This is a genomic window from Paraburkholderia ribeironis, from assembly GCF_900019265.1.
GTDB lineage: Bacteria > Pseudomonadota > Gammaproteobacteria > Burkholderiales > Burkholderiaceae > Paraburkholderia > Paraburkholderia ribeironis.
Genome location: NZ_CYGX02000038.1, coordinates 57,672 through 114,578, shown reverse-complemented (window position 1 = coordinate 114,578; position 56,907 = coordinate 57,672). Strand labels below are relative to the sequence as shown.

The window sequence follows — 56,907 nt, the reverse complement described above, 5'->3', positions numbered from 1 at the left end:
CAGCTCCGGATACTGCTTCGCGATCTCCGCGTAGGCCTTTTCGACGCTCACCGCCGCGCCGATTTCGATCCATTCGTGGCTGGTTTCGAGCTTCTGCAATTCGGCGATCTGCCCGACGTAGACGAGGTTGCCCAGCTCGCGCATCTGCTTGGTGACCCGCAGGCCGATGTCCGTGCTGCCGGCGAGAATGCGCGCGGCCGGTTCGGCCTCTTTGAGCTTCGCGAGCGCATCGAGCGTGCGTGGCGCATCGAACCGCTGGCCGGCGTGCTCGTAGTGGAAGGTGTCCTGGCGCTCGAGCGTGGCGAGCGTCGCGGCGAGCGCGGCGACATTTACCGGCGCCTTCGGCGCGGGCGCTTCGAACATGCGCACCGCCGCATCGACGATCGGACGATAGCCGGTGCAGCGACATAGATTGCCCGTCAACGCGTTGCTGATCGCTTCGCGCGACGGCACCGTGCGGTCCGCGCAGCTCTGCTCGTGGCCGTGCTTTTCGTACAGCGACCACATCGACATGACGAAGCCAGGGGTGCAGAAGCCGCATTGCGAGCCGTGGCATTCGACCAGCGCCTGCTGCACCGGATGCAGCGAGCCGTCCGGTTGACGCAGGTCTTCGACGGTGAAGAGCGCACGGCCGTCGAGCGTCGGCACGAACTGGATGCACGCGTTGACCGCCTTGAAGTCGACGCCGCCCGCCGCGTTGCGCTCGCCGAGCACCACCGTGCACGCGCCGCAATCGCCTTCGGCGCAGCCTTCCTTGGTACCGGTGCAATGCGCGTCCTCGCGCAGATACTGCAGGACCGTGCGGGTGACAGGCGCGTCCTTGATCTCGCGGATCGCGTTGCGGTGATAGAAGCGAATCGGCTCGGTCATGTGTCGTTACTCTCGAATGTTCGATGTCCGCAGGACGTGCAGCGGCGATGGTTCGAAAACTATCATCGTCAATAAAGCCAACCCATAGCGCGAGTCGCATGCGGGACATATCCGCAAAACGATATCGAGGCCGGTTTGAGAGCCCGTCCGCTTATATCGAAGTGGGTTTTTCGCCGTCTATGTGCATTTTTTGCGGCTTTTCGGTCATCGGAAATCATCACATGCCGGAACAGTTGACCACCCATGCGGGCGTTTCAACGGCCAAAACGAACCGTCATCGGCCTCACATGCCGCTCGGGTCCGGCCAAAAATCAGGCAAGCTTCTGCAGGAGAACCGGTTCCATGGGACAATCACGCGCTTCCGCCATTTTCAAGTCTCGTTTTCCCCATGTCCGCCGACTCCGCGCCCAGCCGCAGCGAATTTGCGACGACTTTGCAGATCATTCCGGTCGTCTTTTTCACGTTCCTTTGCTACCTGACCATCGGCATTCCGCTTGCCGTGCTGCCCGGCTACGTCCACGGCGACCTCGGTTTCAGCGCGGTGCTGGCGGGTGCGGCGATCAGCGTGCAATACCTCGCGACACTGGCCTCCCGGCCGCTGGCCGGCCGTTGCGCGGATACGCTGGGGCCCCGGCGCACCGTGTCGCTCGGCCTGCTGGGTTGTGGCACGAGCGGGATTCTGCTGTTGCTGGCGGTGCTGTGCGGACCCTGGCCGATGCTGAGCCTCGCGCTGCTGGTATGCAGCCGGCTGGTGCTCGGCTTCGGCGAAAGCCTGTGCGGCACCGGCGCGATTCTGTGGGGCATCGGCCGCGTGGGCGCCAGCAACAATGCTCGCGTGATCTCGTGGAACGGCATCGCAACGTATGGCGCGCTGGCGCTCGGCGCGCCGCTCGGGGTCGCGATCACGCACGCGATCGGCTTTGCCGCGCTGGGCGTTCTGGTGATCGCGCTGGCGGCGCTCGGCTTTTATCTGGCGCGGCTGATCGCGCCGGTGCCGATCGTCCATGGCGAGCGGATGTCCTACCGCAGTGTGTTCACGCGCGTGCTGCCGCATGGCATCGGCCTCGCGCTCGGCTCCGCCGGCTTCGGCTCGATTGCCACCTTCATCACGCTGTTTTACGCAGCGAAGAACTGGCCGAACGCGGCTTTGTCGCTGACGGTGTTCGGCACGCTGTTCATCGGCGCGCGCCTGTTGTTCGCCAACACGATCAAGACCTACGGCGGCTTTCGCGTCGCGATTGCTTCGTTCTCGTTCGAGTGCGTCGGCCTGTTGATGCTGTGGCTCGCGCCCGCGCCGCATATCGCGCTGGCCGGCGCGGCGCTGACCGGCTTCGGCTTCGCTCTGGTATTCCCGGCACTCGGCGTGGAAGCGGTCGGGCTCGTGCCGCCGGCGAGCCGCGGTTCGGCGTTGTCGGCCTATTCCGTGTTCCTCGATCTGTCGCTGGGCATTACCGGGCCGCTGGCCGGATATATCGCGGGCGAGTTCGGCTATGCATCGGTGTTTCTGTTTGCCGCGATTGCCGCCGCCTCGGCGGTCGTGCTGTCCACCGCGCTTTATCTGCGCAATGCGAAGGTGAGCAACCTGTCCGCTGCGCAGTGAGTTTTGGTTGGTTGGCGTGCGGAGCCTGTTCGTTCTCGTCGGGCCTGGGCCGTTGCAGGATCCTGGTCACGAGGTCAGGCTCCGCGCCGCTCATTCGTTGATCGTCGAAGGCCTTTGATAGTGTCAGCAGACCCAGGTGCAGGGGTCCCTTCGCTGCTCCTCATTCGTCCTTCGACGTGCCGCCTGGCGCCTGCGGCATCTTCGCACCGAGGGCGGGCACCTTCGCGCGCAGGTCGACGGCGAGCGCGTGGACCTTGCGAACGATGCGTCGGATCTGCTCCATCGCAAGAGGTACTTCAGCGAGCCGGCCGCGCAACGTAAGCATGACGGAGTGTGACTCGTGCCAGGTTTCACGATTGGACCAACGCTCCTTGTAGGCGGAAAAGTACGGCCGGAAGTCGAAATCGCGGCCGCTCGCGTACGCCCATCGCACAATGCTGTCGACGAGGAGGTTGCCGACCGAGAACGCGGCATACGCTTCGTCGTAGGTCGTGATGTAGTACTCGATGCTGCGCGGCCCGACGAGGTTGAGCGCTGCCGCCACGGGTGTGCCCTTCACTTTCACGAAGGAAACCAGCGGCGTTGTCACGAGATCGATCCGTCCCGCGAGGTCGATGAAGAAATCGCGCACTTGATCGTCCATCAGATACGCCGTGTCGAAACCGCGGGCGAATGCCCAGCGGCGCTTGTTCGCAAAGAGCCAGGTCAGCACCTCGCGGGCATCGCCGGCGCTTTGGCACCAGCCGTACTCCACTTCACCGCGCTCGGCGAGGCGCCTTGCACGACGGCGCAGGGGCCCACGCAGCGACTCTGGCCGCGTGGCGAGAAAGGCGTCGTAGGTGGCGAAGCTGGAGAGCGCGATCGAGTAGCCCGGCAAGCGGCGCCAGCGTGCCGGTATCGCACCCATGACCCACGACCGGGGCACACGGGATAGCGCCGCAGCGAGCAGACTATCGCAGTCCAGCATGCGCAGCTCCAGCACGTCGGCTTCGACGCGGCGCACCGCGTCGATGGCGGCCGCGTAGAGGCGTGCATCGGCAGGATCGGCAAGCAGCGGGCCGCCGTACTCCTCGTCGTTTCCGCAGCCGAGCGTGCGTGCGACGCGGCATACGCCCCGGCGCGTGATCATCACCGGCCAGAGTGCGACGAGCGCCGCGCCGTCCGACACCAGCGCGACGCTGACCGTCTCGCCGCGCGCAAATGCGTGATCAGCCGCGACTTCGCCGAACGCGAAATCGAGGCCAGGCCGGCAAGCGGCGGCGAGTGCGTCCCACGCCGGGCGCAGACGTGCGAAGTCCGCCGGCGAGCGGCACACGCGGATTTCGTGGCGGATTGTGCCTGTGGCAGGACGGCCAGCAATGTCAGGGATTAAAGCGGCTTCGATCGGCGTGTTTCGCATTATGTGTTCCCTCGGTCCGACGCCGCGCGTGGCTGCATAACTTCCGGCGCCCGCGCATCCGGTTCGAACGGCTCGCGGCCATACACGACGCGTTCATGAAAATCGCCGCCCGCATCATCTGCCGGCGACGACTTCAGCATTCATTCTGCTAGCGTTTCCTGGTTAAGGGGTTGCTTCTGGAGCAGTTCGGCGTTGCTGCTCGATCAGTTCGAGCGTGCCTGCTTCAATCTGGCCGGTTTCGACATCGCGGGACGCGACGACAACGTCGGAGAGTGTCTGCAAGAGTCCCTGCTCGCCAAATCGGCGTCGAACATCCGCCACCGCCGTTTCGATTCGCGGGCGTCTATGTTCGTAGATTTGCCTTGCCGCATTCAACACGGACACGATCGATGCCTTGTCGTGCTCGACGAAAACGATGGACTTGAATGCGGCCGCCAAATTCGCATCCGGCAGTGAGGTCGAGACGACCAACCGGCCCGAAGCCACATACTCGATCACTTTGAATGGAAATACGCCGTCACCCATAGCCTCGATCGGCTTATGGGGATTCAGCAGGACGTCGCAATTCGCCATCAGTTCATAGACGGCATCCTCGTCGACGAATCCGTGATAGAAAAAATTATGATGGCGCGCGCTAAGCCTTTCGAACTCTTCGGCAAGTGGTCCATTTCCCGACACATGAAAAACGAAGTCATCGCCGAGGTGCTCGACTAATTCCAGCAGCCGTTCAGCGCCCTTCTCGATGCTGAGCGTGCCGAAATAGCCGACCACGACCTGGTTCCTTCGTTTATCGGAGAACGCTGGCTGCCTGATGCATGCATCGATCAGCGCCGCTGACACTACGCCGGGGCAGAGTTGAGCATCGCACCCGCTGCGACGGCGCTCGCGCTTCAGAAGCGAACGGTTGACGGCCAGACAAAGATCGGGCTCCGGCAGTAAATAGCGCCAGGCGAGAAGATCGGTAAAAGACTTCGGATGCCATTTTCGGCGCGCCATCGCCCAGTCTTCGAACTCGAATACGAACGGCATGTTGAAGCGCCGCTTCAGCGCGCGCGCGAGCAGTGCTTCGAACGCGTACGCGTTGTAAGTCCAGATGAGCGTGGGTTCGCCGTCTTGCGCGATTTCCCTTGCGACCGCACCCACTTCGAACAGGTTCAGGAGCTTGCCGATCGAGCGCACCGGATACTTCCGCAAAACGATTTCACGCACTGAGGCGTCCCCAATGCGACACGTATACTCTTCACGTTTTTGCCAGACCTCCTCGGCATGCGCCGTGTTCACCAGCACGATCTTGTGCTCCAGTCGCGCGAGAAGCGACAAAAAAAAGTCCATCTTGCGTGTCGCTCCAAGGTTGCAGTTCTGAGAACTGTACTTGAGGCTGTATGGGGCGATGACGACCAGCATCGGGAATTCTCCTCAATAAACGATTGCGATTGCTATCGAAAAGCGGTTCGTATTCCGCTAATCTGATGTCTTATTAAATTCCTGATAGTTCCTTAATAGTTTCATCACGTCCACGCACATCGCACATCGTTGAAAAACTCAAGAACACCGCGCCCCCGGTGGCGGACACGTCGGAGTCTGGACAAGAACAAGCCCAGATGCATCTCCATACGACTCTGTGCAAGCAGGGAAAGCTGCCTGCCAACTAGTACCGCCTACAACCAGCAGCGAAGTGCGAACCCCGCTGTCCGGCTATTCAGATCAACTTCTCGTCAATATCTCTCTAGAAAATTCTTCGCTATAGACATGCGCTTCGTTTTGTCCGAATTTGCCGTAGAGATCACCGAATGCAATGAATAGCGTCGTGAGCAGAAAATACTGTTCGAGAAGGTTGCCACCGAATAGCATCATCAAAGTAATAACGAGCAGCGCCCTGTAGCGTGCGCGCGCATAGGCGACTGGCCCCGGCCGAACGAAGCGGAAGAACGCCAGGGCGCCCGCCACGAATAACACCAGTCCCAGCACGCCGGTCTGGAAGGTCAGCGTGACAAACGTGTTGTCGATCAACCTGTTGAAGCGAAATTGCGAGGGGTCGATGCCCTGCACGATCTGATACGAGATGGCCGTGTTGGTCGCGATGCCGAGCCCGCGCCCGACCAGCATCTCCCCAGGATCAGCAATGCTGAAGTCGGAGAGCGCCAGCATGAAGTTGGCCACGCGGCCACCTTCGTTGAGCTGTTCTGCAAACATGTCGCCACGTCCCACCGCATCGACCATCACAAAGTAGCCGCCCACGAGCGCTGCAATAGCGACCGGCACAGCCAGTACGACGAGCAATTGTTTGGTCGCGCGGGCGAGCCGCAAAGAGACAAGCTCCCAGCTCACCAGTGCAGCGACGATGGCGATCGACACCATCGCTGAACGCGTGCCCGACGACACGGCGATGAACATGGCGAGCGCAATCAGCCCGATCCTGCCCGGTGTGGAAGCGCGATCGAGGATCAGGGCGAAAATGGCAAGGGCGACGCCGAACGTGCCGGCCACACCCGCATTGCTAAAGACTCCCGTCAAACGTCCTGCAGCGAAGGCGATCTCCTTCAGTGTCACGCCCAGGGAAAACTGCCTGAGTGCCACGTATGCGTCGACCACGGCGAGTACGCCCAGCAAGACCAGTAGCCTGTTCTGCACCGCCGGCTCGCGGGGCATGTTTCTCGCGAGCACGAACAGGCCAAGCGACGCGTGCAGAAGGATCAGCCAGCGCACACCTGAGAGCAGAAAGTAAATCGGACTCCATTGAACGATGAATGCAATGAGCCCCACGGATACCATCAGCATCAGCCAGACGACGTAGCAGGTAAGAAACTGCCGCATGCCGGCGGGAAACCGTTGCCGGCTGAGCGCCACTGGCCAGTAGACAGCGAGGAACAGGAGCAACGCGTCCTTGAAGTACTTCGTCGGCCCCGCGCCTTCGATTGCAGCCGCATCGAGGTTCCAGATCTGAACCTCTCCGTGTGCCAGCGCATTGAAGGCAGTCGGGGCGTACTGCGACATGCTCGCGATGAAGAGCAATGCAACGATCCAGGCGAACCTGCTACTGCGTGTCATGAATACCTCATTCACCGTTTTGCGCCTTAGCGAGACGCGAGCGGTTCGCTCGCACGCGGCGGGTCGTTTGCGGTTGAGAAAGCCATATTGACGATTACCACCATCGCCAGCTCGACACCGACGACCGCGCCAATCGCTGCCGCGATGCCGAAACTCGGCAGGAGCATTCGGGTCATCACCAAGGCTAATGCGCTGACAATGCAAAAGCGCAGCGATACGCCGACGTGGCGATTCGTCGCGATCAGCGCGACGAGCTTGACCTGATACACAGCGGTCAGTGCGGTTGCGCCGAGAAGCGGCAATAGCACTTGCGGCTCGTAACTGAGCCCGCCGCGCCCCCAAAGAGCGATGATGGGTCGTCCCGCTAGCGCGATCCCGGTGAGGCAGAGCAGGGACAAGCCGATCAGCGCGTGTTCGGAACGCACCCTGAGCCGGTCCGCGAGCGCGGTTTGACCAAGCCCGTACAACATCGAAAAGCGCGGCCAGATCGAATGGCTCACTACGTTGATGAGTTGCGTCACCGTGCGCGAAAGCGTCCGGTAGGTAGCGAAGACCACCAGCGCCTGCGCGCCGATCACGTTTCCGACCAGCAGAGCCAGACCCTGGACGCCCAGGGCATAGCCGAGCGGAAAGCCGAGAAAAGCGAGGCCAAGAGGCAAAAGTGCACGTATCTCAGTCCACGACGCCCCGGTAAAGCTAATGCCGATCTGCGGCACGAGTCTGTGCACATAGAGCGTGAGCGCCGCCTGCGAGACAAGGCGCGTGGCGCACATGGCCATCGCTACGCCGAGGAAATTCGCGCCGGATGCGAGCGCAGCGAGTCCCGCAGTCCATTCGACGAGCCTGATCGAAGACAGAATGAACGTGCCGTATGCGTAGCGATCGATAATCCTGAAGCACGCGTCATACAGACTCGAGTATGTGCTCAGCAGCGCGCTTGCGATTAGCAGCACCAACGCGCCACCGGCCGCGTTGTCGGCCGGAGAAAAGACCGCGCAGCCAAGGACCGTGAGAACGATGCTGGCGAGCGCGAACAAAGTGATGCCGAGCAGCGCGCTGCGAAACGTCACCTTTGCTGCATCGACGTCGCCTCTGGCCCAGGCCATGCAGGTCTTGTTCATTGCGACTGCGCCGATGCCGACATCGGACATCGAGAAATAGGCGGGTATCGCGGCAATCATCAACCATCGGCCATAGCGCTCCGCGCCCCAGTAATGCAGGAAGAAAGGCAGCGACGCGAGCTGTATGAATGCCGTAACAGCCTGGTTGTAAGAGTTCGCCGCGACACCAGAGAGAATGGGCATACGCGCGAGCGAAAATCTGAGTGCACGGAGAAGGCGAAATGTCTTCATATGGCTTCGGCGAACAAAGAACCCCCAACAGACATCGCAATGTCCGCGGCATGTATCGATACGACCGGCGCCTGGTTACGTGCGGCCGTAATATGATGCGTAGCTCGTACTGTGAGGCGGTATATCGTTGAAAAGAATCCCGCTTGGCACCATGCCACCTGCGCGCAACCGGCCTACCGATTCACTGATGTCCTCGAGCGATTGCCTCGCGTAGCGCACCACCATCAGGATCGTGCCAGCGTGCTTGCAGACGAGCATCGCATCGGTCACGGCAAGGATGGGAGGCGTATCGACGATCACTCTGTCGTAGAGCTGCGAGACCTGCTCTATCAGAGCAGCGAAGCGCGCCGAGTTCAGCAGATCGGCAGGGTTCGAGGGATAGGCGCCGCAAGGCAGCAAGTCCACGCCCGGTGCGACCTCGCGGATCAACGCGTCTTCCACAGCGACGGCACCTTCGAGAACCTCGGCAAGTCCCGGGCTTGCTTGTACACCGAAATAGCGGTGAACGTCTCCGCGACGCATGTCGGCGTCGAGAATGACAACGCGCTTACCGGCCGCCATCACCGCGGCCAGATTGGCAGCAATGAATGACTTGCCCACTTCCGAATTCGGGCCAGTCAGCGCAATGACGGGATTGGTCGTCGATACGTCTGCAAACTGCAGCATGGTCCGCAGATTGCGTATGCCTTCGACGGCCACGTCTTTAGGAGCATGTGCCGCGAGAAGCGGGGGGCCGCCTCGTGAGCGTTGTGCGTCCTTCTGCAACTGGGCTTGCCTGTCGCTGCGCATCACGACGGCTGACACCGGCACGCCCGTCACCGTCACGATGTCGTCGCTGCGTTCTGCTCCGCCTGAGACAGCGTTGCGCGCGAACGCGCATATTGTGCCGAGCAGCAGGCCGAGCACCGAGGAAACGGCCAGTACGAGCGGCACCTTTGGCTTGACGGGCTTATTGGGTGCCAGCGCGTAATCCACGACACGTATGTTGCCGGCCTGTGCGGCCTTGGCGACGCGCAATTCCTGCGCGCGATTCAACAGACTCGTGTACAGGCCCGTATTGACGCGCACATCCCTTTGCAGACGCAAGACGGTTTGCTCGAGAGCAGGCAGCCCCGCCACTCGCTGGCTCAATGTGTCCCGACGATGTTGAAGGTCGGCGATCTGCGCGTCGAGCGAGGCGACTGCGGGATGCCCACCCTTGAAGCGCTGCGCCAGATCCGTGCTTTGCTGTTGCAAGTCCGTGACCTTGGTCTCCAGGTCGACCATCTGCTGCAGCAGAAGACGGCTTTCCTCGCCCAGATCGACTGCGCCATGCGCTTCGCGGAAAGCGTTGTAGCGTTGCTCCGCATCCTCCACTTCGGCGCGCAGACGCGGCAGTTGCTTGTCGAAGAGCGTAAGCGAGCGCTCGGCATCGGCTTCCTTGCGTGCGTTGTTTTGATTGACGTACTCAAGTGCGATGGTATTGATTGTGTCGGTCGCTTTCTGACGCTCGCCGCTCTCGAACGCAATGCCGATCACGCCCGATTGCTTCACTCGCTCCGCGATGGTCAGACTGTTCTGGAGGTTGGTGACAGTGTCGAGGAAGGACGAGCGCGTCAGCGTAAATTCGGTACGCGGGTGCGCAACCAGCCTGTCGATCAACAGCGTCACCGGACCCTCTGCTGTAGTCCCCTTCACTACCGTGCCTACGACGCCCTCCGCGACCAAGGTGCCCTGTGGGTCTTTGAGTTTGAAACGGCCGCCGTCCATGGCGGTGACGACGAAGCGCTTGCTGTAGAGCGATGACGGAATATCGAAACGCGAAACGTCGATACGTTCGCCACCCCACGCAAAGCGCCTGAGACCGGGGACCGGCGCGGCCAGCTGGCCGTCGTCCGCATAACGTGCGATCCATCCGCCCAGCAACGGAAAACGGCGGGGCTTCGCTTCGATGTCGAGATGCAGCTTGCGCACCGCCTCGCCGATGACGAGCCGCGAGCCGATCACCTCCATCTCCGTGTCCGAAGTGGTCCTCACATTGAAGATCGCGGCGAGCTGATTGAAGGCGGGGTCGGTGTTGGTGTTTTGATTGTCGACCTGGATCAGCGCGTCAGCGCGATAGGTGGGCGGAGCCAGTAGCGCATAAAGCGCGCTGAGCGCGAAGACCGCGAAAGCGACAGACATGATGAGCCGCCAGCGCGCGCGCAGCACGCCGGTATAGTCGGACAGGCGAAGCTGCCCCGCGTCCCTATTGCGTCCTGAAAGCAAAGTATATTCAAAAGCCATTCGATTTCTTCTCCACGCCGAGGTTTTGCGGCAACTCTAAAAGTGCGCGGCCCCGTTGACGGTACTTAACCGCACATATCGAATGTCGTTTATTGCATCGTATCGGGAAACATTTTTGGCTACGCGGGCACGGCTGAAACTTATGCTGTTTTGTCTGAACAGCTTGGACGTAAACCACTTTCTGAAGAGTTGTGTAGCCGTCACAGCTGCGAGCCGGGTTCACGGATATTTCCTGTCGGCAAATTTCCCGCACCATTTAATCAATGCAGTTCGAAGGGCCGCCAAATAACAGCGTATGCGACTACTTCGAGTCGCACCGTTCGTAATCAAACAATACCTTCAATGGACCGCCTGTCAGAGAGTGTGGGCAAACACCGTACCCGAGCTGGAAACGATCCGGCGCTTGAGGGTCCGCACTACCGAATACATCGTACTCATGCGCTCGACACTGAGACGCTGCTTTAGCGTACCGCCGAATCCCTCCAGAAATCTGCAGGTACCGACGCTCGAGAACCCATCGAAATCGAACGTGAGTTTGCGTTCGAGCGCCCGCTGCATCGCCGTCCAGATCAGCAGGCTGACGGCGCCGCAGTGCGCCCCGGCTGTGCGCGATGACAGCAGGTAGTACATCGCATGCTGGTCCCAGACGAGACCGATGGCGGCGACGAGCTGCCCCCCGGGGCCGTACGCGCCCAGCAACTGTCCGGTTTTTCGCTCGACGAACGCGTCGACGAGCTGGCGCATCACGCTGCTGCCGTAGGCGTTGGACCGTGCGCGTTCGAACAGATTCGTTTCATAGAACTGCATGAATTTAGCTGGCGTGGCGATCGGCGCGACGGTCAGCTTCTTGCCAGCACTGCGGATGACGTTTCGCGTTTTGCCGTACAGCCGCGCCCAGGCCTCGTCGATCGTGCCCTCTGGCGAGATCTGAAACGTATAGCGCGCGGATACCGTGAAACCGCGCAGTGAAAATGCGAGCGCATCTTCGATACGCGAGTCGAACAACTGATAAAAGCTGTCGAACTGCGGCAATTGTTCGACGAGCGCCGCAGTGACGATCTGGCGATGACGCCTTTCACGGGCGCAATCAAAGCCCATGGGTTTGATGACTGGGCCGAGTGTGCGCGTGAGCGGTGGCAGTCGCGAAATCCTCCATCCGCCCATGCGGGTGGAATAGTAAGGCATCTGTCCCAGCAACTCGTTACCGCGCTGAACCTTGGCCATGCTCCAGTGGCCATCGGTTGCAATATCGAGCCACCACGGCTCATGAAAGATCGAATGCGCGGCAGACTCGCCAAGCAGTCGTATTGGCGCCGGTGCAGCCGCGGACTCCACTGTGCTGCCCTGAAGACCACTGTACACAATTTCCTCGTCAGCGAAAATTTTCAAGCTAGGCCTCGACGATTGGTTTTCTGGGTTCCATCGCAAATAACGGGCCGGTAATGCGAAACCTTGCATACCAATGTGGACGACGATGAAAACGCTGATTCCATCGACAGCCAGGATACTGAAACTTTCGCACTTTCCGAACGCCCTGTCGCTACGCGGCCATGTCTTGTGCCAGCCTCGCGATACGGTCCCGATAGTCCGACCAGCTATAGCGAGACGCAGCCATCTGTCTTGCGTTGCGGCCCATCTCTCTGAAATGGCGGCGCCGCTCGAGCATCTGTAGCACACCCGCTCCAACGCTGTCTATGTCATCACTCACATAAACTCCGCAGTTTTCCTCGATATCCTCGACACCCGTATAGTGGGTCACCACCATTGGAAGCCCGAACGCAAGCGCCTCCAGACAGGCTAGAGAAAGACTCTCGGAAAGCGATGGCATCAGGAAAAGATGTCCGCTGCAATACACATTCGATACGAGCGCATGCGGCACGTTGCCGTGGACAACCCGGATGCCGTCAGGGATCCGGATCTCGCTCAGCAGGCGAGCGAGCGCTGGTTCGAACTCGCCCAGTATTGTGATGCGCAGTTCTTTGCCGTCGAGGGCTGAACGCCACTGCGCGCCCCACCGTTCGACTGCTCGCAAAACGAGGTGCCCGCCCTTTCGTACACTGTTGGCACGCGCGACGATATTGAAGACCGCGGCAGTATCCGCGCTCTCGTTTTGCTTCCTGGGTAGCGACGTACCGTATGGAATCTTGTGAACGACGCGCCCAGCGGCGACGTGATCCGCAATTCCCGTTTCGCAGTAGGCGGACGGGACGGTAATCACGCTCGAGCGTTGCACGATACGCAGATTCTCGGTTTCGTCGTGTTTCGGAAGCGTCAGACCCAGCGACTCATAATGCGCTCCAATCCGTTGCATCGCGCTCGCCGACTGGTTAAGAATTTGATCCGACCAGATTTTCACGCCCGTATCGGCGGCCGCCGCGACGGTGAGTGGCATGTAATCCTGCAACGTGATGAGACAGTGCATCTTCGGTGCGTTGCGGCGGACGTATCGTGCGATGGCGCGATCGAACACGGGCGCGAACCGGTCTGGATCGATTGCGCCAACCACGAGTCGCTGAAGTTGTGTCCACGGAGGACACACGACATCCGATTCGCGAATCTCAGGATGCCAGTAGCCATTCGCCCGCGTGCCCATCGCCAGCGGCAGACGCGCGACAAAACTGCCAAGCCCTTTCTTGTAGAAGGGCGTCAGCAACTGGAAGGATGCGCCCGAGCGCGAAAGGCCCGCGCAGAGTTCGAGTGCATGATGTCTGAATGGATGCGCAACGACAAAGTCACGTTTCATGGACTACACCTGATTGTTGGACCGACTGCCAGCGAAAAATCGCGGACGTTTATTGTTCAATCGGTTTGATTCAAATCGCCTAATTCCCGCATGCCTGCACCAGCGGCGGCGCGGCGATCGCCAGCTTGCCGGTTCAGCATTCGGCACGCTGATATACCGCATAGTGGCCATTGCACAACATGCGCCTGCAGCCGCAGCGCAAGCTGCAGAAATCGTAATCGTTGGGAAATCCACGCCGACAGCCGGAAACACCGAACTATCCGCAACTGCTTTTTTCGAAGAAACGTGAGAAGAACCACATACCGGTAAATTCAACGGCTTCTCACGTGCAATGACATCGCGCACCAGCGCAAATTGTGACGAGATATGCGTACCCTGCGCAGCGATGTCGGTATTCTGGCAGTTGCATTTAGTGTCATGCAGCGTGTCGTGCTCCCACGCCTCTGAAAATTTCACCATGCTTGCCATTAACCGTAGCTCTTTTTTTCAAAAATCGCCTTGTAAGATAAGACCAGCTAGTACAAGGCATCCGCCAACTTGGCGACTCTCACAGACAGCATCACTACTTCGTTTTAAAGCTCGCGAATAAATCAACAAGGAGACCCAATTCTTCATTCCCGCGCTCCGCTCGATCGCAAAAGAAGTCCGCGTGCGTCTCCTTGCCCCGTCACTCGCCGGCCTTGCGGCGAATGCGGTTGTCCGAAAACGATGATCCGGGCATCGAACCGCCTCGAGCCAACGCAATCCTTCCAACAGTTCCACTCCTCGCCCCGTCTGTACTTCTTCAGCCCCTCTCCTCGCCTTCTGACGATCATTCGAAGGTCGGCGACTTCGCGATTCGGGCAGTGAGCGCCGGTACGAGAAATCGCCCTCCTGGCACGGCGGCGGCGATGTACAACGCACCGTCTTCGATACGGTTCAGCACGCCGCGCAGTTTCAGGGCACGCTTTTCGACGCCATGCCACGACATCATCGCAAAGAGGAGTGTGAGGGCGAGCGAAATCGGGAAATGAACGTACCAGGTGAGGGCGGCCGGGCCAAGCACCGCGGCCACCGTTTGCTGTATCGGGAAACCGTAAAGAAAGATGCCGTACGAGTAGTCACCGCTTGCGACAAAACGGTGGCGTCTAGGCTGCGTGAGTCCGAGAAAGACTGTCAGATAGGTGGCGGGCAGCGCTGCGAAGTAATCCGCACCGCGAACGGATAGGCAAATCACTGAGACGACGGCAGATAGCACACAGAGCCATGAATTCCAGACGATCCGGTTGCGAAACTGGAACGCGCAAACGCCATAGAAGAAACAGAGAACGAGCATCGGTCCCTGGACGGTCAGAGCACTCGACTGATGATGGAGCGCAACGAGCAACACGTTCGCACCGATCGATGCGGCGAGCAAAAGACGCGGCCGTTGTGCCATGCCGGCATACGAGGCAATAGTCAACGCGACATAACAGGCAAGTTCGTAAGGTAGCGTCCACAATTGCTGATTGATTGCATCGGGCCAGGGATTGCTGGCGAACATGCCAGGCAGCGCGTAGTGAACGTCTCCGAGAAGGTTCAGGAAGTACGCCCTGAACTGGGGATCGGTAAAATATTGATTGAGTGGCAGCGTTGTAAAGAACGGCCCGATCAGCAATGCTGCGATCAGCGTGTCTACTGCTAATGCGGGGAGCAGGCGCAGTATCCGCAGCCCGCAGAAAGACACGATCGTGCGGCACCGTTCGAAGCTGCCGGCGACGAGGAAGCCGCTCAGAGCAAAGAACATCGGCAAAATAAGCGCGAGTGGTGCTCGTGCCGGCCCGGACCATACCGCTTGAGTGAACTTGTGACCATAACAAACGTTAATGGTGTGGCTCGCGACCACGAGGACAGCGAGCGCGAGACGCATATAGTCGAAACCGGACGGCCTGTTTCTCGCATCGGCAAGCCGCGATCCGAAGGTCGTGACAAGAGGCGGCATCATTCCGAACTCCGCGCGGATTGGTCTTGCGCAACGGTGGCGGGTGGGCTGACGGTGAATGGCATTATCAGATAGTCCACTAGTCGGTTAGGTTCATCAGTGTAATCAAGACCGACTTTCGGCCATTCACCTTTCTTCGGGAAATGTGCGGTTCCAAACAAAACGTCCCATAGGGTCACAACGGCAGCGAAATTGCGGTTGTAATGGCGCAATTCGATTGAATGATGAATTCGGTGAAACCGGTTGTCGGCAAACAGATAGGAAAGCGGACCAAGGCTGACGCGCGTGTCCGCGTGCTCAAAGGTGCCCTGAATGAGTATCAGCATACCCACCAATGACCACAGGAAAGGTGGATGAAAATCGATTAGTAGTGCCATTGGGAGCGTGACAACGAGGGGACGGAGCAACTCCTCTGATATATGCATATTAGCGTTCCATACATTCATCTCGCGAATCGAATGGTGGACCTGATGGAACCGCCACAAGAAACCGAAGGTATGCTGCGCGCGATGGAACCAGTAGTACAGGAAATCGCCGATCACGATCGCCCCAACGATAGCAAGGGCAATGTTGACGGCGCGCCAGACAGGCTGTGGCGCATCCAGTACGCCGCTGATCGGTATCGAGAAAAGCGGTCGGATATGCAGTGCGCCGATCGCAGACGCATATCCTTCGGCGAAAAGCCCACCGATAATCAGATAACAGATGCGAAACACGAAGCCGCGCGCACGTGATGCAAACGACACCCTGCCATGCGGTAGCACCAGCTCGACGGCAAGGCAGAGAATAGAGGCAACGACTACACGTTCTCCCGAACGCAACGTGTGCGCAATATAAGCGAGCACATCGAACTCTTGCATGTTCTTCCCCGATTCGAGATGTGGAGGTCGTTGAATAGTTGGCCACGCAAGGCTGCCATGACGATGAGAATAGCGGCGCACGCGTGATCTCGGGAGTGCACCACACAGTCGGTTTCAGCCATCATTCAGCGGGGAGAGCCAGGTATTAAATGCAAAACTGATTTTCCAAATATCATATGTAAGCGGGAAAAACGTTTGCCACTACATGCAGATAATCTCTGCGCTTGCCTGGCCATGTATGTGCCCCATCTCCGCAAACTGCGCCACATGGCGATCGGATGCGTGCCGCTATTGCGAACCCCAATTAATGAAATCCGTTGTATTGCAGTTATCGAAACTATCAGACGATAAGGCAATGTTTACAAAAGCAGTCTCTTTTGTTCGGTCGCCAACAATAATTCAGAGTCAATCGATCGCCGAATTCAGACAGCTCGTCAATCGCGCCTTATGCATCGTTAGACTGTCGTATTTCCCGGACCACACGCGAGGACTGTGGCGATGAACGAACGCAGGCAAGCGATTCGCAATTTGATGCTCGGCACCGGCGTCCTGTTGGCCGCCGGAGGAACGACCGACGGGTACGCCAAGCCCGGCAGCGCGACTGCCGGTCCGGACGTCGGGATCGATATCCGTTCCTTCGGCGCGAAATGCGACGGCGTGACGGACGACACTGCCGCATTTACGCGCGCCATTCAAACCGTCCGATACACCGGCAGAAAACTACGCGTCCCGGCAGGCGTGACCGCCGTCACGCGGCTGCCGCTCTACTCGCAGCTCGTCATCGAAGGCGAGGGTTCGATCTTCAATGGCGGAACCGACGTGCAATGCTCGACGGTGAAAGGTCTGAACCCGGCGCTTAGCGTGTTCTATCTGGCCGACACGTGGCAGTACGTGGACAATGTGCAAATCCGCAATCTGCAGATCACGGGCGGTCTGAATAGTATTGAACTGTCGAAGGGCATCACCAACTTGAATTTGCGCGATGTGCGTCTTGCTACGCCTGCGCGCGCATGCATTGTCACTTCCACGTGGCTGGAGCGCTGCGTCTTCGATCATGTCGAATTCGCGGGCGGGCAGATCGGCTTTCGTATCGAGAACAACGGCACAAACGACAATTACATGGACAAGTGCGTGTTCATGAACAAGTGCCGCTTCGTCGGACAATCGCAGCACGGCATCCTGATCGAGACCGAAAGACCGTGCAACTCGAACGAGTTCATCGGGCCGGTGTTCAACTCCATTGGACGCACTCCGTTCAAGGTTATGGCGCCCGCATGGGACTGGACCATCATCGATCCGAATTTCGAGCAGAGCGGTCTTGCAGGCCCACCCGCCGCGACGACGCTCGGGTCGATCCAGCAAGGCACGCAGCGGCTCACCGTGCGCGACCGCAAGAACATGGTCGCCGGGCAGCTTCTGACAATACAGGGCGCAGGAAAGGACGGCGACGACTTGCAGGCGCATATCGCCGCGATTTCCGGCAACACCGTCTCGCTCGATGCAAATGCATCGACAGGCGTTGTCAATGCCGAGGTGACTAACTGCGCTTACGACGAAATCGAGTTCGGTGCAAGTTCGCACAAAGACGACGCGCCATCGATTGGCGTGACGATCATCGGCGCGGCGCTCGGCTATGGACTCGATCCGGACAAGGTCCGGTATGCGGTCAATGCCAAGGGTGCCCGGCACGTGCGCTTCATGGGCTGTCGCTTTGTCAACCGGCCCGTCTACGATCCCTTGATGAATTGCGAGTTCATCGGCACGCAAGGACGCGTGAGAACGATCAGCTCGGCGCGCGCATTGCCGACGGTCTGGCGCAACTTGCGCGCAGGAGAAGGGAGCGTGCTGTTCGGGCTGTCACCGACGCCGTCGGTCTACCCCGGCAACCCGGGCACCGGCGCGGTCATGTCGTTGCGCGGCACTGGCCCGAACGAACAGAGCGGCGCGTTCGGATCATGGTCGGTGAGCAAGACGGGGCCGAACCGTCACGCACTTCTACAAGTGGATGGCGACAGCGGAAATGTATTCGTGGGACCCGACGGCCATCCATCGGACACGATGAACATGGGCATCGGGACGACGGAGTTTCACGGCGCACGCCGCACGATCGCGATCAGGAACGGCAAGGCGCCGAGCGCCAGCCTTGGCGACGGCGGTTATCTGTTCGTCGAGGACGGTGCGCTCAAGTACCGGGGCGCGAATGGGACTGTGACGGTCCTGGCGCCGGCTTGAAGTACGCGTTGGCACAGGCGGGCGACCAATACGGCGCGCCGGTTTGTCTTCAGTGAACTACAACCCGGGCACCGTCCGTCTGCAGATTCCCCTACTTCCCTTCCGAAAGCGACCGCTCCAGCGCTGCCACACCGGCCGGCAGATCGACCTTGACACCGAGATCGACCATCGTCCTGCCGAGCGCATGCACGGTGCGAAAGAGATTGTGTTCGCGGCACTGCTCGCCCATCTGTCCGATCCGCACGATCGGCAAACCGAATGAGCCGGCGATTTCCACCTGATGCTGCCGCGAGATATGCGCGCAGACATCCGCGGGACTCAAGCCAGCGGGCACCTCGATGCCAACCACCGAATTGAGCCGGCAATTCTGCGGCGCATACAGTTGCAAGCCCAGCGCGGTCACGCCCTGCTGCAGCGCCAGCGAACATTTCAGGTGCCGCGCGAAGCGCTTTTCCAGCGTCTCGGCACAGACGAGCCGCAGCGCCTCGTGCAACGCGAGCACGCCCGACACCGGCGCCGTGTAGTGATAACCCGCGTTGTGCCAGAAGTTCTCCGCGAGCGACGCGTCAAGGCACCAGTGCGTATTGGGCGCCGTGCGTCCTTTCACGCGCGTCCAGGCCGCTTCGGAAAACGCGATCAGTGAGACACCTGGAATCGACGACAGGCCCTTCTGCCCGCCGGTGATCACCGCGTCGATGCCCCACGCGTCCATCTGGAGCGGCATCGTGCTCAACGTGCACACTGCATCGACGATCACGAGCGCGCCGGCTTCTTTTGCGAGCGCGGCGATGTCCTTCAGGTGGTAGTTCCACACCGTGTTCGAGGTCTCGCCCTGCACGACGGTGACGATCTCGGGGCGCTCGCGGCGAATCGCCTCGGCGACCTGGTCCAGACTCGCCACCGAGCGGTCCGCGACTTCGAGCGTGCTCACACGCGCGCCGACGCGCCGGCCCATTTCGCCCATGCGGTCGCTGAAAAAACCGTTCTTGATGCACAGCACGCGCGTGCCTTCCCACGCGAGATTGGAGATCGCCATCTCCATCGCGGCCGATCCCGGTCCCGCCACGCCGAGCACCCACTTCGATTGCGTCTGGAACACGTAGCGCGCCATCGTCTTCACCTGGCCCACCACCTTCGCCATCGTGCCGCCCAGATGGTTGATCACGATCGCATTGGCCTTGGCCACGGCGGCGGGAATCGGCACGGGGCCGGCGCCCATCATCAGAAGCGGCTCTTCGGGAAGGATGGCGTCGAGCGATTCGACAACCGGACAGGGCACTGCGGCAGCAACGGTGGACAATGATGAAGTCGGCATGATCGGTACGTGAATGTCAGGACGCCAAGGAACGCATGGCCTCACCAGACATGACGCCGGTGAGGCCACTCATCCGATCATTCACCGATCCGCGCGATTGCGCAAGTTTTTTGACCATGGCTGAACAAGCGACGGCTCGCGCCGCAGCACGGCGCGACGGGTCATCTTTCACCCTGGTCCGCTCGAGTCCTGACCGGTCGCCGCATTGAAACGCTCGACATACGCTTCGATCAATTTGCAATTCGTGCGGCCGATCGGCCCGTAATCCGACCTGTTCAGGTTTGCCAGCCGCACGAGCAACCGCACGAACAGTTGCACGAACAGTTGCACGAACAGTTGCACGAACAGCGACATGAAGTTGTCCGCGAAGGTGCCGTACCCATCCGCGTGCACATCATCGGTCAGCGGAATCGGTTCAGGCCGTTCGTCAATGATGTCGGCGATGTACCGCAGACTCGCGTCGTCGATCAATCAGTAACTATCTGAACCGGTCACCTATACTGAACTGGTCGCCTGCCGCGCCATAAGTGCGCTGGCTGGCAGCGGGTTCGCCTTCTTCGGAGTCTGACATGCGCATGATCCTGTTCAGCAGCCGGCAGTACGACAGCGACACGTTCACCGAAGCCAATGCCGCCTACGATTACGAACTGCACTTCCAGGAGTCGAACCTCGACAGCGAGACCGCTGTCCTCGCTCAGGGCTACGAAGTGGTGTGCCCATTCGTCAACGACAACGTCGACGCCACCGTGCTGGAGCAGCTTCATGCGGGCGGCACGCGGATGATCGCGCTACGCTCCGCGGGCTTCAATCACGTCGACCTCGCGGCGGCTGCGCGGCTCGGCATGCCCGTCGCGCGGGTGCCGGCTTATTCGCCGCACGCGGTCGCCGAACATGCGGTCGGCCTGATTCTCGCGCTGAACCGGCACTTGCCGCGCGCCTTCGCGCGTACTCGTGAAGGTGACTTCTCGCTAAATGGGCTGCTTGGCTTCGATCTCTACGGCAAAACCGTCGGCGTGATCGGCACCGGCATGATCGGCCGGGTGTTCGGACGCATCATGGCGGGCTTCGGCATGCAGGTGCTCGCGCACGATCCCGGCCCGCACGCCGACGACCTGCTCGCGCTCGGCGCGCGTTACGTGCCGCTCGACACCCTGCTCGCCGAATCCGACATCGTCAGTCTGCACTGTCCACTATTGCCGGCCACCTATCATCTGATCGACGGCCCCGCGCTCGCGAAGATGAAACGCGGCGCGATGCTGATCAACACCGGCCGGGGCGGCCTCGTCGAAGCCAATGCGCTGATCGGCGCGTTGAAGTCCGGTCAGCTCGGCCATCTCGGCCTCGACGTGTATGAAGAAGAAGGCGGCATCTTCTTCGAGGATCACTCGAACCTGCCATTGCAGGACGACGTGCTCGCGCGTCTGTTGATGTTCCCGAACGTGATCGTCACCGCGCATCAGGCGTTCTTCACGCGCGAGGCGATGAACGAGATCGCCCAGACCACGCTCGATAACGTCGCGGCCTGGCAGGCCGGTACGCCGCGCAACACCGTAAGCGCGGCGACTTAGGCACAGCCGGCCAGATGTGACGCGCGAGGCATCGGGCGCTAGGCGCCACCGTCGTGGCTGAGCGGCATGGTGCGGATCGCCGTGCGGGCGTCATCGGCGGCGCCGCAGATTTCGCGCAGCAGCACGGCCTCACGCTCGTGCACCTCCACCGGACACCAGCGCGCGCCGGCCTGGGCCAGATAGCGCGCGCGATGCTGGCCATTGCGAAACGCCACCACCCCTTCGCGCTCCAGACCCACCCAGCCGAGCAGCCCCGGCGCGCGACGCGTCGAGATCGTCACATAGGGCATCTGCGGAATGCGCGTGCTTTCGGGATCGAGAAACTCGCGAATGCCGCGGACCTTGCCCGCATGCCATTCGGCGACGGGCTTCAATACGTAATCGGTGTTGTCGCGGTCCGCGCAGTCAAGCAGCTTGCGCATGTCGACCAGCACGACCTGATGGCGCGTGCCGTCGGTGACGAAGACACGTTTCAGGCGCACATGGTCGTACCATGGATGTTGTTGCAGCGGCACGATCCAGACCGTTTCGGGACAAGCCGGCGCGACCGCCGACAATGAATTGGATGAAGGCAAAGGCGGGCTCGCTAAGCTGGCAAAAAAATGCCAGCGGTTAAATAGAGCGCTAACGCTACGAGCCGATTGTGAAAGAAGCATGACAGGCCCCGGTATTGATTTACCGTGCATGAGTTCACTGCAATACGCAATACGCAATACGCCCCGATTAACAGGCGCACGCCGAGCTTCAAATAGATAACGATGAAAATCACGCAATATTTCAGTGAATACGTCCGTATCGAGGCCGATTCGGACACCGGCGTCGCGACCATCGTTCTGGAACGGCCCGCGCGGCGCAATGCGGTGGACCGCCCCGTCGCCGATGCGTTGAGCGCCGCGTTCAGCCGCTTCGAAGCGGAGCCGGCATGGCGCGCGGCGGTGCTGTTCGGCGCAGGCGGCACGTTTTGCGCCGGCGCGGATCTGAGCGCGCTGGCCGACGACACCCGTCGCAACGAACTGCACGCCGACGGCAGCGGACCTGGCCCGATGGGCCCGACGCGCATGGCCTTCAGCAAGCCGGTGATCGCGGCGATCGCCGGTTACGCCGTCGCTGGCGGGCTGGAACTGGCGGCGCTGTGCGACCTGCGCGTCGTCGAAGACGACGCGGTGCTCGGCGTGTTCTGCCGGCGCGTCGGCATTCCACTGATCGACGGCGGCACGATCCGTTTGCCGCGCCTGATCGGACTGTCACGGGCGCTCGACCTGATCCTGACCGGCCGCGCGGTGCATGCGCAGGAAGCGCTTGCGCTGGGTCTCGCCAATCGGGTCGTGGCGAAGGGTACGGTACGCGCGGCGGCCGAGCAGCTGGCCGCCGAGCTTGCCGCCTTCCCGCAGGCGGCGCTGCTCGCCGACCGCCGTTCGGCGCTGGAAAACAGCATGCTCGACGATCTCGCCGAAGCGCTGCGCCGCGAGGGCGCGGGCGGCTATCAGGCGGTCTTCGAAGAAGGCGTCGCCGGTGCGGCCCGTTTCGTAGACGGCGCCGGCCGCCACGGCCGTACGCTTGATCCGCTCGATCCGCTCGATTCGCCCGGCGTGGACCCGCATGGCTAACCCTTGACCCGTCGCCTGCTACCCTGCTCACGCGCCGCTCTCAAGCCCACTCATCCGCTTATTCACTGACACCCGACTCAGCTGGCGCGGCCGGTCACGTCATCCGCCGGCCCGGCGCGGCGGCTTTTCCGCAAAAAACAACAGCCGCTTCGGTGGTCGGCACGGTGGTCAGCAAGGTGGTTTTGACTTAGGTAGAATCCCCTACTGTTTTCCCCTGGCTCGGCGCCAGCGTTCGCGCCTCGAAAATGCGCGCCTGCCACGCAACGCGTCGCGCTGATTCCCGTTCCCGATTCACGCTGCCGATTCACGCCCCATTCCTCATGCCTTTGCCCCTGCTCGCCCTTGCCGTCGCCGCGTTTGGAATCGGTACCACCGAGTTCGTGATCATGGGGCTCTTGCCCGATGTCGCACGCGATCTGTCCGTGTCGATCCCGGCTGCGGGCATGCTGGTGTCGGCCTATGCGCTCGGCGTCACGATCGGCGCGCCGATCGTCGCGATCGCGGTCGCCAACATGCCGCGCAAGACGGCGCTGATGAGCCTGATTGGCGTGTTCATCGTGGGCAACCTGCTGTGCGCGGTCGCGCCGGGCTACGCGGTGCTGATGGCCGCGCGCATCGTCACGGCGTTCTGCCATGGCGCGTTCTTCGGCATCGGCTCGGTGGTGGCCGCGGGACTGGTCGCGCCGAACCGCCGCGCGCAAGCCATCGCGCTGATGTTCACCGGCCTGACGCTCGCCAACGTGCTGGGCGTGCCGCTCGGCACGGCGCTCGGTCAGGCGGTGGGCTGGCGCGCAACGTTCTGGGCGGTGACGGGCATCGGCGTCGCCGCGGCGGCCGCGCTCGCCGCGTGCCTGCCGGCGCGCATCGAAATGCAGAAGGCGAGCCTCATGCACGAATTCAGCGTGCTGAAGAACCCGCAAGTGCTGATGGTGCTCGGCATCAGCGTACTCGCGTCGGCGAGCCTCTTTTCCACCTTCACGTACATCACGCCGATTCTCGAAGACGTGACCGGCTTCACGCCGCACGCGGTCACGCTCGTGCTGCTGCTGTTCGGCCTCGGTCTGACGGTCGGCAGCACGCTCGGCGGCAAGCTTGCCGACTGGCGGCTGATGCCGTCGCTGGTGGCGTTCCTGCTGGCCATCGTCGTGATCCTGACGATCTTCGCCGGCACGATGCACGCAGAGATTCCGGCGATGATCACCATCTTCGTGTGGGGCATCCTCGCCTTTGCGATCGTGCCGCCACTGCAAATGCTGATCGTCGATCGTGCGAGCCACGCGCCCAACCTCGCCTCCACCCTGAACCAGGGCGCGTTCAACCTCGGCAACGCCACCGGTGCGTGGCTCGGCGGCATGGCGATCGGTGCGGGCGCACCGCTCACAGCGCTGCCGTGGGTCGGCGTGGCGACCTCGCTCGGCGCGCTGATCCTGACGCTGTGGTCGGTGTCGATCGACCGGCGCGCGCAGAGAATGGCGGTGGCCGGCTAACGGCGCACATCCTTCGCACGCCCTTCGCACACCGTCCGGCGCGCGTTCATCCGGTCCCGGAGCGAAGCTCCAACGCTGCGCGGCTGTAGTAGCATCTCGGCCGATGAAAGTCATCTTCACCCGCGATTTCCTCGCGCTGATCTTGAGCGTCGCCGTCGTCGGACTCGGCACCGGCGCCACGCTCCCGCTCACCGCGCTCGCGCTCACGCAAGCCGGCTACGGCACCGACGTGGTCGGCCTGCTGAGCGCCGCGCAAGCGGGCGGCGGCCTCGTCGTCGTGCCGCTGGCCGGCTGGGTCGCGACGCGCTTCGGCGGCCGCGAGGTGATCGTCGGCGCGGTGCTGGTGGTGGCGTTCGCCACCGCGCTGATGCAGCTCACCGCGAATCTGTGGCTGTGGGCGCTGCTGCGCGTGCTCTGCGGCGCGGCGCTGATGCTGCTCTTCACGATCGGCGAGGCGTGGGTCAACCAGTTGGCCGACGACGCGTCGCGCGGCCGGGTGATCGCGATCTACGCGACCAACTTCACGCTGTTCCAGATGTCGGGCCCGGTGCTGGTGAGCCAGATCGAAGGCTACACGCACTGGCGCTTCCTCGTGTGCGGCGCGATTTTCCTGCTGGCCTTGCCGATGCTCGCCACCATCCGTTCGACGCCGCGCGCCGCCGGCGATGAGCACGCCGCGCACGGCAGCTGGCGTCATGTGCTGCCGCAGATGCCCGCGCTCGTGATCGGCACGGGCTTCTTCGCGCTGTTCGACACGCTCGCGCTGTCGTTGCTGCCGCTGCTGGCGATGTCGCACGGCATCACGAGCGAAGTGGCCGTGCTGTTCGCGTCGGCGCTGCTGCTCGGCGATACGACGATGCAGTTTCCGATCGGCTGGCTCGCCGACCGGCTCGGCCGCGAGCGTGTGCATATCGGCTGCGGTGTGATGGTGATTGCGCTGCTGCCGCTTGTGCCGTGGGCAATCACGTCACCCTGGCTGCGCTGGCCGCTGCTGTATGTGCTCGGCGCGGCCGCCGGAGCGATCTACACGTTGTCGCTGGTCGCATGCGGCGAGCGCTTTCGCGGCGTCGCGCTGGTGTCGGCGAGTTCGCTGGTGGGCGCGTCGTGGAGCGCGGCCAGTTTCGGCGGCCCGCTGGTGGCCGGCGCACTGATGAAAGGTGTCGGCAACGACGCGCTGATCGGCGTGCTGCTGTTTGCCGCGCTCGCATTTCTTGGCGCCGTGTGGTGGGAAAAACGCCGCGCGCCGATACGGGCCATCGGATGACCACAGCGCACTAAACGCTGGCGTCGCGATTAGCACGCTTGATGCTAATCTTGCTCCACATTGCAGCGCATTTCTGCACGGCATTTCGCTGAACGGGCCATGCCTCACGGCTCCGTCGCAAGCAATGGGGAGTTCGCCATGAAGATTCTGCACGCCCCGCGCCGCTTTTACCTCCTGAGCGCATTGATCCTGCTGGTTGCGATCCTGTTTGCGGATTGCGGTGGCGGCGGTGGTGGTGGCAGTGGCAGTGGCGGAGGATCGAGCGGCGCAGCGGGCAGTGGCGGCGCATCAGGCACCGGCGCGACGACAGGCGGCAGCGGCTCGACGGGTGGCACGGGCACCGGCGGAATGAGCGGCTCGGGCAGCAGCGGCACGGGCATGTCGGGGGGCAGCACCGCAATGGCCGCCACGCACGATGTGCTCACCTATCACAACGACATCGGCCGCACGGGCCAGAATCTCAACGAAACCATCCTGACGCCCGCGAACGTCAACGCGACGACGTTTGGCAAGGTCGGCTTTTTCGCCGTCGACGGCAAAGTCGACGGGCAACCGCTCTATATCGGCTCGCTGGCGATCGCGGGCGGCACGCATAACGTGCTGTACGTCGTGACCGAGCACGGCAGCGTGTTCGCTTTCGATGCCGACAGCGGCGCGCAACTCTGGCAGGTCAGCACGCTCAGCGCGGCCGAAACGCCGAGTGACAATCTCGGTTGCCCTCAAATCACGCCGGAGATCGGCATCACGTCGACGCCGGTCATCGACCGCTCGCGTGGCGCGCACGGCACGATCTACGTCGTCGCGATGTCGAAGGACGCGAGTGGCGGCTACCATCAGCGGGTGCACGCGCTCGATCTCGCGACCGGCGCGGAGCTGCTGAACGGACCGACGGAAGTGGTCGCCAGCTATCCTGGCACTGGCGCGAACAGCTCGAACGGACGCGTCGTGTTCGCGCCGTCGTCGTATGCCGAGCGCGCGGGCTTGCTGCTGCTCGGCGGCGTCATCTACACGACGTGGACGTCGCATTGCGATGCGGGCGCCTACACGGGCTGGGTCATCGGCTATAGCGCCGACACCTTGCAGCAGACCACCGTGCTCAACATCACGCCGAACGGTTCGGACGGCGCAATCTGGATGAGCGGAACCGCGCCCGCGTCGGATGGCTCGTTCATCTATCTGCTCGACGGCAACGGCACATTCGACACGACGATGAACGCCGGTGGCTTTCCCGCTCAGGGCGACTTCGGCAATACGTACCTGAAACTGGGCACCACGGGTGGTCTTGCCGTCGCGGATTACTTCGCGATGTCGAACATCGTGCAGGAGTCCAACGTCGACAAAGACCTCGGCTCCGGCGGCGCACTCGTACTGCCCGATCTCACCGATGCGAACGGCGCCGTCCAGCACCTTACGCTCGGCACGGGCAAGGACGACATCATCTATGTGCTCAATCGCGACTCGATGGGCAAGTTCAATGCCGCGGGCGACAACATCTATCAGGAAATCGCGGGCCAATTGAGCGGCGGGGAGTTCGGCATGCCCGCCTATTTCAACGGCCAGATCTATTTCGGCTCGGTCGACGATCATCTGAAGGCGTTCACGCTGACCAATGCGCGGCTGTCGGCGACGCCTTCCGCGCAGAGCACGATGACTTTCCCCTATCCCGGGACGACACCCAGCATCTCGGCCAACGGCTCGGCCAACGGCATCGTGTGGGCTGCGGAAAATGGCAACATTGCGGCGTTGCATGCATTCGATCCGGCCAATCTCGCTACCGAGCTGTACAACAGCAATCAGATGGGCACGCGCGATCAGTTCGGCGCGGGCAACAAGTTCATCACGCCGATGATCGCCAACGGCAAGGTGTATGTCGGAACGACCAACGGGGTCGCGGTGTTCGGCTTGCTGAAGGGGTGATCGGTCCGGCACTCCCGCGCACGACGTGATGGCGCTCGCCGGCCACGCTCCCGCTTCGTTGAGCGAAAAAAGGCCGGCACGTGTGCCGGCCTGTCCTCTTCACAGGTTTGCTAGCGCTGCGCCGGCAGAATTTCGCCCACACAGGTGCCGAAGCCCACGCGATAGCCATCGCCCTGACACCAGCCGGCGAGCGTCAATTCGTCACCGTCTTCGATGAAGCTGCGCGTGCCCCCTTCTTTCAGCTCGAGCGGCTTCTTGCCGTTCCATGTCAATTCAAGCAGGCTGCCGTACGAGTCCTCGGTCGGTCCGCTGATCGTGCCCGAACCCATCAGGTCGCCCACTCGCGTGTTGCAGCCCGATACCGTGTGATGCGCGAGCTGCTGCGCCATCGTCCAGTACATATGCCTGAAGTTGGTCCGCGCAATCGTGCTGGCCTGCCGCGCCTCACGCGGGCGCAGCGTCACTTCGAGGTGGATGTCGAACGCATGCTCGCCGTCGTGACGCAGATACGCGAGCGGCTGCGGCTCCTGCACCGGCTGCGCGACGCGGAACGGTTCGAGCGCGTCGAGCGTGACGATCCAGGGCGAGATCGTGGTCGCGAACGTCTTGGCGTTGAACGGGCCCAGCGGCACGTATTCCCATTGCTGGATATCACGCGCGCTCCAGTCGTTCAGGAGCACCATGCCGAAGATATGCGCCTCAGCGTCGGCGCACGCAACCGGCTCGCCCAATGCATTGCCGCCACCGATCACGAAGCCGGTTTCCAGTTCGATATCCAGCTTGCGGCAGGCGCCGAACACCGGACGCTCCTGATCCGGCAGCTTCAACTGACCATTCGGACGACGCACCGGCGTGCCGCTCACCACCACCGACGACGCACGTCCGTTGTACCCGATCGGCATCTCCGACCAGTTCGGCAGCAGTGCATTCTTCGGATCCCGAAACATCGCGCCGACATTCGTCGCATGCTCCTTCGACGAATAGAAATCGGTGTAGCCGGGAATCTGCACCGGCAGATGCAGATGCGCGTCGGCCTGGCGCACCAGCGCCTTCGCGCGCAGCGCGGGGTCGTCGCGCAACGTTGCGGTGTCGCGCGCCAGCAGATGGCTCAACTGGATGCGCACACCGCGCCATGCGTCGCGACCGAGCGCGATGAAATCATTCAGCGTGTCGCGGGCGAACACGTGTTGCGCCGGCACCTGCAGCAGTCCCGCGCTCTGCAACACGGCCAGGTCGGCGATCTGGTCGCCGATCGCGACACCCACGCGGCGCGCGTCGTTGTGCCGGTCGCTGAAAATGCCGAACGGCAGGTTCTGAATCGAAAAATCGCTAGTCGAATCGTTGGCGGATTCGATCCAGCTTTTGCGCGACGGATCGAGCGTCGCCTGAACATCGCTCAATGCGCTCATTGTTGCTCCGGGTTGAAGTGTTTCTTGAGACCTTGCCAGCACTCGTAGTAATGCGCCTGCAATTGCGCGCTTTCGAGCGCCAAACGCGTCGGCTTGATGAGCGTGCGCGTCTCGAACATGAAGGCCATCGTGTCGCCGACTTTGTGCGGGGTCGACGTATCGCTGTGCGACGCTTTCTCGAACGTGTCGGCGTCCGGTCCATGTCCCGACATGCAGTTGTGCAGACTCGCGCCGCCCGGCAGGAAACCCTCGGCCTTGGCGTCGTACACGCCGTGCACGAGGCCCATGAATTCGCTCGCGACGTTGCGGTGAAACCAGGGCGGACGGAACGTATCTTCGGCGGCGAGCCAGCGCGGCGGGAAGATCACGAAGTCGATCGAGTCGACGCCCGGCGTGTCGCTTTGCGATTGCAGCACGAGGAAAATCGACGGGTCCGGATGGTCGAAGCTGATCGAGCCGATCGTGTTGAAGCGCCGCAGGTCGTACTTGTACGGCGCGTAGTTGCCGTGCCACGCGACGACGTCGAGCGGCGAATGGCCAATCGCGGCACGCCACAGATTGCCGTTCATCTTGGCGACGAGTTCGAAGTCGCCTTCGCGGTCTTCATACGCGGCGTGTGGCGTGAGAAAGTCGCGCGGATTGGCGAGGCCGTTCGAGCCGATCGGACCGAGGTCGGGCAAGCGCAGCAACGCGCCGAAGTTCTCGCAGATGTAGCCGCGCGCCGTGCCGTCCGGCAGGCTCACCGCGAAGCGCACGCCGCGCGGGATCACCGCGATCTCGAACGGCTCGAGTGCGATGCGGCCCATTTCGGTCGCGATATCGAGGCGCCCTTCCTGCGGCACGATCAGCAATTCGCCGTCGGCGTTATAGAAGAAGCGGTCCTGCATCGAACGGTTCGCCGCGTACAGGTGAATCGCGCAGCCGCTCATGGCTTCGGCCGCGCCGTTGCCCGCCATCGTCAACCAGCCGTCGATGAAATCGGTCGGCGCGCTCGGCATCGGCAACGCGTCCCAACGCAACTGGTTCGGCGGCGTAGGCGGTACCTCGGCGAAGTTCGCGACGAGGCGCTCCGAAGGCAGCGGCGTGAACGGCTGGTGCACTGCCGCCGGACGGATCCGGTACAACCATGAACGGCGGTTGTGTCCGCGCGGCGCGGTGAACGCGGTGCCCGACAATTGTTCGGTGTACAGACCATAGGCCGCGCGTTGCGGCGAATTGCGGCCGGTCGGCAACGCGCCGGGCAAGGCCTCCGTCGCGAATTCGTTGGCGAAGCCCGACTGATAGCCCGGCTCGATTTCGAGCCGGGCGGGGGCGACAGCCGGCGTACGGGTTGGGGTATCCATGCAAGGTTCTCCGTTGGTACTCGATCTTTCACTTCAGGCAGGTTGCCGCTCCGACGGGCTGCCGCGCCGCCGCGTCGCGCCGGCGAGCGCGATCACCAGCAACGCGGAACACAGCACCGGGACGGCGGCCGCATGAAACAGCGCTGCGTTCGACCAGTTCAGCGCGATCAGTTGACCGCCGATCAGCGGCCCGATCACCGAACCGACCCGGCCGATGCCGAGACTCCAGCCGATGCCCGTCGAACGCAGCGCGGTTGGATAAAAATGGCCAGCCAGCGCGTTGACGGCCGGCCATCAGCGTCGCGCCAAGAAGTTACGTATAGTAAAACGAATTACGTATAGTGAAATTAACGTATACCCTGAAAAGCAGCGGAACGACCGTCTGTGGCCCGCCCGCGCGGGCTTTCGGCGGATATGCTTATGAGCAATTTGTTCATGTGCGCGCATGGCGGACTGCTACCATCGATACATGCAGTGACCGCGTCGCGTTGCCGCGCGCCGAGTGCGCGTCCATCGTCGCCATCCATTCGCCGACATGATCGCCCCGACCATCCCCGATCTGGTTGCCCGTGCCGCCCATCACCCGTTTCTGCGCGAACATCTGGTGATGGGGCAAGGCGCGCATCGCGACATCGCGCTGGCGCAATTCGACGACTTCGAACTGGCCAGCGCCTATGAGCCGATCTTTGACATCAGTGTTCATGCGCTCGCGCAGTCGCTGTCGTCCGGAGCCGAAGAGGTCGATCGTTTCGGCGACGAACTCGGCTTTCAGGCCGTTACGTATCAACTGGGCTCGGCACCGTTCGAGGTGTTCGATCCGTTCGACCGCATCGGCAACGATCAGGAACTGGTCGCGCTGGACCGGATGTCACGCGCGCTGCACGCGATCAATTTCTTCGGCGCGCAACGGCATGGGCTGCTCTTCTTGCGCGTGCATGAGCGCCTGCTCAAGAGCGTGAAGTACGACCACGGCCTGCATTTTTCGACCGTCTTGAAGTCGTTCGGATTGACTCCGTCGCGAGTGGTAATCGAGCTGCCGGCGGCCGCGGTCGCGCACAAGACCTTTCTCGGCTATCTGGCGAAAAGCTATCAGCACTACGGCTTCAAGGTGGCGGGCAATCTTTCCAACGCGGGGCAGATTCTGTCGGTGTCGGAAACGGCGCGGCTCGACTTCATCAAGATGGATGCCGTCGTCGCATTGCGCGACGCGACGGTGAAACCGCTAGTCGGCTATGCGAGCCGGCTGCGGGTTCCGCTGATTTTCAATCGGGTGATGGATGAAACGCAGTTCGTTGCCTTGCAGCAGTACGACGTGCGCTTCGTGCAGGGGCCGCTGTTCAACGCGCACTATCACGACCGGGCGGCCTGATACCGGCCGCGCGGCGCGCACGCTTCACATCAATCCGTGTCGCCCAGACGCCGCGCAAGCGCTTTCAGTCGAGGCGCGACGCTTTCGCGAAACACCGCCTCCCCCATCGACGACGCCGGCCCGCTGCAACTGAGCACCAGCCAGCGCCCGTCACGCGGCTCGCGAAACGGTACGGCGACCGCGTTCACATCGTCGTGCCACGCGCGAAACGAATAGCAGCAACGCTGCGTGGCAAACGCGGCGATTTCCGCTTCGGCATCGGCGACTAGCGCCGCATCCGCTTTGCCGGCCGCCTTCCTGAGTTCGGCGAGCAAGGCGGTACGCACATCGATCGGCAGCACGGCCAGATACGCGCGGCCCATCGAACTCGTCAGCATCGACAGTTTCGAACCGGATGCCAGCCCGAGCGTCAGCGCGGTCTCACTGCGGATCGTCTCGAGATAGATCATGTCGAGCCCGTCCCGGCAACCGAGCGAGACCGCTGCGCCCACCTCTCGCGCGAACGTACGCATATGCGGACGCGCGAGTTCGAGCGTGTCGGTGCCCGACAGCAGCGCGAAACCGAGCGACAGCACGCCGGCGTCGAGCGCATATTTGCCATGGGTTTCGTCGAGCCGCAGATAGCCGAGCACGGTCAACGTATAGGCGAGACGGTTGACGGTCGCCTTCGGCAAGCCCGTGCGCTCGACGAAATCGCGATTGCCGAGCAGCGTTTCGCCGGGCTTGAACGCGCGCAGCAAATCCAGCCCGCGGGCGAGGGCGACGACGAATTTGCGCTCATCGAGCGATTCAGAGAGAGTGGATGTCAGCGTCATGGGGTGGTACACTCAAGTGCGTTTGCAAAACATTGTTTCGCATAGCGGAACTTAAGTCAAGCTTGGATCGAGCAAGAAATCAGGAGATACGTCATGGCCGAAGCCGCGCAGTTTCACTGGGAAGACCCGCTGCTGCTGGATCAGCAGCTCACCGAAGACGAACGCATGGTGCGGGATGCCGCCGCAGCTTATGCGCAGGACAAGCTGCAGCCGCGCGTGCTGGAAGCGTTCCGCCACGAGAAAACCGACATCGAGATCTTTCGCGAGATGGGCGAACTCGGCCTGCTCGGCCCGACGATTCCCGAGCAGTACGGCGGCCCCGGCCTGAACTACGTCGCGTACGGCCTGATCGCGCGTGAAGTGGAGCGCGTCGATTCCGGCTACCGGTCGATGATGTCGGTGCAGTCATCGCTGGTGATGGTGCCGATCCACGAATTCGGCTCGCCGGCGCAGAAGGAAAAATACCTGCCGAAACTCGCCTCCGGCGAATGGATCGGCTGCTTCGGCCTGACCGAACCGGATCACGGCTCCGACCCGGGCAGCATGGTCACGCGCGCGAAGAAAGTCGACGGCGGCTATTCGCTGTCGGGCTCGAAGATGTGGATCACCAATTCGCCGATCGCCGACGTGTTCGTCGTGTGGGCGAAGCTCGAGGAAGACGGCAAGGATTCGATCCGCGGCTTCATTCTCGAAAAAGGCTGGAAAGGCCTGTCGGCGCCGACCATCCATAGCAAGGTGGGCTTGCGTGCTTCGATCACCGGTGAGATCGTGCTCGACGAAGTGTTCGTGCCGGCAGAGAACCTGATGCCGGGAGTGAGCGGCTTGCGCGGCCCGTTCACGTGTCTGAATTCGGCGCGCTACGGCATCGCCTGGGGCGCGCTCGGCGCCGCCGAAGCCTGCTGGCACACCGCGCGTCAGTACGTGCTGGACCGCAAGCAGTTCGGCCGGCCGCTCGCCGCCAACCAGTTGATCCAGAAGAAGCTGGCCGACATGCAGACCGAGATCACGCTCGGGCTGCAAGGCGTGCTGCGCCTCGGCCGCATGAAGGACGAAGGCACTGCGGCTGTCGAAATCACGTCGATCATGAAGCGCAATTCATGCGGCAAGGCGCTCGACATTGCGCGGCTCGCACGCGACATGCTCGGCGGCAACGGCATCTCGGACGAGTACGGCATTGCGCGGCATCTGGTGAACCTCGAAGTGGTGAACACCTACGAAGGCACGCACGACATTCACGCGCTGATTCTCGGACGCGCGCAAACGGGCATTCAGGCGTTCTTCTGATGGTTTGCTGATGCGCTGAGTGGCTCGATCGCGCGGCGTCGTTTCGCTACCCGTCGCGCGGCCCGATTGGAAAAGTGGAAAAGTGGAAAAGTGGAAAAGGCCAGTTCTTTCGAACCGGTCTTTTTCGTTGCGATGGCGCGTCACACGCCGTGTCGCGTTTTCCGCATCATGCGTCAGGCGGCCCCCCTGATGCCGCACCTGGCGGCCCGCAGGTGGCTCGCTTGCCGCTCACTTGTTCGGCTGGGGCGTCATGCGCAGATACGGACGCAGCGCCTTGTAGCCCTTCGGGAATTTCTGCCTGATGACTTCCTCGTCCTTCAGCGACGGGACGATCACCACGTCATCGCCCTGCTTCCAGTTGCCCGGCGTCGCCACCGAGTGGTTGTCGGTCAGTTGTAGCGAGTCGATCACGCGCAGCACTTCGTCGAAGTTACGGCCGGTGCTGGCCGGATACGTGATGATCAGACGCACCTTCTTTATCGGGTCGATCACGAACAGCGAGCGGACCGTGAGCGTTTCGTTCGCGTTCGGGTGAATCATGTCGTACAGCTCGGCGACCTTCCGATCACCGTCAGCGAGAATCGGGAAGCCCACGTTGGCTGCCTGCGTCTCATTAATGTCCTTGATCCACTCCTTGTGCGACTCGGCGCTGTCGACCGATAACGCGATGGTCTTCACGTTGCGCTTTTCGAACTCGTCGGCCAGCCTGGCAGTCAGGCCAAGTTCGGTCGTGCAGACCGGCGTGAAGTCGGCAGGGTGCGAAAACAGCACGCCCCAACTATCACCCAGCCATTCATGGAACCTGATACGACCGACACTCGACTCCTGCTCGAAATCCGGCGCAATGTCGCCAAGACGTAGACTCATAGTGCATCTCCTATAGGTGTTCGCACATGCCGCGCGAGCATTGCCGCGCGGCGCTCCGCAACGATAAAGCATACGGCAGCGACCGAACATGACGAACCAAGATCGCGGCACAACTTTATGCGGTTTTGTAATTTTCGCCGATTTGGTGGAAACTTTGCGGGACAGATCAACTCCATCTACAGAACACTTTGGCTGCACGACCCTTAAATGGGTGTTTGTTTATGCGCTTCGCGTTACCAGGAACGGTTCGTGCGAAGCTCGCAGGCAACCGGGCACTGCGCTCGCCAGCAGCCGTTTCTTTGGTTACGATTCACGCGTGGCGTGAGACGAAGGGGAGCTGTCAATGTCGGAAGTCAACAAGGAGAGATTGATGTCGGATATCAAAACCGTCCTCGCGGACGCTGAGGACCTGCTGAAACAGGCAGCGAGCGCCACTGGCGAGCGCGCTTCGGAACTGCGCGAAACGGCGCTGACGCGTCTGAAGCAGGCCAAGGAAAAGGCGGCTGACGTGCAGGTCGTGGTGGTCGAGAAAGGCAAGAAAGCTGCCCGCGCCACCGACGACTACGTGCACGAGCATCCGTGGGCGTCCATCGGTATTGCGGCGGGCGTGGGCGTGCTGCTGGGGCTGCTGATCAACCGCAAGTAACATTGCTGTTGCGCGGGACGCATCCGTCCGGCGCATTAACGAACCAAGTCGGCCGACGCATGCCTGGTCGGTCCGCTTCTCCTGGCGCGCTTTTTTGCATGCGCCGGTTATGCCTTCACGCGCATCGCTCACAGCCATGACGATCGACACACAATCGCAGCGCGCAGAACACAGTCCGTTGCGCCGCATTATCAGTTCCGTGTTTGCGATTCTGCAGACGCGGCTTGAACTGGTCGGCATCGAAATCGCCGAAGAAAAAGACCGGTTGCTCGGCGTGCTGTTCCTGGGTCTGGCGGCCATGATGCTTGCCACGATGGCGCTGATCGCATTGACCGCGTTGATCGCCATCGCGTTCTGGGACAGCTACCGGTGGCAGGCGCTCGCCGGCATCACCGCCGTCTATGCGATTGCGGGCCTCGCGTGTGCGCTGAAAGCACGCAGCGGTTTGCGCAATGCGCCGATGGTATTCGAAGCCACCATTGCCGAGTTCGAAAAAGACCGCGACGCGTTCCGCAAGCCGTGACAGCGAAAAGGCGACGGGCGCGCCTTCAGCGCGCCGGCGTCTTCAAGAATACCGAGCGATCCGCAGCGCTGCTTCACTGCCCACCTTCACTGCCGCCGACACGCCATGAGCCAGCCCCGTTCCGATACCGCCTTCCGTAACAAGCGCCACTCGAGCAAAGATCTGAGCGCGCCGCACTTGCGAGCGCTACGCAAGGAATTGCTGCTGGTGCGGGCGGACGTCGAACGCATGGAACTCGCGCAGGCAACCAGCGAATTGCGGCAGGCGGTCATGCATTTCAGCTGGCTCAGGTTCATCCTGCCGGGCCTCGGCGGTGCGCGCGCAGGTCGAGGCTCGAAGACGCGTTTCATCAACGCAGGCACGATCGGCGCTCTGCTCAAGGAGTACCCGCTCATCAGTTCGATCCTTTCGCTGTTGCTGACCAAACCGCTGCGCGCGACTGTCAAGGCCGGGGCGAAACCCGCACTCAAGTGGGGCAGCCTTGGCCTCGTTGCCTGGGAAGCGTATCGGATCTGGCAGCAGATGAAGCGTGATTCTGCGACGTCTTCCCGCGACAAGGCTGATTCGACGGGTAACGGTCGTTGAGAGCAGTGCGGGTGAAGGTGGTGGTTGCTTCGATCGCTTTGATGCCAAGTCGCTAAGTCGCTAAGTCGCTAAGTCGCTAAGTCGTATTCCAGCATTCACTACTGGCCGGCATCGAACCGGCCGCCTCCCTTCTATTGCCTCGCTGACCGGTCGCATCGAGCGTAAACGTGCCGCAGGGATCATCGCGCATCGGACTGGATTCGCCTGGCGCTGCCTCTATCGAATACCCGCCATTTGCGTCGTCCGCCGGCAGTACATGCAGGCGATAAATCGGTGTGCCGAATTGCGGCGCCTGGTCCAGGCCCGGAGGCAATGCCGACACGCCATCGCTCGCGGCTCCCTCGACGAACTGCGCGGCCCGATACAACGCGGATGCCGCATCGATACGATGTGTTCGCGCCACGTGGCTGCGGTACGCAGGCACGGCAAATACGGCCAACGTCGCGGCAATCGCCAATGTAATCATCAGTTCGAGCAGCGTGAACGCCGATGTGTGCAGCCTCGTCATGAACCTCCCATCAAAATGGTCTTGCCGCGACGCGTCGCCAATGGCGTTCGATCGCCTCACCGTCGATCACCAGCTCCATTTGCAGCCAGACCTGCGCCTCGCTGGTTCGGCCGAAGCCACGCGAAGTCAACAGATACGCCCGGGCATCGGCGCGAGTGGCAAGACGCCAGGCCTCGATCAGACATTGCGGCGCGCGCACCGAACCAGGCCATTGCGCGACGGGTGTGACCGCGCCGGCGTCAAATGCGGTTTGCAGTTTCCACTGAGTCGGCTCACCGGCTGCGACCGGGGGTGCCGCCGCCTCGACACCTGCTGCGATGACATTGCGGGCGCACAAGGTCAGTGCCGAATCCGCGGCATGGAAAGCCTGCAAATAGTCGTGCACGTTGGTGGCTGCGCGAGCTGCGGCGAGCGACGTTTCGAACCAGACCGCCGAGGTCGCCAACATCATCGCTGAGATCAACAGGACGATTGGCAGAACGACACCGCTCTGGCAAACACGCGCCGCACGACGTGTATGGCTGAGATCTGCGTGGCGCGGCAGTTCATGATCGCGTTGGCGGTACGTCTGACGCGTGTACATGCGGTGCCGCTCTGCTGTTTCTGCTCGCTTCGTCACGGGGAGACCTGCACATGATTACGCAGCGCCACTCGCCGCGAGAACGCCTGCCGCGGTCGCAAGTCGGAACCGAGCGCGCTCACGCCGTCGCAATCCACATAGCGCGACCGCTCCCCCTGCGGCACGCCGCGTACGAGCACACAGAGATCGACGGCCACTATCTGCGCCCATTGATCGGCCGGCACCGCCGATGCATTTATTGCTTCCAGCGCCCCGGCCAGCCAATATTTGATTCGCAGGCGCTCGACGCCCTCCACCAGCGGCTGCGCGGTTCCGGCGTTGCCATTGCCTTCGCAGTACAGCTCCGGCTCCCCGGTCGATCCGCTGAGGCCTGCAAAGTACCGGTTGACCACCGGCACGCCTTGTGCGCCGAGCGCCGCACTGCTGCCTGTCGCGGCTTGTCCGACACAATCGGTTACCTGCCCGCTGGCGGATGGCCACGTCGACACGTTGTCACCCGCGTAACGGACCACGACGCCGTCGGAGCCACTGCTCAATGTCGTACAGGTAAGACTGTCGTCCGCGCCCGTTGGACGGCCGGCCGAACATCCGAACAGCGCAGGCGGGCCGTCGTAAGACGCGATATCGGCGGGGACGAAGCCGGCCATCTGCAATTGCTGGCCAATCAGCGTCAGCGCAGTCAGACCCGCATCGCGGATTCGCATCGCATTGCTCGCGCGCTCGAACGCGCTTCGCTGCGTGGTGTACAGCGACACGGCGCCTGCGGTCACCACGAGTCCCAGCGCCATGGCGATCATCAACTCGAGCAGTGTATGACCGCGCGCAGAATGCGCATGCCGCATCATTGTGCGAACGCCAATGCAATACATGAGAAGCCTGGCGCAGCGTCCACGCCACCGCATGATTCTGGCTTGTCGATCACGTCATCGGCGTGCGGCATGTCTTGCACGGACGCCCATGTCACCCGTGCGGCAGCCACTGCACCGCTCGCTCCAACCGAAGCTTCACCGTGCGGCAGGAGCACGCTTGCGCGTGCGTTCCATTGCCTGGTTGCGGCATCGATTGTGGATGGTGCGACCATCGCTTCCGCGACGGAATCGGCTATCCACGCCGCTTGTTCGCGCAGGGTCATCGCGCGGGCTTCGCGTGCGATCCACAGTTGCCCGGCGATCAGCCCGAGCGCGGTTACCGCCGTCAACGCAACGGCCAGCATCACTTCGATCAGCGAGCTGCCGCCACAGGCGGATGCGTAGCCGCGCAACTGCAGGTTCGGTGAACATCGCGTCATGATGCCGCTCCACACGCGCCCTCGGTGAGCCGAGCGCGCCCACCCGCCGCAATACGGATACAACGTCGCCACTTGTCGCCCTGCGTCGCTTTGGACTGCACTCGTGGTGCGATATCAAAACTGCGAAAAGCACCGATCAATTGACCCGCGGGCGGCGTAAATGTGAGATTCGTCTGCACGCCGGTGATGCTTACCTCTGCAAGCAGCGGCTGCGCACGCAGCAGCGAGAGCGTGCCGCCGCGGTCTGCCAGCACCGCCCAACCGCAGGACCAGTCGGCGATGCCGTTGCTACACGGCTGTCCCGAGACGAGGCAGGCTCGCGCCGCGTCGATCCTGCAAACGGTGACGCGCACACCGCGGCGTAGCGCCTCGCTGCGCGCATAGGCGAGCGTCGACGCAAACGCCCTCGCGCGGGCGTCAACCTGGTCGCGTACGTGCCACGCCACGAACGACGGCGTCGCCAGTACGGCGATCACCGCCAGCAGCGCGGCCACGACCAGCGTTTCGACAAGCGTGAAGCCGCCGTGAGGTGGCTGGCAAACTGGATCGCATTTCATCTGCATTCCTGATCGTTTGGAGAATGCAGCCAATCTAGCGATTCGCAAACGGCTCAACAATCGTCCGAATGGACAGGTGGTTTTCGGACGCTATCTCGCGCAAGAATGCACGCGACGAACCATCACGGAGCGGGAGATACTGATGCGAGAATCGACGCGTAGGGCAACGGACACTCAAAAGCAACGCACGACGCGATTGCGATCAGCGTTTGCGGGAGGGCTTGGTAGGGGAAGAGGCGCGGCGGAATTCTTCGATCACGTCTTCGAATTCGGAGACGTCTTCAAAGCGCCGGTAGACGGACGCGAAACGAACATACGCGATCGTGTCGAGTGCACGCAACTCGTTCATCACGAGTTCGCCGAGGCGCTCACTGCGCACTTCGCGCTCGCCGCTGCCGAGCAGCTGGTACTCGATGCGGGCAACCGCCGCGTCGATCGCATCCGCTGCAACCGGTCGCTTGCGCAGCGCCAGTTGCATGCTGGCGACAATCTTGCGACGGTCGAATTCCGTGCGACTGCCATCCTTCTTGACGACCGCCGGCAACGCCAGCTCGACCCGCTCATACGTCGTGAAACGTTTGTCGCAGGCCGGGCAGCGGCGGCGCCGGCGAATCGTCGCGCCGTCTTCGGATACGCGCGAGTCGACGACTTGCGTATCGGCGTGGCGGCAGAAGGGGCAATGCATGACGGCTTAGCGGTAAACCGGGAACCGCTGGGTCAGCTCGGCGACCTGAGCGCGCACGCGTTCGATCGTGGCTGCGTCTTCCGGGTTGTCCAGCACGTCGGCAATCAGGTTGCCCACCTGCTCTGCTTCCTTGACGCCGAAGCCGCGTGTCGTCATGGCCGGCGAGCCGAGGCGGATGCCCGAAGTCACGAAGGGCTTTTCCGGATCGTTCGGAATCGCGTTCTTGTTGACCGTGATATGCGCTGCGCCGAGTGCCGCTTCCGCTGCCTTGCCGGTGATCTTCTTCGCGCGCAGATCGACCAGCATCACGTGGCTTTCGGTGCGGCCCGAGACGATACGCAGACCGCGTTTGACCAACGTTTCAGCCAGCACACGCGCGTTTTCGACAACCTGCTGCTGATACGCCTTGAATTCCGGCGACAGCGCTTCCTTGAAGGCGACGGCCTTGCCGGCGATCACGTGCATCAGCGGACCACCCTGGATGCCCGGGAAGATCGCCGAGTTGATCTGCTTTTCGAACTCGGCCTTCATCAGGATCACGCCGCCGCGCGGGCCGCGCAGGCTCTTGTGCGTGGTGGTGGTGACGAAATCGGCGTGCGGCACCGGGTTCGGGTAGACGCCCGCGGCGATCAGACCGGCATAGTGCGCCATGTCGACCATGAGGTACGCGCCGACCGACTTGGCGATCTTCGACATGCGTTCGAAATCGATGCGCAGCGCGAATGCCGACGCACCTGCCACGATCAGCTTCGGCTTGTGTTCCTGAGCCAGCTTCTCAGCGGCGTCATAGTCGATGTCTTCAGCTTCGTTCAGGCCGTAGCTCACCACGTTGAACCACTTGCCGGACATGTTGACCGGCGAACCGTGGGTCAGGTGGCCGCCGTGCGCGAGACTCATGCCCATGATCGTGTCGCCCGGCTTGAGCATCGCGAAGAACACGCCCTGGTTCGCCTGCGAGCCGGAGTTCGGCTGCACGTTGGCGGCTTCGGCGCCGAACAGTTGCTTGACGCGGTCGATTGCCAGCTGCTCGGCGACGTCGACGTATTCGCAACCGCCGTAGTAGCGCTTGCCCGGATACCCTTCGGCGTACTTGTTGGTGAGTTGCGAGCCTTGCGCAGCCATCACAGCCGGGCTCGTGTAGTTTTCCGACGCGATCAGTTCGATGTGCTCTTCCTGACGGCGGTTTTCCTGCTGGATGACCTGCCAGAGTTCAGGATCGACGTTGGCGATGGTGCTTTGGGCTCTGTCAAACATACGGGTTCCGTTGAGTGTGTTCAGGTTGACCGGATCGTGCGCCGAATCTTGCGTAGAGGGTACGCAGCGCTGCTGGCGGCTGGGCCAGCCCTGACGTGGCGAATGGAGAGTCGCCGCACACGCGAGGCAGGACAGCCAACGTCAGCGCGAAAAACTGCGCGCGGATCACGGCTGCCCAGGCGAACGGCAAAACGGCACCCCGCGCTTCACGGTGGGTTGTTCCACCTTGAACCCGATTGGTTGAATCGGTTCTATCGCCAGTCACGCAGGGTCGAGCGCGTTAGTTTATTGGAAGAGGATCGAATAGGCAACCGACTTGCGGGCACCGCCCGACGTGCCGGCCGGACCGCTCGCGGTGGCGCCCTGAGCGGCATGCGAACGGCGGGCTACAACGCCCCGCGAATACGCTGCACGCCCCTGCCACAGCCGCTCATACGGCTGGTTCATCCTTGCCGCAGCGCCGCATTGGAAGTAGGCTTGGGGCCTTTGTCTCTTACCGACCAGGAAACTGCAATGATCGTGTTCGTCACCGGAGCGTCCGCGGGGTTCGGCGCCGCCATCGCTCGCGCTTTCGTCAAGGGCGGCCATCGCGTTGTCGCCACCGCGCGCCGCAAAGACCGTCTGCAGGCACTCGCTGACGAACTCGGCGACGCGCTTCTGCCATACGAACTCGACGTACGCGACCGCGCCGCCGTCGAAGCGGCGCCGGCGGCGCTGCCGGCCGAATTCGCCGCGATCGACGTGCTAGTCAATAACGCCGGCCTCGCACTCGGTGTCGAGCCGGCCCAGAAGGCAAGCCTCGACGAGTGGAACACCATGATCGAGACTAACTGCACGGGCCTCGTGCAGGTCACGCATGCGCTGCTGCCCGGCATGATCGAACGCAATCGCGGACATATCTTCAATCTGGGCTCGGTCGCCGGCCGCTGGCCATATGCGGGCGGCAATGTGTACGGCGCCACCAAGGCATTCGTGCGTCAGTTCAGCCTGAACCTGCGCGCCGATCTGGCCGGCACCGCGCTGCGCGTCACCGACATCGAGCCGGGCCTGTGCGGCGGCACCGAATTCTCGAACGTGCGTTTTCGCGGCGACGACGAAAAAGCCGGCAAAGTGTATGAAAACGTCCAGCCGCTGACCGCCGAAGACATCGCCGATTCGATCTACTGGATCGCCACCCGCCCGGCTCACGTCAACATCAACACGATCGAGCTGATGCCGGTGGCCCAATCGTTCGCCGGTTTGGCCATTCATCGCGGCTGAGGCCCGCCAGACGGGGCGTACACCTGGAAACTGACCGGTGGGTGTGCGTTCCGGTAAAATGCGCGGCATGAATATGTCGACCAGCCAGCCTGGCGCGGAAATTGGCTACGCGTGGCCAGTCCGCGTGTACTACGAAGATACCGATGCGGGCGGCATCGTTTTTTACGCCAATTACCTGAAATTTTTTGAACGGGCGCGCACCGAATGGCTGCGCGCGTGCGGCGTCGATCAGAATCGGCTCGCGGACGAAGCCGGCGCGATCTTCATTGTGCGCAGCACCGCCGTCGATTATCGGGCGCCGGCCCGGCTCGACGACATCGTCAAAGTTGTCAGCCGGATCGAGCGCCTCGGCAGGGCTTCGGTAGACTTCGCGCAGGAGGCATGGCGCGAGGACACGCTGCTTGCCAGCGGGTCGATCCGGGTCGGCTGTGTCGACCGCATTGCCCTGCGGCCGGCCGCGATTCCAACGACAGTACTCGCCGCCTTGCGGCGCGGGCCGCACGCGAACAACGCCGGGATGTCGACGAAGAATGGCTAAGCCTCGTTGTTACGGGCCAGTGAACTCCTACCGATCAAGCAACACCAAGCATGGTTCGGCTTGCGATGTCGCCGAAGCTTGCCGTTTTGTTCACGGCAAGCTTCGAGCGGCCTTGCAACCGGACGCCCCCTTCCCGGGACGTTAAAACGAATCTTTATGAACAATACACAAGATCTGTCGATCATTTCACTAATACTCAACGCGAGCCTGCTGGCGCAGGCCGTCATGGCTCTCCTGCTGTTGTTGTCGCTGTTGTCGTGGACTTTCATCTTCCGCAAGTGGTTTGCGATCCGCCGCGCACGCGGGCAAACTGAACAATTCGAACGCGATTTCTGGTCGGGCGGCGACCTGCAGGCGCTCTATCAAAGCGCCGCGAACAACCGCCACAGGATCGGCGCGCTTGAACGGATTTTCGAGTCCGGCATGCGCGAATTCCTCAAGGGCAAGGAAAAACGCCTGAACGACCCGGGCGCGATTCTCGACGGCGCACGCCGCGCGATGCGCGCCGCGTTTCAGCGCGAAATGGATGTGCTCGAAGCCAACCTCGCGTTTCTCGCGTCGGTCGGCTCGGTCAGCCCGTACATCGGTCTGTTCGGCACGGTGTGGGGGATCATGAATGCGTTCCGCGGCCTCGCCAACGTGCAGCAGGCTACGCTTGCGAATGTCGCGCCGGGCATCGCCGAAGCGCTGACGGCCACCGCGATCGGCCTGTTCGCCGCGATTCCGGCCGTGGTCGCCTACAACCGCTACGCGCACGACATCGACCGTCTGGCGATCCGCTTCGAGACCTTTATCGAAGAGTTCTCGAACATCCTGCAGCGCCAGGCACAGTAAGGAGGCCACGATGGCAGGCTCCCGCTCCTCCAGCATGCGCGGCTCGCGCTCACGCCGCGCGATGGCCGACATCAACGTCGTGCCGTATATCGACGTGATGCTCGTGCTGCTCGTGATCTTCATGGTGACCGCGCCGCTCGTCGCGCCGTCGATCGTCAATCTGCCGACCGTCGGTGGTGCCGCGCCGCAACAGCAGACCCCGCCCGTGATCGTAAACATTCGCGCGGACGGCAACATGAGCGTCAAATATAAGGACGATGCCGGCGTGCAGCAGCAGGAACCGATGACGAAAGCCGACCTGCGCGGCTTCATCGCTGACCGGGCGCAATCGCACCCGGATCAGCCGGTCGTGATCGCCGCCGACAAAACCGTCAAGTACGAAGCCGTGATGAACGTGATGTCCGAGCTGAAAGCCGAGGGCGTCAAGCGCGTTGGATTGCTCGTCAAATCGCAATGATCCGCAAGAACTCCGAATACCCGCTCCAGCCACCGCGTGAACGCGGCACCGGGCGAGCTTTTGCGTTCGCGCTGCTGATGCATGTGCTGCTCGGGTTCTTCCTGTACCACGGCATTCACTGGCAAAACAGTACGCCCGCTGGCGAGGAAGCCGAGCTGTGGACCGAAGTGCCGGACTCGGCGATCCCGCACCCCGTTGCACCGCCGCCGCCCGTGCCGGTCGCCCCTGCCCCGCCCGTGCGGGATGAGCAGGCTGAGATCGCGCTGCAGGAAAAGAAGCGCCAGCAACAGGAAGCGGCTCGCGAAGCGCAACTGGCCGAACAGCAGCGTCAGCAGAAACTGCGGGCTCAGCAGGAAGCCGACGCGAAACGTCAGCAGGAGCTGGCGGCCGAACAGGCGGCGCAGCTCGCCGCCCAGAAGGCCGCGTCAGCCAGGCTCAAGCAGCAACAGCAACAACAGGCCGAGAAGCTGAAACAACAGCAACTGGCCGAGCAGCAAAAACAGCAGCAGGAGCAGGAACAGAAGCAGGCCGAGGCTGAAGCGCAGAAGAAGGCTGACGCGCAGAAAGCCGCCAAGGCCAAGGCGCAAGCCGAGGCCGCGGCGCAAGCGAAGAAACAGCTCGACGCGGAACGGCGCACGCGCCTCGCACAGATGCAAGGCATGGCTGGCAGCCCAGGTTCGACCGGCAACGGCCTCGCGAAGAGTGGCACGGGCACTGGCTCGGGTGGCACGGCGGCGTCGTCAGGATTTAACGACAAGGTGCAGCGGCGCGTGCGCCCGAATGTGATCTGGTCAGGGCCGACTGAAGGTCTCGAGACCGTGGTCTCCGTGCGCTGTTCGCCGACCGGTACCTTGCTGAGCGCGTCCGTTTCGCGCAGCAGCGGTAACTCCGCGTGGGACGCCGCCGCATTGCGGGCGGTCCAACGCTCCGATCCGATGCCTCAGGACACCAATGGCAAAACGCCGGAGAGCTTCCTGATCACGCTGCGTCCGGCAGGTTGATGACAGCGCCTGTCAGTCCGTTGACGGCAAACGCCGCGCCCCCTCAGGCGCGGCCTGCTCGGGAACGAATGAATCGGTTTCCGGTCTGTCTGCTGTCGTGAAATGTTAGTAAAACCGTTTTTTGGGGAATCCATACAGCATGAGTTTGATGACCAAGCTAGGCCTGCGGACACTCGTAGCATCGTGCCTGATCGCCGTCGGCGGCGCCGCCAACGCGCAACTCAACGTCCTTGTGACGGGCGTCGGCTCCACCCAGTTTCCGATCGCCACGGCGAATTTCGCCAATGAAGCGAACTCCCCGCAGCAGGTCAGCACGATCGTGCGTCAGGATCTGCAGCGCAGCGGCAAATTCACGAATATCGACGCGGGCTCCGCGCCGGTGTCGGAGTCGGATTCCGTCGACCTCGGCGCGTGGAAGGCCAAGGGCGCCAACGCATTCGTGGCAGGCAGCGTGAACCGCCTGCCGAACGGCCAGTACGAAGTGCGCTTCAAGCTGTACGACACCGTCAAGGGCGAAAGCCTCGGCGGCCTCGTGCTGGTGAGCCCCGAAAGCGGCTTGCGCATGAGCGCGCACAAGGTTGCCGACTACATCTACGCGAAGCTGATGGGTGGTCGCGGCGCGTTCGCCACGCGCCTGTCGTATGTGATCAGGACGGGTGGCCGTTACCAGTTGCAGATCTCCGATTCGGACGGCCAGGACGCGCATATCGCGCTGTCGAGCCCCGAGCCGATCATCTCGCCGGCGTGGTCGCCTGACGGCACCAAGGTGGCTTACGTCTCGTTCGAAAAGAAGAAGCCGATCGTCTATATCCACGACCTGCCCACGGGTCGTCGCGTGGTCGTGTCGGATCAGAAAGGCAACAACAGCGCTCCGGCGTGGTCGCCGGACGGACGCACGCTCGCCGTCGCGCTGTCGCGCACGGGCAACACGCAAATTTTCGCCGTCAATGCGGACGGCAGCGGCCTGCGGCGCCTCACGCAAGGCAGCTCGATCGACACCGAACCGAGCTTCTCTCCCGATGGCCAGTCGATCTATTTCACCAGCGACCGCGGCGGCGCGCCACAAATCTATAAAATGTCGGCGCAAGGCGAAAACGCGGGCCCCGCGCAGCGCGTCACGTTCACCGGCAGCTACAACACCAGCCCGCGCGTAAGCCCGGACGGCAAAGAGCTCGCTTATATTTCGCGCGTCGGCGGCGGCTTCAAGCTGTATGTCCAGGACCTGCAGGGTGGAACCGCCACGGGCCTGACGGACACGACACATGACGAATCGCCGAGCTTCGCGGCGAACGGTCAGTACATTCTTTACGCCACACAGGTGAACGGCCGTGGCGTGTTGGCCGCAGTATCGACCGACGGTCGCACTCGGCAGGTCCTGTCCGTTCAGGGCGGCAGCGTACGCGAGCCGTCCTGGGGCCCATTCATGCAATAAAGTTGATGCAATAACACAAGGAGAGTAACCAAATGATGTCCAAACTTCGTTTCGCATTCGCCGTCCTGATGATCGGCGCGCTGGCCGCATGTCATTCGGGCGTCAAGCTCGACGAAAACGCCAACAAGGGCGCAGGATCAGCACAGCCGAATCCGAACGACGTCGCGACGGTCAACGTCGACCCGCTGAACGATCCGAACAGCCCGCTCGCCAAGCGCAGCATCTACTTCGATTTCGACAGCTATTCGGTCAAGGACGACTATCAGTCGCTGCTGCAACAACACGCGCAGTACCTGAAGAGCCATCCGCAACGCCACGTCCTGATCCAGGGCAACACCGACGAACGCGGCACCAGCGAGTACAACCTGGCACTCGGCCAGAAGCGTGCTGAAGCGGTGCGCCGTTCGCTGTCGCTGATGGGCGTGACGGACTCGCAAATGGAAGCCGTGAGCCTCGGCAAGGAAAAGCCGCAAGCTACGGGTCATGACGAAGCGTCGTGGGCACAGAACCGCCGCGGCGACCTCGTGTATCAACAGTAAGTCAACGGGTGATGAGCCGAATGACGCATCGTTTCTCCTGGCTGCGGTTTGCCGCAGCGGCCTGCGTCGCAGGCACGGTCTTCACGGCCGTGCCCGCGCATGCGGGCATCTTCGACGACGATCAGGCCCGCCAGGCCATTCTCGATCTGCGTTCGAAGACCGAAAGTTTGTCGAGCCAGCTGTCGGCCGCACAACGCACGATCCTCGACCAGTCCAACCGCCTCGACCAGCTGAATCAGCAGGTCGCGACGCTGCGCGGGCAAAACGAGGACATGGCGAATCAGCTCTCCACGCTGCAAAAGCAGCAGAAGGACTACTACACCGACCTGGACACGCGCCTGAAGAAATTCGAGCCGCAGCAGCAAACGGTGGACGGCGTCCAGGGCGAGGTGCAGCCGGGTGAAACCGATTCGTTCAATGCGGCTTCGCAGCAGTTTCGCAGCGGCGACTTCAAGAATGCGGCGACATCGTTCCGCACCTTCATCTCCAAGTACCCGAACAGCCCTTACCAGCCGACCGCGCAATACTGGCTCGGCAACGCGCTGTATGCGCTGCGCGATTACAAGGGCTCGACGGCGGTCTGGCAGGGTGTGGTGAAGAACTATCCGCAGCATCCGCGCGCACCGGAAGCGTTGCTGGCGATTGCGAACAATCAGCTTGAGCAAGGTCAGAAGGCTGCGGCCAAAAAGACGCTCGAGCAGATCGTCGCGCAGTATGCTGGCTCGGACGTCGCGCAGTCGGCTCAAAGCAAGCTGTCGCAGATCAAGTAGTCGTATCAGTTGAGTCGTTGCAGTAACGCGCAGTGTCCGAAGTCATAGCCACGCGCGCCTCTCGCAGGGAAGCCCGGGTAGCGATACCCGGGCTTTTCACAATCTGAAGTATTGGTTGAATTGCCGATAGATCGAAATGGTTGCGATGGGTTGACAGTCCAGCGGGGCTATCGCTATAATTTCGCTTCTCTTTTGGGTCGTTAGCTCAGCTGGTAGAGCAGCGGACTTTTAATCCGTTGGTCACAGGTTCGAATCCCGTACGGCCTACCAAAAGATTCAAGGGCTTGCACGCGTCAGCGTCGCAAGCCCTTTTTCTTTTGTGCAATTGCTGCGCAATCGCCCGCCGCCGCCACGGCACGGCACGCTGACATGGCACGCATACCTCGACCATATGCCCCGATTTGGAGAATGCCAGGTCCAATCTGCTCCGGGCACGTCCTGACCCGTGGGCCTCGACAATGGCCAGAATTTCGATGGCTCCATGCGCGGCATGACCGGACCGGGCGGATTCGTCCGCTATCCAGTTCTATCAGGACCCGAGCAACACTAAGGTCTGGGGCAACAATGATGCAAGCATGGTTGCAGAAACGACCGACACTTGCAGGCAACACGGCAGCCTCCCTGACCGTTTATGGCCCGGTGCCAGCGCAATCCAATCTCGCAGTCGGCGATTACATCGATACGATCGTCGTTACGCCGTACTACTAAGAAAAAGCGTTCCTGGAAACCAACGGCTTGCAGACTTCCATGCGATGGACGCTTCCTTCGCATTTCCAGCTTGCGTGATATTCGGGTGGCTCGTCCGAGCCGCGTCTCCGGCCTACGTCTGGCGTGGAAATGGCTGCACACATGTGCTACTTTTACCTGAATACTGCGACTGCCAGCGCGCAATGCAGGACACGGGTAGTGCACGACCGTTGGACCCGCTTGTCCGTTAGTTGGACGAAAGTTGCTACCTCTTTCCGATATTTGTCCAGCGGCCTTGCGGAAAGTATTCGATGGCAACAATGACCAGCACGTTCGCGTGTTCGGCAATATTTCCCACGCGTCACATGCGTCACATGCGTCACTCTGAAGACTGAACATCGTCAGTTATCTTGCGCGGCCTGTTCAAGGGAGTCGCAATGGCTTACGTATCGTTACTTGCGCTATTCCTGACCGTTACCAATCTGGTGCCCGTTAGCGCGGCCGGTTTTCTGCCGATCGTTGTCTGTTCCTGGCGTTTCTTTGGGAGAACCTATCCGAGGTTCATCACGCCGCTGACAGCCTTCACAGTTCTCGTTACGGTGTCGACCTTGCTCTACGATCCCCAGTCGTTTATAGAGTTTGATTTCTATCGGCGCGATGGCAATTTCTTCATATCGTATGCTCCGATCTTCGCCGGATGTCTCTACATGCACCGCCTCGACCTGAATAAAGTCTTGCGCGTATTCTTCGTGTTCGCCGTGATCGTCAACATACCTGCGTATGTTCATTACATTCTTCAGTCGGGCTTGCTAGCTATCTTCAAGAACCAGAACGACAGCTTTGGCAGCTACTTCATCGCACGAAATGCCGCCGGCGGCTTTTTCGCCATGCTGCTCTGCCTCGGCATGGCGTGCTACCTGCAGCAACGCAGCAAGCTGCTTCTGGTGTTACTAGGTCTCAATGCACTGATGCTGTTTTCCACCTACAGCAGAGGCTCATTGCTAGGTGCGCTCGTGGCACTTAATTACCTCTGTTTCGGCCGCAAGCGCTGGATGTTAGCCACCTTGATGACGGCCCTCATCATTAGCTCGATCGCGATGGCAATCTATCAATTCGACCCAACCGTCGACTATATGGGCCATCCGTTCTCATTTCATAACGAAGACCCGAAGGCGGCCAATTTGAGCATTCGATACGAATGGCTGTGGCCGCGCGCACTTGTCTACTTTGAGCAAAGTCCCATCGTCGGGTTAGGCTTTGGATCGTTCGATGATGAAATCCATTCGCTGGTCTCGTACTTCGGTCTGTTTGCCGTCCCCTCTGACATTGTCGTCAATCATACCGATTCCCACGCACACAATTCCTACCTTAACTTGCTCGCGGAACTCGGCATTGTGGGGCTTGCTTTAATGATTAGCTTCTATTGGAAACTTATTGACTGGAGCCAGAAAGGCGCCGCTGCTGCCGCGCTATACGGACGCGGACAAAACTTCGCGGCGCTCCGCTTTGTCGAAATCTCGTCGGTTTGCCTGCTCGTCATGTCAGCAACGGAACATCGGCTCGTTTCGCCATCGAACGTTCTGATCCTTACCCTCGTCATTTCCCTGCTTCTCGCCTGGAGGCCGTCTGGTCCGCCACTGCAAGAACCGAAGCGGGCCGCATCGAACTTGCCGGCGTTGCCCTGATCAAGGCTTCATTCAAGCGGCCGCGACACGGGTCGTATTTTTGCAAACGCCGAAAATCTGCAGGGAACAGCTGATTTCCGTTTTTCCAGCCGCCTGAAGCTACGTACGAAAGACGATGTAACCGAGATGTCCAGGGGGCTTCGCCGCCAGACCATTAACCTGGTCGGGCACTCTGAAGCGAATCTTCATATTGTCGCCGTCCCATGTCAGCACCACATCCTCGCGCGCACTCAGCGCTCCTGTCACCGCGTCGATGAACTGCACATCCGTCCGGCCAGACGCCGGCGGCCTGATGCCTGCCGCCGCCACTGTTCTCCAGCCGGGAGCAGCGGTCACCTGAATCACGATGTCGTTACCGGACCGAAGCGCACTTCCGGCCGCGTCATTGCCAAACTGGAGTGGCGTCGTGAAGTTCGAAAGCGGACCGCCCACTGTTTTTCGAAGCACGATCAGACTTCGTCCGGAGGGGTTGAAAGTCCGTTTAGGTGGACCAGGATGAGTCAGAATGAACGGCTGATAGCCGTCCCAGTGATAGATCATCGACACGAACTTATCGGGATCGTTCCAATCGCGCTTGAGCGCCCACACCGCGAAGTCAAAGAAGTAACGCGGCAGATAGTGCGGATCCTCCATATACGTGAAGCCGATCTCGGTTTGCCATACACCGCGAGCGGGCCCCTGCTTCACGTATTTCTCGTACAGCGGATCGAGATCCTTGACAGACATGTAGTGAATATCAATGTAGTCCACCCAGTCGAGCATCCTTTCATTGAACACAGGGCTTCTGTACTCGAGCCATTTGATGTAGTTATCGACGCCACCCTGGTCCGGCCAGCCGCCATAGACGACGTAAGCGTGGTGCTTGCGGATGGCGCGGGCGGCCGGTATATGAATTCGCTCTACGTAGTCTTGCATCGCGCGCTCGTACAGTCCTAAGCCCTTCCCATCAGCGTTCAAACTTGGCCCGTGCCAGAACGTCGACTGCGGCAAACCGCCAGATAGCGCGCCCGCCGCCTCGTTCCACACCTGAAAGTGCCGGACGTTAAACGGCGGCGCGGAATATGTGCGAACCACTGCGTCCACATATCGCGTCCATGCGTCGACGTCCACCGGCGCTGACTTGGTATCACCGGGCACCATTGCATTCCATTTGGCGGTATACGCAAGCAGCAGCAACGACTGGATCCCATTCCTGTTGTTGCGGATCAGAATGGATGGCAGATCCGCGCCGGCCCCACCGGTTTTGTCGACACGCATGGGGTCATTGGGCGAATTGGGCTGCCCAGGTCCTACGGCTTCGCGTCCCCAACTGATGCCCATTTCACGCCATATGGCTATGTCGGTGGCCGATGCGGCCCACCCATTGGCACCGATCATTTCTGTGATCCTGCGGCCACCCGTGGCACTCGAACCGGATCCCGACGGAGTCGCCAGCGCAGGCTGCAACGCTGCCCCCGTCAGCGCGGCAAGCATCCGCAAAATGCGCCGCCTGTGCGCGTCGCACTTGATGCGATGGTTCCGCCGGGCCGTGAACATCGGAAAACCGGTCGACGGTCGTAACGTGGGGTTCGGTTCGAGAGGTTCGGAGCCGGGCATCATGACAGGCACGCGCGATTCGTCCACGTCCAGGTGATGATCAATTCTTTCTTCTGGAAACGCGAAAAGTGTCGAAACCATCGGCCGCATCTTCATAAGTGTTGAATAGCAGATCAGACAGAGCAGAACTTTTTCGGAAGACCATGCGGCACATCGTAGATGTTCACTTCATGAACAATAACGATCTGCCCGTCTTTGATGAGACGATCGGTATTGCAATGGTTCGCCAATATCAATTCACTTGCTGCGAGAGGAAGCGCAATATGCTTGTGCAACTCGCCTTGCACCACAAGAACCGCCGTCGCGGGCTTCAGCGGAGCGTCAAGCCCAACCGTGTCCGCGATTCAGATAAACCGCATTCTGCCGCGCGACGCGCATGCAGTCCGTTTAGCCTGAAGGGCCAGTGCAGGATGCCGCCTCCCACCGGGCGGCACTGAAGCACTGAAGCATAATCGCAGCAGACGTCGCTGAGGATCAGAGGCCGAAATTCGGGTGCAATTGGCCGATTCCGCGGAGGCCGTTACAACGTGCGCCGCACCGAAGTCTGATGGTTGTTGTCGCAGAAAAGATTTGGATGGCCTGCTCTTGCGAGCAAGGACTCTCGAGCCTCTTAGCGGACAATCTCTTCCACCAGAAAATTCCGCCATATACCCGGAATAACCAGCCAACGCTCTCTTCAGACCGATCGGTGCACTATGCTGAATCGCGTTGAGTAACGTTGCAATGCGGATAATCAGCGTCAATGTCTGTCACCCCATTCATCTGACAGCAAGCTTGCTCCAACCGCGCCACGATACGCACGAGCTTGAATGTGCGATGCAAGCGTCATCACCAGTTCCGATAACAATTATCAATTGGCTCGTCCATCAGAAAAAATATAGCGAGGCGATGTCTGTCACCCAGATAGCCGAGTCCGCCACGACAGGCAAGCGTCCTACGGACGGCCGTTCATGCAACCGTGCGTCAACGTCTCAGACCGAACGCAATCACTCGGAAATTGAAATGATGAAAAATCGAATTCAACAGCAATGGGAAGCGCTTGGGACTGACGATCCTTACTGGGCCGTTCTCTCGGACCCCGGGAAGCAGCATGGCGGATGGGACAAGAAGGAATTTTTCCAGACCGGAGCAAATGAGATCGAAGACATTCTGACCAAAGCTTCGTCTCTTGGCGTTGATCTGCAATTTGGGCTTGCGCTCGATTATGGATGCGGTGTCGGCCGGTTAAGCCGAGCGCTTTCGACACGGTTTCAGCGCGTCCTGGGTATCGATATTTCAGATGCCATGCTGACCGAAGCCAGGTCTGCCAACGCCGGCTTCGACAACATCCAGTTCTTGCGCAACAACGGCACCGACCTGCCGGGCGTTGTAGATAAAAGTGTCGATTTCATTTACAGCAATATCGTTCTTCAGCATTCACCTAGAAAAACCCAGCAATCATTGATCAAGGAATTTTGCCGCGTTCTACGTCCAGGAGGAATCCTGATCTTCCAAACACCTGCGCGCCAGAATTTGATGACCATTAAAGGGGCTCTCCATTTCTTATTGGGCAATCGCGTTCTAAACATCGGAAGAACCATGAAGTATGGGAAAGCGCGCGTCATGGAGATGCATACGTTCGCGAAGAATGATGTATTGGACACTCTCCGCAAGGAAGAAATGTCGCCTTTGAAAATAGATCGGTATGATACTGCCGGGAAGGCGTTTATCAGCTACATCTACTTTGTCACAAAACACTAGTCGAGGCGGAGAACCTCGGCATCGTCCGCATGTGGCGGGAACCGCAGCGTCCCGGTGATGCGCGCCCGCGCCGGCTCGAAAACCACCCAACCTGATTGACCTACGCGAGCACGCATTGCGTTCGCCGCGCACCCGTCGAAGGGTCAATAGCGCGACCAAATGCAAACATCCATCTGCATTCCTCACAATCAGATCGACACATTCCTACAGTACCAGTCAACGTTTCGCACAAAAAAATTACGCCTTTACCACGCCCACGTCGGTCACATAGACGGACCTTCGATTGACTCTGAGCCAGGTCATTTATCGAGACAAAAAGTTATGCGATGATCGCCGCCGATCCAGCCAGACACGGCGGACCTTGCGTCAGCAGACGCTGCTGCAACGGGCGGCGCTCCACGTTCTCATTGAACCGATATGGCCAATTTTCTGTTCGATCTCGTCTCGAACTTTGCTTTATTCGTGATCGTTTTGATCGCATGTGGTCTGCACAACCGGTTCAGTTCCGGTCCCGCACTCAATGGCTTGCCTGTTTTCACCGCGCTGGCATTGAGCGCGCTCGCTCTCGATGCCGCGCTGACCTTCCTCGTGTTCGCCGATGCGCGCAACCGCTACAGCCAGTTCAGCGCGCCCGCCGCATTCTTGCAACGTGCCGGCGCCTATGTGCTCGCTATCGTCGCCGCTTTCGCGTGGCACTATGTTGCGCACCGCAAGCGCCCGGCGAAAGCCAGCGCTGACGAGACTGTCGTCATTCACACCTCGCCGTATTCGGAATCGCATCTGCGCATCTAGCCAATGCGCATCGGCATGAGTCGGGTCCGGCCATCGGCCGCCACGCGACCCGAACCAATGCACGGCCGAACCGAACACGTACTCCGGAGCACCGCAAGCGCCAACGCCTTCAAGGCGGTTACCAAAACGCCGTCTGTGCCGCCAGTGCGCCCGTGCATCGCACTGGAACGGTCCTTGCGGATGCGTACGCCGTCTCCTATAACTTCCGAAGAATGCGTGATACGAGCTGCGTCCGTCGCTGCCCATTTGCCGCTGTATTGCACCACTGTCGTTCAATCAGTCGAAGGCAACTTATCCAACGAGGCACATCTTGAATCTCGATACCGTACGCGTGTTCGTCATGACCCGAGGCATCGACCTCGGCACCAAGGTCGTCGGAGCGATCGTCCTGTGGATCGTCGGCCGCTGGATCATCGGGCTGATCGCAGGCTTGGTGCGCAAGGTGCTCGCGCGCAGCGGCCGGGTCGATCCCACGCTCGCTCATTATCTCGGCTCGATCTTGAGCGGGCTGCTGAACCTGCTGCTGATCCTCGCGATTCTGGAGGTGTTCGGCGTCCAGACGACTTCGTTCGCCGCATTGCTCGCCGGCCTCGGCCTCGCGATCGGTACAGCCTGGGGCGGCCTGCTGGCTCACTTCGCAGCCGGCGTCTTCATGCAGGTGCTGCGGCCATTCAGGGTCGGCGACTTCGTCACCGCGGGAGGCATCACCGGCACGGTCACGGAGCTGGGTCTGTTCGGCACCACCATCGTGACGCCGGACAACGTGACGACCATTGTCGGCAACAACAAGATTTTCTCCGACACGATCGCGAACTACAGCGTGTTGCCGGTGCGGCGCGTCGAGCTGACCGCGAAAATCGCCAACGGCGTCGACCCGGCCGATGCGATCAACCGATTGAAGGCGGCCATCACGCGGATTCCCAACGTGGCCCAGAGCCCCGCGCCCGACATCGAAGTGTTGAGCTTCACGCCGGAAGGCCCCCTGCTGTGCGTGCGGCCGTACACGCCCAATGAACATTACTGGCAGGTCTATTTCGACACCAATCGGGCGATCGTCCAGGCGTTCAAGGACGCCGGCTATCCGACGCCGGAAACACCGCTGGCACCGCGAGCGGTCCAATAGGCCCGATTCAGATCGCTCCCGATCGAGGGAAAGTTCGCGCTGCTGCGGTGATTCAGCATCACGAATAGAAAAGGCGTCGCGAGATTTGCGACGCCTTCTGTCCATGTGACTGCGTGCCCAACTGCGTGTCCAACTGCGTGTCCAACTGCGTGTCCAGTTGCGCTACCGTATCAACGACTGCCTGCGTTGGCCCCGTGCTTACGCACCATCTTCCATAGCGCGCCGAACAGAATCGGCACGATCGCTGCACCAATCCCGACCAGCACGATCACGTTCAGATACTGACGAATGAACGGAATGTTGCCGAAGAAGTAGCCGAGCAGCACGAGCAACAACACCCACAGCAGCGCACCGATAAAGTTGAAGAACTGAAACCGCCTGAAGGTCATCGCCGATGCGCCTGCCACGAACGGCGCGAAGGTTCGCACCACCGGAATGAAACGCGCCAGCACGATCGTCTTGCCGCCGTGCCTTTCATAAAAGTCATGGGTCTTCTGCAGCGCGCGGCGGTCGAGAAAGCGTTCGAGCACAGGGATGTGCGAATTGAACACTCTCGGCCCGATCGCTCGCCCGATCAGATAGTTGAGCGTGTTGCCGCTGATGGCCGCGATCAGCAGCAACACGATCAGCGCACCGAGGTGCAACTGGCCGGTCGCGCAGAAAGCGCCGCCGATAAACAGCAGCGAATCGCCCGGCAGAAACGGCAGAATAACCAGCCCGGTTTCACTGAACACGATCAGAAACAGCACCGCATAAACCCAGGCGCCGTACACGTGAATAAAGTCTCCGAGGAACTTGTCGATGTGCAAGACAAGGTTGGCGAAATGTAGCAACGTGTCCAAGGAGCATCCTCTGTTGAGCAAATGTGAGCGTGGCGGAAGCGGCCGTGTGCGGGCCTGCGAACGATCGCGGCGAGCGCCCGCCGCCGGAAATTGACCGCGTCATGATACAGAAAGTGCCCGCACGACATCGAAAATCTGCTGCCGTTTGGCGCGTGCGTGGACCAGCGCGCCGAATCGCTATAATTTCGCCATGTCCGAATTCTCCGAAACGCCCGCTGGCTCCGCGAAGGCCGCAGTGGCCGCCGCCGCGCCCCTCCCGCGCCCGTTGCGCGCGATCCAGCCGCTTCCCGATCAGCTGATCAGCCAGATCGCCGCAGGCGAAGTGGTCGAGCGGCCGGCCTCGGTGGTCAAGGAGTTGCTGGAAAACGCGCTCGACGCCGGCGCGCAGACGCTGCGCATTCTGCTCGACGA

At 61.5% G+C, this 56,907-nt stretch carries 53 protein-coding genes, 1 tRNA gene, 2 pseudogenes and 1 riboswitch (2 of these 57 running past the window's edge); of the genes and pseudogenes, 28 read left to right on the top strand and 28 right to left on the bottom strand.

The features are described from left to right. Window positions 1–870, bottom strand: partial view of a xanthine dehydrogenase small subunit gene (gene xdhA, locus BN2475_RS18030; RefSeq protein WP_094780860.1) — the 5' portion only. The gene continues 660 nt to the left of window position 1, outside the view; 870 of the gene's 1,530 nt are visible here — the first part of the coding sequence; its start codon is at window positions 868–870; its stop codon lies off the left edge, out of view. 388 nt (window positions 871–1,258) lie between these two features. On the opposite strand from xdhA, the gene BN2475_RS18025 reads away from it, so the two are divergent. Next, window positions 1,259–2,470 carry an MFS transporter gene (locus tag BN2475_RS18025; protein ID WP_094780859.1) on the top strand — a complete coding sequence of 404 codons (1,212 nt, stop codon included), beginning with the start codon at window positions 1,259–1,261 and terminating at the stop codon, window positions 2,468–2,470. 160 nt (window positions 2,471–2,630) lie between these two features. Here the strand turns inward: BN2475_RS18025 and BN2475_RS18020 are convergent, their stop codons facing one another. Beyond that, entirely contained in the window at window positions 2,631–3,869 is a 1,239-nt protein-coding gene (locus BN2475_RS18020) for a GNAT family N-acetyltransferase (RefSeq protein ID WP_094780858.1), read from the bottom strand. 17 nt (window positions 3,870–3,886) lie between these two features. Here BN2475_RS18020 and BN2475_RS34850 point away from each other — a divergent pair. After that, window positions 3,887–4,021: pseudogene (locus BN2475_RS34850) on the top strand (IS5/IS1182 family transposase); the annotation flags it as partial. A gap of 10 nt (window positions 4,022–4,031) precedes the next feature. Here BN2475_RS34850 and BN2475_RS18010 read toward each other — a convergent pair. The 9 genes from BN2475_RS18010 to BN2475_RS17975 all read right to left on the bottom strand — a co-directional run bounded on the left by BN2475_RS18010 (window position 4,032) and on the right by BN2475_RS17975 (window position 16,097). Further along, window positions 4,032–5,273, bottom strand: a complete 1,242-nt coding sequence (locus BN2475_RS18010; RefSeq protein ID WP_094780857.1) for a glycosyltransferase — start codon at window positions 5,271–5,273, stop codon at window positions 4,032–4,034. A gap of 300 nt (window positions 5,274–5,573) precedes the next feature. Beyond that, complete coding sequence (locus BN2475_RS18005; RefSeq protein WP_143325804.1) at window positions 5,574–6,746, bottom strand: hypothetical protein; 1,173 nt, start codon at window positions 6,744–6,746, stop codon at window positions 5,574–5,576. A 197-nt stretch (window positions 6,747–6,943) separates the two neighbouring features. Beyond that, window positions 6,944–8,221, bottom strand: coding sequence for a lipopolysaccharide biosynthesis protein (locus tag BN2475_RS18000; RefSeq protein WP_094780855.1), 1,278 nt, complete (start codon window positions 8,219–8,221; stop codon window positions 6,944–6,946). Window positions 8,222–8,344: 123 nt separating this feature from the next. Continuing rightward, complete coding sequence (locus BN2475_RS17995; protein WP_094780854.1) at window positions 8,345–10,534, bottom strand: polysaccharide biosynthesis tyrosine autokinase; 2,190 nt, start codon at window positions 10,532–10,534, stop codon at window positions 8,345–8,347. A gap of 354 nt (window positions 10,535–10,888) precedes the next feature. Further along, a complete protein-coding gene (locus BN2475_RS17990; protein ID WP_245841370.1) occupies window positions 10,889–11,992 on the bottom strand; it encodes a GNAT family N-acetyltransferase in 1,104 nt (367 codons plus the stop codon). 82 nt (window positions 11,993–12,074) lie between these two features. Beyond that, entirely contained in the window at window positions 12,075–13,004 is a 930-nt protein-coding gene (locus BN2475_RS17985; RefSeq protein WP_159444565.1) for a glycosyltransferase family 4 protein, read from the bottom strand. 276 nt (window positions 13,005–13,280) lie between these two features. Beyond that, window positions 13,281–13,745, bottom strand: a complete 465-nt coding sequence (locus BN2475_RS33660) for a hypothetical protein (RefSeq protein WP_143325803.1) — start codon at window positions 13,743–13,745, stop codon at window positions 13,281–13,283. 343 nt (window positions 13,746–14,088) lie between these two features. Continuing rightward, window positions 14,089–15,165, bottom strand: coding sequence for an acyltransferase family protein (locus BN2475_RS17980; RefSeq protein ID WP_245841369.1), 1,077 nt, complete (start codon window positions 15,163–15,165; stop codon window positions 14,089–14,091). Between the two features lie 71 nt (window positions 15,166–15,236). Beyond that, on the bottom strand, window positions 15,237–16,097 hold the full coding sequence (locus tag BN2475_RS17975) for a sterol desaturase family protein (RefSeq protein WP_094780851.1): 861 nt from the start codon (window positions 16,095–16,097) through the stop codon (window positions 15,237–15,239). Window positions 16,098–16,595: 498 nt separating this feature from the next. On the opposite strand from BN2475_RS17975, the gene BN2475_RS17970 reads away from it, so the two are divergent. Next, a complete protein-coding gene (locus tag BN2475_RS17970; protein WP_094780850.1) occupies window positions 16,596–18,329 on the top strand; it encodes a glycosyl hydrolase family 28-related protein in 1,734 nt (577 codons plus the stop codon). 91 nt (window positions 18,330–18,420) lie between these two features. On the opposite strand, the gene BN2475_RS17965 is transcribed toward BN2475_RS17970, so the two are convergent. Next, entirely contained in the window at window positions 18,421–19,644 is a 1,224-nt protein-coding gene (locus BN2475_RS17965; RefSeq protein WP_094780849.1) for a pyridoxal-phosphate-dependent aminotransferase family protein, read from the bottom strand. A gap of 168 nt (window positions 19,645–19,812) precedes the next feature. Further along, window positions 19,813–20,115, bottom strand: coding sequence for a hypothetical protein (locus BN2475_RS17960; RefSeq protein WP_094780848.1), 303 nt, complete (start codon window positions 20,113–20,115; stop codon window positions 19,813–19,815). Window positions 20,116–20,213: 98 nt separating this feature from the next. Here BN2475_RS17960 and BN2475_RS17955 point away from each other — a divergent pair, with 98 nt between their 5' ends. Next, the gene (locus tag BN2475_RS17955) at window positions 20,214–21,212 is read left to right on the top strand and encodes a 2-hydroxyacid dehydrogenase (RefSeq protein ID WP_094780847.1); all 999 of its coding nucleotides are present in this window, start codon (window positions 20,214–20,216) and stop codon (window positions 21,210–21,212) included. A gap of 38 nt (window positions 21,213–21,250) precedes the next feature. On the opposite strand, the gene BN2475_RS17950 is transcribed toward BN2475_RS17955, so the two are convergent. Beyond that, complete coding sequence (locus BN2475_RS17950; RefSeq protein ID WP_094780846.1) at window positions 21,251–21,868, bottom strand: plasmid fertility inhibition factor family protein; 618 nt, start codon at window positions 21,866–21,868, stop codon at window positions 21,251–21,253. Between the two features lie 102 nt (window positions 21,869–21,970). On the opposite strand from BN2475_RS17950, the gene BN2475_RS17945 reads away from it, so the two are divergent. From BN2475_RS17945 to BN2475_RS17930, 4 genes are all read left to right on the top strand, one after another. Continuing rightward, window positions 21,971–22,819 (top strand): crotonase/enoyl-CoA hydratase family protein, encoded by an 849-nt coding sequence (locus BN2475_RS17945; protein ID WP_094780845.1) that lies wholly within the window; start codon window positions 21,971–21,973, stop codon window positions 22,817–22,819. A gap of 320 nt (window positions 22,820–23,139) precedes the next feature. Further along, complete coding sequence (locus BN2475_RS17940) at window positions 23,140–24,306, top strand: MFS transporter (protein WP_094780844.1); 1,167 nt, start codon at window positions 23,140–23,142, stop codon at window positions 24,304–24,306. Window positions 24,307–24,409: 103 nt separating this feature from the next. Further along, window positions 24,410–25,570, top strand: coding sequence for an MFS transporter (locus BN2475_RS17935; protein ID WP_094780843.1), 1,161 nt, complete (start codon window positions 24,410–24,412; stop codon window positions 25,568–25,570). Window positions 25,571–25,708: 138 nt separating this feature from the next. Then, the gene (locus tag BN2475_RS17930) at window positions 25,709–27,487 is read left to right on the top strand and encodes a PQQ-binding-like beta-propeller repeat protein (RefSeq protein WP_094780911.1); all 1,779 of its coding nucleotides are present in this window, start codon (window positions 25,709–25,711) and stop codon (window positions 27,485–27,487) included. A 110-nt stretch (window positions 27,488–27,597) separates the two neighbouring features. On the opposite strand, the gene fahA is transcribed toward BN2475_RS17930, so the two are convergent. From fahA to BN2475_RS17915, 3 genes and pseudogenes are all read right to left on the bottom strand, one after another. Beyond that, entirely contained in the window at window positions 27,598–28,896 is a 1,299-nt protein-coding gene (fahA, locus tag BN2475_RS17925; protein WP_094780842.1) for a fumarylacetoacetase, read from the bottom strand. Next, on the bottom strand, window positions 28,893–30,239 hold the full coding sequence (gene hmgA / locus BN2475_RS17920; RefSeq protein WP_094780841.1) for a homogentisate 1,2-dioxygenase: 1,347 nt from the start codon (window positions 30,237–30,239) through the stop codon (window positions 28,893–28,895). Before hmgA ends, fahA begins: the two co-directional genes overlap by 4 nt. A gap of 33 nt (window positions 30,240–30,272) precedes the next feature. Next, window positions 30,273–30,530: pseudogene (locus BN2475_RS17915) on the bottom strand (aromatic acid/H+ symport family MFS transporter); the annotation flags it as partial. A gap of 244 nt (window positions 30,531–30,774) precedes the next feature. Here BN2475_RS17915 and BN2475_RS17910 point away from each other — a divergent pair. After that, window positions 30,775–31,608 carry an EAL domain-containing protein gene (locus tag BN2475_RS17910; protein ID WP_094780840.1) on the top strand — a complete coding sequence of 278 codons (834 nt, stop codon included), beginning with the start codon at window positions 30,775–30,777 and terminating at the stop codon, window positions 31,606–31,608. Window positions 31,609–31,637: 29 nt separating this feature from the next. On the opposite strand, the gene BN2475_RS17905 is transcribed toward BN2475_RS17910, so the two are convergent. Continuing rightward, on the bottom strand, window positions 31,638–32,423 hold the full coding sequence (locus BN2475_RS17905; protein WP_094780839.1) for an IclR family transcriptional regulator: 786 nt from the start codon (window positions 32,421–32,423) through the stop codon (window positions 31,638–31,640). A 93-nt stretch (window positions 32,424–32,516) separates the two neighbouring features. Here BN2475_RS17905 and BN2475_RS17900 point away from each other — a divergent pair, with 93 nt between their 5' ends. Then, window positions 32,517–33,707 (top strand): acyl-CoA dehydrogenase, encoded by a 1,191-nt coding sequence (locus BN2475_RS17900; RefSeq protein WP_094780838.1) that lies wholly within the window; start codon window positions 32,517–32,519, stop codon window positions 33,705–33,707. A gap of 228 nt (window positions 33,708–33,935) precedes the next feature. On the opposite strand, the gene BN2475_RS17895 is transcribed toward BN2475_RS17900, so the two are convergent. After that, window positions 33,936–34,574, bottom strand: a complete 639-nt coding sequence (locus BN2475_RS17895; RefSeq protein WP_094780837.1) for a peroxiredoxin — start codon at window positions 34,572–34,574, stop codon at window positions 33,936–33,938. Window positions 34,575–34,917: 343 nt separating this feature from the next. Here BN2475_RS17895 and BN2475_RS17890 point away from each other — a divergent pair, with 343 nt between their 5' ends. The 3 genes from BN2475_RS17890 (at window position 34,918) to BN2475_RS17880 (ending at window position 36,328) form a co-directional block, all read left to right on the top strand. Further along, the gene (locus tag BN2475_RS17890) at window positions 34,918–35,220 is read left to right on the top strand and encodes an ElaB/YgaM/YqjD family protein (protein WP_094780836.1); all 303 of its coding nucleotides are present in this window, start codon (window positions 34,918–34,920) and stop codon (window positions 35,218–35,220) included. Between the two features lie 136 nt (window positions 35,221–35,356). Continuing rightward, complete coding sequence (locus BN2475_RS17885) at window positions 35,357–35,743, top strand: phage holin family protein (RefSeq protein WP_094780835.1); 387 nt, start codon at window positions 35,357–35,359, stop codon at window positions 35,741–35,743. Window positions 35,744–35,848: 105 nt separating this feature from the next. After that, window positions 35,849–36,328, top strand: coding sequence for a DUF3318 domain-containing protein (locus BN2475_RS17880; RefSeq protein ID WP_094780834.1), 480 nt, complete (start codon window positions 35,849–35,851; stop codon window positions 36,326–36,328). A gap of 76 nt (window positions 36,329–36,404) precedes the next feature. On the opposite strand, the gene BN2475_RS17875 is transcribed toward BN2475_RS17880, so the two are convergent. The 7 genes from BN2475_RS17875 to glyA form a co-directional block, all read right to left on the bottom strand. After that, window positions 36,405–36,836 carry a type IV pilin protein gene (locus BN2475_RS17875; protein WP_094780833.1) on the bottom strand — a complete coding sequence of 144 codons (432 nt, stop codon included), beginning with the start codon at window positions 36,834–36,836 and terminating at the stop codon, window positions 36,405–36,407. 10 nt (window positions 36,837–36,846) lie between these two features. Next, on the bottom strand, window positions 36,847–37,287 hold the full coding sequence (locus BN2475_RS17870; RefSeq protein ID WP_094780910.1) for a pilus assembly PilX family protein: 441 nt from the start codon (window positions 37,285–37,287) through the stop codon (window positions 36,847–36,849). A gap of 164 nt (window positions 37,288–37,451) precedes the next feature. After that, window positions 37,452–38,261, bottom strand: coding sequence for a PilW family protein (locus BN2475_RS17865; RefSeq protein WP_094780832.1), 810 nt, complete (start codon window positions 38,259–38,261; stop codon window positions 37,452–37,454). Continuing rightward, entirely contained in the window at window positions 38,258–38,704 is a 447-nt protein-coding gene (locus BN2475_RS17860; protein WP_094780909.1) for a type IV pilus modification PilV family protein, read from the bottom strand. Before BN2475_RS17860 ends, BN2475_RS17865 begins: the two co-directional genes overlap by 4 nt. Next, a complete protein-coding gene (locus BN2475_RS17855; RefSeq protein WP_094780831.1) occupies window positions 38,701–39,267 on the bottom strand; it encodes a GspH/FimT family pseudopilin in 567 nt (188 codons plus the stop codon). The genes BN2475_RS17860 and BN2475_RS17855 overlap by 4 nt, the downstream gene beginning before the upstream one ends. A gap of 196 nt (window positions 39,268–39,463) precedes the next feature. Next, a complete protein-coding gene (gene nrdR, locus BN2475_RS17850) occupies window positions 39,464–39,946 on the bottom strand; it encodes a transcriptional regulator NrdR (protein ID WP_094780830.1) in 483 nt (160 codons plus the stop codon). Between the two features lie 6 nt (window positions 39,947–39,952). Beyond that, window positions 39,953–41,200, bottom strand: a complete 1,248-nt coding sequence (glyA, locus tag BN2475_RS17845) for a serine hydroxymethyltransferase (protein ID WP_094780908.1) — start codon at window positions 41,198–41,200, stop codon at window positions 39,953–39,955. Window positions 41,201–41,366: 166 nt separating this feature from the next. After that, window positions 41,367–41,475, bottom strand: a riboswitch (ZMP/ZTP riboswitch). Window positions 41,476–41,713: 238 nt separating this feature from the next. On the opposite strand from glyA, the gene ydfG reads away from it, so the two are divergent. The 11 genes from ydfG (at window position 41,714) to BN2475_RS17785 (ending at window position 50,403) form a co-directional block, all read left to right on the top strand. Beyond that, window positions 41,714–42,460 carry a bifunctional NADP-dependent 3-hydroxy acid dehydrogenase/3-hydroxypropionate dehydrogenase YdfG gene (ydfG, locus tag BN2475_RS17835; RefSeq protein WP_094780829.1) on the top strand — a complete coding sequence of 249 codons (747 nt, stop codon included), beginning with the start codon at window positions 41,714–41,716 and terminating at the stop codon, window positions 42,458–42,460. A gap of 58 nt (window positions 42,461–42,518) precedes the next feature. Beyond that, window positions 42,519–42,998 carry a tol-pal system-associated acyl-CoA thioesterase gene (gene ybgC, locus BN2475_RS17830; RefSeq protein ID WP_094780828.1) on the top strand — a complete coding sequence of 160 codons (480 nt, stop codon included), beginning with the start codon at window positions 42,519–42,521 and terminating at the stop codon, window positions 42,996–42,998. A gap of 156 nt (window positions 42,999–43,154) precedes the next feature. Beyond that, complete coding sequence (tolQ, locus tag BN2475_RS17825) at window positions 43,155–43,832, top strand: protein TolQ (protein WP_094780827.1); 678 nt, start codon at window positions 43,155–43,157, stop codon at window positions 43,830–43,832. A 10-nt stretch (window positions 43,833–43,842) separates the two neighbouring features. Next, window positions 43,843–44,289, top strand: coding sequence for a protein TolR (gene tolR / locus BN2475_RS17820; RefSeq protein ID WP_094780826.1), 447 nt, complete (start codon window positions 43,843–43,845; stop codon window positions 44,287–44,289). Then, a complete protein-coding gene (gene tolA, locus BN2475_RS17815) occupies window positions 44,286–45,290 on the top strand; it encodes a cell envelope integrity protein TolA (RefSeq protein WP_094780825.1) in 1,005 nt (334 codons plus the stop codon). Before tolR ends, tolA begins: the two co-directional genes overlap by 4 nt. A 139-nt stretch (window positions 45,291–45,429) precedes the next feature. Beyond that, window positions 45,430–46,722 carry a Tol-Pal system beta propeller repeat protein TolB gene (tolB, locus tag BN2475_RS17810; RefSeq protein ID WP_094780824.1) on the top strand — a complete coding sequence of 431 codons (1,293 nt, stop codon included), beginning with the start codon at window positions 45,430–45,432 and terminating at the stop codon, window positions 46,720–46,722. A 32-nt stretch (window positions 46,723–46,754) separates the two neighbouring features. Next, on the top strand, window positions 46,755–47,261 hold the full coding sequence (gene pal, locus BN2475_RS17805) for a peptidoglycan-associated lipoprotein Pal (RefSeq protein ID WP_094780823.1): 507 nt from the start codon (window positions 46,755–46,757) through the stop codon (window positions 47,259–47,261). 20 nt (window positions 47,262–47,281) lie between these two features. After that, a complete protein-coding gene (gene ybgF, locus BN2475_RS17800) occupies window positions 47,282–48,031 on the top strand; it encodes a tol-pal system protein YbgF (RefSeq protein WP_094780822.1) in 750 nt (249 codons plus the stop codon). Window positions 48,032–48,225: 194 nt separating this feature from the next. After that, a tRNA-Lys gene (locus BN2475_RS17795) sits at window positions 48,226–48,301 on the top strand. Between the two features lie 99 nt (window positions 48,302–48,400). Beyond that, window positions 48,401–48,739, top strand: coding sequence for a spore coat protein U domain-containing protein (locus tag BN2475_RS36355; RefSeq protein WP_342744630.1), 339 nt, complete (start codon window positions 48,401–48,403; stop codon window positions 48,737–48,739). Between the two features lie 416 nt (window positions 48,740–49,155). Further along, window positions 49,156–50,403 (top strand): O-antigen ligase family protein, encoded by a 1,248-nt coding sequence (locus BN2475_RS17785; protein WP_094780821.1) that lies wholly within the window; start codon window positions 49,156–49,158, stop codon window positions 50,401–50,403. 99 nt (window positions 50,404–50,502) lie between these two features. On the opposite strand, the gene BN2475_RS17780 is transcribed toward BN2475_RS17785, so the two are convergent. Further along, window positions 50,503–51,939, bottom strand: coding sequence for a hypothetical protein (locus BN2475_RS17780; protein WP_094780907.1), 1,437 nt, complete (start codon window positions 51,937–51,939; stop codon window positions 50,503–50,505). Window positions 51,940–52,815: 876 nt separating this feature from the next. Between BN2475_RS17780 and BN2475_RS17775 the strand changes: the two genes are divergently transcribed. The 3 genes from BN2475_RS17775 (at window position 52,816) to BN2475_RS17765 (ending at window position 55,654) form a co-directional block, all read left to right on the top strand. After that, window positions 52,816–53,739: a class I SAM-dependent methyltransferase gene (locus BN2475_RS17775; protein ID WP_159444564.1), complete on the top strand. Its 924-nt coding sequence runs from the start codon at window positions 52,816–52,818 to the stop codon at window positions 53,737–53,739. 417 nt (window positions 53,740–54,156) lie between these two features. After that, complete coding sequence (locus BN2475_RS17770; protein WP_094780819.1) at window positions 54,157–54,531, top strand: hypothetical protein; 375 nt, start codon at window positions 54,157–54,159, stop codon at window positions 54,529–54,531. 310 nt (window positions 54,532–54,841) lie between these two features. Then, on the top strand, window positions 54,842–55,654 hold the full coding sequence (locus tag BN2475_RS17765) for a mechanosensitive ion channel family protein (RefSeq protein WP_094780818.1): 813 nt from the start codon (window positions 54,842–54,844) through the stop codon (window positions 55,652–55,654). Between the two features lie 170 nt (window positions 55,655–55,824). Here BN2475_RS17765 and BN2475_RS17760 read toward each other — a convergent pair whose 3' ends face one another. Continuing rightward, window positions 55,825–56,496 carry a VTT domain-containing protein gene (locus BN2475_RS17760; RefSeq protein WP_094780817.1) on the bottom strand — a complete coding sequence of 224 codons (672 nt, stop codon included), beginning with the start codon at window positions 56,494–56,496 and terminating at the stop codon, window positions 55,825–55,827. Window positions 56,497–56,686: 190 nt separating this feature from the next. Between BN2475_RS17760 and mutL the strand changes: the two genes are divergently transcribed. After that, a protein-coding gene (mutL, locus tag BN2475_RS17755; RefSeq protein WP_094780906.1) for a DNA mismatch repair endonuclease MutL crosses the window boundary here: on the top strand, window positions 56,687–56,907 show its 5' portion. 1,846 nt of this gene lie beyond the right edge of the window; only the first 221 of its 2,067 coding nucleotides appear in the window; the start codon lies at window positions 56,687–56,689; its stop codon lies off the right edge, out of view.

Excerpts from the sequence above, each read along its gene's own strand:
- BN2475_RS17945 (WP_094780845.1), top strand. The coding sequence starts at position 21,971 with ATGAAAATCACGCAATATTTCAGTGAATACGTCCGTATCGAGGCCGAT.
- ybgC (WP_094780828.1), top strand. The coding sequence starts at position 42,519 with ATGCGCGGCATGAATATGTCGACCAGCCAGCCTGGCGCGGAAATTGGC.
- BN2475_RS17965 (WP_094780849.1), bottom strand. The coding sequence starts at position 19,644 with ATGCCGACTTCATCATTGTCCACCGTTGCTGCCGCAGTGCCCTGTCCG.
- BN2475_RS17935 (WP_094780843.1), top strand. The coding sequence starts at position 24,410 with ATGAAAGTCATCTTCACCCGCGATTTCCTCGCGCTGATCTTGAGCGTC.
- BN2475_RS17940 (WP_094780844.1), top strand. The coding sequence starts at position 23,140 with ATGCCTTTGCCCCTGCTCGCCCTTGCCGTCGCCGCGTTTGGAATCGGT.
- BN2475_RS17895 (WP_094780837.1), bottom strand. The coding sequence starts at position 34,574 with ATGAGTCTACGTCTTGGCGACATTGCGCCGGATTTCGAGCAGGAGTCG.
- BN2475_RS18010 (WP_094780857.1), bottom strand. The coding sequence starts at position 5,273 with ATGCTGGTCGTCATCGCCCCATACAGCCTCAAGTACAGTTCTCAGAAC.
- BN2475_RS17770 (WP_094780819.1), top strand. The coding sequence starts at position 54,157 with ATGGCCAATTTTCTGTTCGATCTCGTCTCGAACTTTGCTTTATTCGTG.
- BN2475_RS17865 (WP_094780832.1), bottom strand. The coding sequence starts at position 38,261 with ATGATGCGGCATGCGCATTCTGCGCGCGGTCATACACTGCTCGAGTTG.
- pal (WP_094780823.1), top strand. The coding sequence starts at position 46,755 with ATGATGTCCAAACTTCGTTTCGCATTCGCCGTCCTGATGATCGGCGCG.
- BN2475_RS17980 (WP_245841369.1), bottom strand. The coding sequence starts at position 15,165 with ATGCGTCTCGCGCTCGCTGTCCTCGTGGTCGCGAGCCACACCATTAAC.
- BN2475_RS17860 (WP_094780909.1), bottom strand. The coding sequence starts at position 38,704 with ATGACGCGATGTTCACCGAACCTGCAGTTGCGCGGCTACGCATCCGCC.
- tolQ (WP_094780827.1), top strand. The coding sequence starts at position 43,155 with ATGAACAATACACAAGATCTGTCGATCATTTCACTAATACTCAACGCG.
- BN2475_RS33660 (WP_143325803.1), bottom strand. The coding sequence starts at position 13,745 with ATGGCAAGCATGGTGAAATTTTCAGAGGCGTGGGAGCACGACACGCTG.
- BN2475_RS17870 (WP_094780910.1), bottom strand. The coding sequence starts at position 37,287 with ATGATGTTGGCGACCTCGGCGGTCTGGTTCGAAACGTCGCTCGCCGCA.
- tolA (WP_094780825.1), top strand. The coding sequence starts at position 44,286 with ATGATCCGCAAGAACTCCGAATACCCGCTCCAGCCACCGCGTGAACGC.
- BN2475_RS17975 (WP_094780851.1), bottom strand. The coding sequence starts at position 16,097 with ATGCAAGAGTTCGATGTGCTCGCTTATATTGCGCACACGTTGCGTTCG.
- BN2475_RS17955 (WP_094780847.1), top strand. The coding sequence starts at position 20,214 with ATGCGCATGATCCTGTTCAGCAGCCGGCAGTACGACAGCGACACGTTC.
- ybgF (WP_094780822.1), top strand. The coding sequence starts at position 47,282 with ATGACGCATCGTTTCTCCTGGCTGCGGTTTGCCGCAGCGGCCTGCGTC.
- glyA (WP_094780908.1), bottom strand. The coding sequence starts at position 41,200 with ATGTTTGACAGAGCCCAAAGCACCATCGCCAACGTCGATCCTGAACTC.
- BN2475_RS18025 (WP_094780859.1), top strand. The coding sequence starts at position 1,259 with ATGTCCGCCGACTCCGCGCCCAGCCGCAGCGAATTTGCGACGACTTTG.
- BN2475_RS17905 (WP_094780839.1), bottom strand. The coding sequence starts at position 32,423 with ATGACGCTGACATCCACTCTCTCTGAATCGCTCGATGAGCGCAAATTC.
- BN2475_RS17995 (WP_094780854.1), bottom strand. The coding sequence starts at position 10,534 with ATGGCTTTTGAATATACTTTGCTTTCAGGACGCAATAGGGACGCGGGG.
- BN2475_RS17910 (WP_094780840.1), top strand. The coding sequence starts at position 30,775 with ATGATCGCCCCGACCATCCCCGATCTGGTTGCCCGTGCCGCCCATCAC.
- nrdR (WP_094780830.1), bottom strand. The coding sequence starts at position 39,946 with ATGCATTGCCCCTTCTGCCGCCACGCCGATACGCAAGTCGTCGACTCG.
- BN2475_RS17785 (WP_094780821.1), top strand. The coding sequence starts at position 49,156 with ATGGCTTACGTATCGTTACTTGCGCTATTCCTGACCGTTACCAATCTG.
- BN2475_RS17890 (WP_094780836.1), top strand. The coding sequence starts at position 34,918 with ATGTCGGAAGTCAACAAGGAGAGATTGATGTCGGATATCAAAACCGTC.
- BN2475_RS17855 (WP_094780831.1), bottom strand. The coding sequence starts at position 39,267 with ATGCAGATGAAATGCGATCCAGTTTGCCAGCCACCTCACGGCGGCTTC.
- BN2475_RS18020 (WP_094780858.1), bottom strand. The coding sequence starts at position 3,869 with ATGCGAAACACGCCGATCGAAGCCGCTTTAATCCCTGACATTGCTGGC.
- BN2475_RS17990 (WP_245841370.1), bottom strand. The coding sequence starts at position 11,992 with ATGCAAGGTTTCGCATTACCGGCCCGTTATTTGCGATGGAACCCAGAA.
- BN2475_RS17875 (WP_094780833.1), bottom strand. The coding sequence starts at position 36,836 with ATGACGAGGCTGCACACATCGGCGTTCACGCTGCTCGAACTGATGATT.
- BN2475_RS17970 (WP_094780850.1), top strand. The coding sequence starts at position 16,596 with ATGAACGAACGCAGGCAAGCGATTCGCAATTTGATGCTCGGCACCGGC.
- tolR (WP_094780826.1), top strand. The coding sequence starts at position 43,843 with ATGGCAGGCTCCCGCTCCTCCAGCATGCGCGGCTCGCGCTCACGCCGC.
- BN2475_RS17880 (WP_094780834.1), top strand. The coding sequence starts at position 35,849 with ATGAGCCAGCCCCGTTCCGATACCGCCTTCCGTAACAAGCGCCACTCG.
- BN2475_RS17885 (WP_094780835.1), top strand. The coding sequence starts at position 35,357 with ATGACGATCGACACACAATCGCAGCGCGCAGAACACAGTCCGTTGCGC.
- BN2475_RS17930 (WP_094780911.1), top strand. The coding sequence starts at position 25,709 with ATGAAGATTCTGCACGCCCCGCGCCGCTTTTACCTCCTGAGCGCATTG.
- BN2475_RS17950 (WP_094780846.1), bottom strand. The coding sequence starts at position 21,868 with ATGCTTCTTTCACAATCGGCTCGTAGCGTTAGCGCTCTATTTAACCGC.
- BN2475_RS17780 (WP_094780907.1), bottom strand. The coding sequence starts at position 51,939 with ATGTTCACGGCCCGGCGGAACCATCGCATCAAGTGCGACGCGCACAGG.
- hmgA (WP_094780841.1), bottom strand. The coding sequence starts at position 30,239 with ATGGATACCCCAACCCGTACGCCGGCTGTCGCCCCCGCCCGGCTCGAA.
- ydfG (WP_094780829.1), top strand. The coding sequence starts at position 41,714 with ATGATCGTGTTCGTCACCGGAGCGTCCGCGGGGTTCGGCGCCGCCATC.
- BN2475_RS17775 (WP_159444564.1), top strand. The coding sequence starts at position 52,816 with ATGCAAGCGTCATCACCAGTTCCGATAACAATTATCAATTGGCTCGTC.
- BN2475_RS17900 (WP_094780838.1), top strand. The coding sequence starts at position 32,517 with ATGGCCGAAGCCGCGCAGTTTCACTGGGAAGACCCGCTGCTGCTGGAT.
- tolB (WP_094780824.1), top strand. The coding sequence starts at position 45,430 with ATGAGTTTGATGACCAAGCTAGGCCTGCGGACACTCGTAGCATCGTGC.
- BN2475_RS18000 (WP_094780855.1), bottom strand. The coding sequence starts at position 8,221 with ATGCCCATTCTCTCTGGTGTCGCGGCGAACTCTTACAACCAGGCTGTT.
- fahA (WP_094780842.1), bottom strand. The coding sequence starts at position 28,896 with ATGAGCGCATTGAGCGATGTTCAGGCGACGCTCGATCCGTCGCGCAAA.
- BN2475_RS36355 (WP_342744630.1), top strand. The coding sequence starts at position 48,401 with ATGGCACGCATACCTCGACCATATGCCCCGATTTGGAGAATGCCAGGT.